The 51,098-nt window shown below is 61.7% G+C and carries 47 protein-coding genes and 1 tRNA gene (1 of these 48 cut by a window edge); 23 read left to right on the top strand and 25 right to left on the bottom strand.

The window, feature by feature from the left end:
- Positions 1 to 131: 131 nt before the first annotated feature.
- Complete coding sequence (locus M0D66_RS21185; protein WP_200650902.1) at positions 132 to 926, bottom strand: SDR family NAD(P)-dependent oxidoreductase; 795 nt, start codon at positions 924 to 926, stop codon at positions 132 to 134.
- A gap of 206 nt (positions 927 to 1,132) precedes the next feature.
- On the opposite strand from M0D66_RS21185, the gene M0D66_RS21180 reads away from it, so the two are divergent.
- Positions 1,133 to 1,969, top strand: a complete 837-nt coding sequence (locus tag M0D66_RS21180) for a TOBE domain-containing protein (RefSeq protein WP_200617389.1) — start codon at positions 1,133 to 1,135, stop codon at positions 1,967 to 1,969.
- A 19-nt stretch (positions 1,970 to 1,988) separates the two neighbouring features.
- Here the strand turns inward: M0D66_RS21180 and M0D66_RS21175 are convergent, their stop codons facing one another.
- The 4 genes from M0D66_RS21175 to M0D66_RS21160 form a co-directional block, all read right to left on the bottom strand.
- Positions 1,989 to 2,690: a sulfate/molybdate ABC transporter ATP-binding protein gene (locus tag M0D66_RS21175; RefSeq protein ID WP_200650901.1), complete on the bottom strand. Its 702-nt coding sequence runs from the start codon at positions 2,688 to 2,690 to the stop codon at positions 1,989 to 1,991.
- A 1-nt stretch (position 2,691) separates the two neighbouring features.
- Positions 2,692 to 3,366: a molybdate ABC transporter permease subunit gene (modB, locus tag M0D66_RS21170; RefSeq protein ID WP_211705655.1), complete on the bottom strand. Its 675-nt coding sequence runs from the start codon at positions 3,364 to 3,366 to the stop codon at positions 2,692 to 2,694.
- An 18-nt stretch (positions 3,367 to 3,384) separates the two neighbouring features.
- On the bottom strand, positions 3,385 to 4,158 hold the full coding sequence (modA, locus tag M0D66_RS21165) for a molybdate ABC transporter substrate-binding protein (RefSeq protein ID WP_093634977.1): 774 nt from the start codon (positions 4,156 to 4,158) through the stop codon (positions 3,385 to 3,387).
- A 161-nt stretch (positions 4,159 to 4,319) separates the two neighbouring features.
- Positions 4,320 to 5,021, bottom strand: a complete 702-nt coding sequence (locus tag M0D66_RS21160; protein ID WP_093634978.1) for a phosphatase PAP2 family protein — start codon at positions 5,019 to 5,021, stop codon at positions 4,320 to 4,322.
- A 356-nt stretch (positions 5,022 to 5,377) separates the two neighbouring features.
- On the opposite strand from M0D66_RS21160, the gene M0D66_RS21155 reads away from it, so the two are divergent.
- A complete protein-coding gene (locus tag M0D66_RS21155; protein ID WP_266211496.1) occupies positions 5,378 to 6,574 on the top strand; it encodes a PHB depolymerase family esterase in 1,197 nt (398 codons plus the stop codon).
- 107 nt (positions 6,575 to 6,681) lie between these two features.
- Entirely contained in the window at positions 6,682 to 6,858 is a 177-nt protein-coding gene (locus M0D66_RS21150) for a DUF3563 family protein (RefSeq protein ID WP_093634980.1), read from the top strand.
- A gap of 319 nt (positions 6,859 to 7,177) precedes the next feature.
- On the opposite strand, the gene M0D66_RS21145 is transcribed toward M0D66_RS21150, so the two are convergent.
- The 6 genes from M0D66_RS21145 to M0D66_RS21120 all read right to left on the bottom strand — a co-directional run bounded on the left by M0D66_RS21145 (position 7,178) and on the right by M0D66_RS21120 (position 12,718).
- Positions 7,178 to 8,677, bottom strand: coding sequence for a deoxyribodipyrimidine photo-lyase (locus M0D66_RS21145; protein WP_266211495.1), 1,500 nt, complete (start codon positions 8,675 to 8,677; stop codon positions 7,178 to 7,180).
- Between the two features lie 306 nt (positions 8,678 to 8,983).
- Positions 8,984 to 9,403 (bottom strand): organic hydroperoxide resistance protein, encoded by a 420-nt coding sequence (locus M0D66_RS21140; RefSeq protein ID WP_093634982.1) that lies wholly within the window; start codon positions 9,401 to 9,403, stop codon positions 8,984 to 8,986.
- 172 nt (positions 9,404 to 9,575) lie between these two features.
- Entirely contained in the window at positions 9,576 to 10,028 is a 453-nt protein-coding gene (locus M0D66_RS21135; RefSeq protein WP_093634983.1) for a MarR family winged helix-turn-helix transcriptional regulator, read from the bottom strand.
- Between the two features lie 205 nt (positions 10,029 to 10,233).
- Positions 10,234 to 11,040, bottom strand: a complete 807-nt coding sequence (locus M0D66_RS21130) for a BPSS1780 family membrane protein (RefSeq protein WP_093634984.1) — start codon at positions 11,038 to 11,040, stop codon at positions 10,234 to 10,236.
- A complete protein-coding gene (locus M0D66_RS21125; protein WP_200650898.1) occupies positions 11,031 to 12,026 on the bottom strand; it encodes a homoserine kinase in 996 nt (331 codons plus the stop codon). Before M0D66_RS21125 ends, M0D66_RS21130 begins: the two co-directional genes overlap by 10 nt.
- Positions 12,027 to 12,322: 296 nt before the next feature.
- Entirely contained in the window at positions 12,323 to 12,718 is a 396-nt protein-coding gene (locus M0D66_RS21120; protein WP_200570572.1) for a hypothetical protein, read from the bottom strand.
- Positions 12,719 to 12,918: 200 nt separating this feature from the next.
- Between M0D66_RS21120 and M0D66_RS21115 the strand changes: the two genes are divergently transcribed.
- The gene (locus M0D66_RS21115) at positions 12,919 to 14,445 is read left to right on the top strand and encodes an AMP nucleosidase (RefSeq protein ID WP_054034928.1); all 1,527 of its coding nucleotides are present in this window, start codon (positions 12,919 to 12,921) and stop codon (positions 14,443 to 14,445) included.
- 64 nt (positions 14,446 to 14,509) lie between these two features.
- On the opposite strand, the gene M0D66_RS21110 is transcribed toward M0D66_RS21115, so the two are convergent.
- Both M0D66_RS21110 and M0D66_RS21105 read right to left on the bottom strand, forming a co-directional pair.
- The gene (locus M0D66_RS21110) at positions 14,510 to 15,040 is read right to left on the bottom strand and encodes a chromate transporter (RefSeq protein WP_266211494.1); all 531 of its coding nucleotides are present in this window, start codon (positions 15,038 to 15,040) and stop codon (positions 14,510 to 14,512) included.
- Positions 15,037 to 15,606, bottom strand: a complete 570-nt coding sequence (locus M0D66_RS21105; RefSeq protein WP_200650895.1) for a chromate transporter — start codon at positions 15,604 to 15,606, stop codon at positions 15,037 to 15,039. Before M0D66_RS21105 ends, M0D66_RS21110 begins: the two co-directional genes overlap by 4 nt.
- A 97-nt stretch (positions 15,607 to 15,703) precedes the next feature.
- Between M0D66_RS21105 and M0D66_RS21100 the strand changes: the two genes are divergently transcribed.
- Positions 15,704 to 16,621: a transcriptional regulator GcvA gene (locus M0D66_RS21100; RefSeq protein WP_266211493.1), complete on the top strand. Its 918-nt coding sequence runs from the start codon at positions 15,704 to 15,706 to the stop codon at positions 16,619 to 16,621.
- An 80-nt stretch (positions 16,622 to 16,701) separates the two neighbouring features.
- On the opposite strand, the gene M0D66_RS21095 is transcribed toward M0D66_RS21100, so the two are convergent.
- Entirely contained in the window at positions 16,702 to 17,445 is a 744-nt protein-coding gene (locus M0D66_RS21095; RefSeq protein WP_054034825.1) for a TIGR00730 family Rossman fold protein, read from the bottom strand.
- A 1-nt stretch (position 17,446) separates the two neighbouring features.
- On the opposite strand from M0D66_RS21095, the gene polA reads away from it, so the two are divergent.
- The 3 genes from polA (at position 17,447) to M0D66_RS21080 (ending at position 22,681) form a co-directional block, all read left to right on the top strand.
- Complete coding sequence (polA, locus tag M0D66_RS21090; RefSeq protein WP_093634993.1) at positions 17,447 to 20,188, top strand: DNA polymerase I; 2,742 nt, start codon at positions 17,447 to 17,449, stop codon at positions 20,186 to 20,188.
- Positions 20,189 to 20,365: 177 nt separating this feature from the next.
- Complete coding sequence (locus tag M0D66_RS21085) at positions 20,366 to 21,718, top strand: NAD(P)/FAD-dependent oxidoreductase (RefSeq protein ID WP_200617372.1); 1,353 nt, start codon at positions 20,366 to 20,368, stop codon at positions 21,716 to 21,718.
- A gap of 90 nt (positions 21,719 to 21,808) precedes the next feature.
- Positions 21,809 to 22,681, top strand: a complete 873-nt coding sequence (locus M0D66_RS21080) for a dienelactone hydrolase family protein (protein ID WP_266211492.1) — start codon at positions 21,809 to 21,811, stop codon at positions 22,679 to 22,681.
- Between the two features lie 134 nt (positions 22,682 to 22,815).
- On the opposite strand, the gene M0D66_RS21075 is transcribed toward M0D66_RS21080, so the two are convergent.
- On the bottom strand, positions 22,816 to 23,685 hold the full coding sequence (locus tag M0D66_RS21075) for a sulfurtransferase (protein ID WP_093634996.1): 870 nt from the start codon (positions 23,683 to 23,685) through the stop codon (positions 22,816 to 22,818).
- A 144-nt stretch (positions 23,686 to 23,829) separates the two neighbouring features.
- Positions 23,830 to 24,936: an SRPBCC family protein gene (locus M0D66_RS21070; protein WP_093634997.1), complete on the bottom strand. Its 1,107-nt coding sequence runs from the start codon at positions 24,934 to 24,936 to the stop codon at positions 23,830 to 23,832.
- 287 nt (positions 24,937 to 25,223) lie between these two features.
- Here M0D66_RS21070 and M0D66_RS21065 point away from each other — a divergent pair, with 287 nt between their 5' ends.
- The 4 genes from M0D66_RS21065 to folE2 all read left to right on the top strand — a co-directional run bounded on the left by M0D66_RS21065 (position 25,224) and on the right by folE2 (position 29,527).
- On the top strand, positions 25,224 to 25,532 hold the full coding sequence (locus M0D66_RS21065; RefSeq protein ID WP_054034828.1) for an exodeoxyribonuclease VII small subunit: 309 nt from the start codon (positions 25,224 to 25,226) through the stop codon (positions 25,530 to 25,532).
- Positions 25,529 to 26,410 carry a polyprenyl synthetase family protein gene (locus M0D66_RS21060; RefSeq protein WP_093634998.1) on the top strand — a complete coding sequence of 294 codons (882 nt, stop codon included), beginning with the start codon at positions 25,529 to 25,531 and terminating at the stop codon, positions 26,408 to 26,410. The genes M0D66_RS21065 and M0D66_RS21060 overlap by 4 nt, the downstream gene beginning before the upstream one ends.
- Positions 26,411 to 26,495: 85 nt before the next feature.
- Positions 26,496 to 28,403, top strand: coding sequence for a 1-deoxy-D-xylulose-5-phosphate synthase (dxs, locus tag M0D66_RS21055; RefSeq protein ID WP_093634999.1), 1,908 nt, complete (start codon positions 26,496 to 26,498; stop codon positions 28,401 to 28,403).
- Between the two features lie 317 nt (positions 28,404 to 28,720).
- Complete coding sequence (folE2, locus tag M0D66_RS21050; protein ID WP_200617368.1) at positions 28,721 to 29,527, top strand: GTP cyclohydrolase FolE2; 807 nt, start codon at positions 28,721 to 28,723, stop codon at positions 29,525 to 29,527.
- Positions 29,528 to 29,651: 124 nt separating this feature from the next.
- Here folE2 and tsaD read toward each other — a convergent pair whose 3' ends face one another.
- Positions 29,652 to 30,680, bottom strand: coding sequence for a tRNA (adenosine(37)-N6)-threonylcarbamoyltransferase complex transferase subunit TsaD (gene tsaD, locus M0D66_RS21045; RefSeq protein WP_211699759.1), 1,029 nt, complete (start codon positions 30,678 to 30,680; stop codon positions 29,652 to 29,654).
- Between the two features lie 133 nt (positions 30,681 to 30,813).
- Here tsaD and M0D66_RS21040 point away from each other — a divergent pair, with 133 nt between their 5' ends.
- From M0D66_RS21040 to M0D66_RS21010, 7 genes are all read left to right on the top strand, one after another.
- The gene (locus M0D66_RS21040; protein ID WP_266211491.1) at positions 30,814 to 32,031 is read left to right on the top strand and encodes an NAD(P)/FAD-dependent oxidoreductase; all 1,218 of its coding nucleotides are present in this window, start codon (positions 30,814 to 30,816) and stop codon (positions 32,029 to 32,031) included.
- A gap of 68 nt (positions 32,032 to 32,099) precedes the next feature.
- Complete coding sequence (gene rpsU, locus M0D66_RS21035) at positions 32,100 to 32,312, top strand: 30S ribosomal protein S21 (RefSeq protein WP_054034832.1); 213 nt, start codon at positions 32,100 to 32,102, stop codon at positions 32,310 to 32,312.
- A gap of 248 nt (positions 32,313 to 32,560) precedes the next feature.
- On the top strand, positions 32,561 to 33,007 hold the full coding sequence (locus tag M0D66_RS21030) for a GatB/YqeY domain-containing protein (protein ID WP_256457337.1): 447 nt from the start codon (positions 32,561 to 32,563) through the stop codon (positions 33,005 to 33,007).
- Positions 33,008 to 33,085: 78 nt separating this feature from the next.
- Entirely contained in the window at positions 33,086 to 34,957 is a 1,872-nt protein-coding gene (gene dnaG / locus M0D66_RS21025; protein WP_093635003.1) for a DNA primase, read from the top strand.
- 93 nt (positions 34,958 to 35,050) lie between these two features.
- Complete coding sequence (gene rpoD, locus M0D66_RS21020; protein ID WP_093635004.1) at positions 35,051 to 37,441, top strand: RNA polymerase sigma factor RpoD; 2,391 nt, start codon at positions 35,051 to 35,053, stop codon at positions 37,439 to 37,441.
- 152 nt (positions 37,442 to 37,593) lie between these two features.
- A tRNA-Ile gene (locus M0D66_RS21015) sits at positions 37,594 to 37,681 on the top strand.
- A gap of 976 nt (positions 37,682 to 38,657) precedes the next feature.
- The gene (locus M0D66_RS21010) at positions 38,658 to 39,800 is read left to right on the top strand and encodes a porin (RefSeq protein ID WP_093635005.1); all 1,143 of its coding nucleotides are present in this window, start codon (positions 38,658 to 38,660) and stop codon (positions 39,798 to 39,800) included.
- Between the two features lie 150 nt (positions 39,801 to 39,950).
- Here M0D66_RS21010 and M0D66_RS21005 read toward each other — a convergent pair whose 3' ends face one another.
- Positions 39,951 to 41,033 (bottom strand): porin, encoded by a 1,083-nt coding sequence (locus M0D66_RS21005; RefSeq protein WP_200617750.1) that lies wholly within the window; start codon positions 41,031 to 41,033, stop codon positions 39,951 to 39,953.
- A 329-nt stretch (positions 41,034 to 41,362) separates the two neighbouring features.
- On the opposite strand from M0D66_RS21005, the gene M0D66_RS21000 reads away from it, so the two are divergent.
- A complete protein-coding gene (locus M0D66_RS21000) occupies positions 41,363 to 41,716 on the top strand; it encodes a transposase (protein ID WP_093635006.1) in 354 nt (117 codons plus the stop codon).
- A gap of 123 nt (positions 41,717 to 41,839) precedes the next feature.
- Here the strand turns inward: M0D66_RS21000 and M0D66_RS20995 are convergent, their stop codons facing one another.
- Both M0D66_RS20995 and M0D66_RS20990 read right to left on the bottom strand, forming a co-directional pair.
- A complete protein-coding gene (locus M0D66_RS20995) occupies positions 41,840 to 43,399 on the bottom strand; it encodes a methyl-accepting chemotaxis protein (protein ID WP_093635007.1) in 1,560 nt (519 codons plus the stop codon).
- A 247-nt stretch (positions 43,400 to 43,646) separates the two neighbouring features.
- Complete coding sequence (locus M0D66_RS20990; protein WP_211707691.1) at positions 43,647 to 44,393, bottom strand: Crp/Fnr family transcriptional regulator; 747 nt, start codon at positions 44,391 to 44,393, stop codon at positions 43,647 to 43,649.
- 158 nt (positions 44,394 to 44,551) lie between these two features.
- On the opposite strand from M0D66_RS20990, the gene M0D66_RS20985 reads away from it, so the two are divergent.
- The gene (locus tag M0D66_RS20985; protein ID WP_266211490.1) at positions 44,552 to 46,183 is read left to right on the top strand and encodes an acyl-CoA synthetase; all 1,632 of its coding nucleotides are present in this window, start codon (positions 44,552 to 44,554) and stop codon (positions 46,181 to 46,183) included.
- Positions 46,184 to 46,276: 93 nt separating this feature from the next.
- Here the strand turns inward: M0D66_RS20985 and M0D66_RS20980 are convergent, their stop codons facing one another.
- The 3 genes from M0D66_RS20980 to M0D66_RS20970 form a co-directional block, all read right to left on the bottom strand.
- On the bottom strand, positions 46,277 to 46,501 hold the full coding sequence (locus tag M0D66_RS20980; protein WP_025495857.1) for a hypothetical protein: 225 nt from the start codon (positions 46,499 to 46,501) through the stop codon (positions 46,277 to 46,279).
- Between the two features lie 286 nt (positions 46,502 to 46,787).
- Positions 46,788 to 46,991 (bottom strand): cold-shock protein, encoded by a 204-nt coding sequence (locus tag M0D66_RS20975; RefSeq protein ID WP_007178877.1) that lies wholly within the window; start codon positions 46,989 to 46,991, stop codon positions 46,788 to 46,790.
- Positions 46,992 to 47,284: 293 nt separating this feature from the next.
- On the bottom strand, positions 47,285 to 47,920 hold the full coding sequence (locus M0D66_RS20970) for a LysE family translocator (protein WP_093635011.1): 636 nt from the start codon (positions 47,918 to 47,920) through the stop codon (positions 47,285 to 47,287).
- A gap of 460 nt (positions 47,921 to 48,380) precedes the next feature.
- On the opposite strand from M0D66_RS20970, the gene M0D66_RS20965 reads away from it, so the two are divergent.
- Positions 48,381 to 48,644 (top strand): H-NS family nucleoid-associated regulatory protein, encoded by a 264-nt coding sequence (locus M0D66_RS20965; RefSeq protein WP_093635012.1) that lies wholly within the window; start codon positions 48,381 to 48,383, stop codon positions 48,642 to 48,644.
- 192 nt (positions 48,645 to 48,836) lie between these two features.
- On the opposite strand, the gene pcaG is transcribed toward M0D66_RS20965, so the two are convergent.
- Positions 48,837 to 49,424: a protocatechuate 3,4-dioxygenase subunit alpha gene (pcaG, locus tag M0D66_RS20960; RefSeq protein ID WP_200650888.1), complete on the bottom strand. Its 588-nt coding sequence runs from the start codon at positions 49,422 to 49,424 to the stop codon at positions 48,837 to 48,839.
- A 3-nt stretch (positions 49,425 to 49,427) separates the two neighbouring features.
- Entirely contained in the window at positions 49,428 to 50,132 is a 705-nt protein-coding gene (gene pcaH / locus M0D66_RS20955) for a protocatechuate 3,4-dioxygenase subunit beta (RefSeq protein WP_211699754.1), read from the bottom strand.
- 107 nt (positions 50,133 to 50,239) lie between these two features.
- On the opposite strand from pcaH, the gene pcaQ reads away from it, so the two are divergent.
- Positions 50,240 to 51,098: the 5' portion of a pca operon transcription factor PcaQ gene (gene pcaQ / locus M0D66_RS20950; RefSeq protein ID WP_266211489.1), read on the top strand. The gene runs 140 nt beyond the window's last position; only the first 859 of its 999 coding nucleotides appear in the window; its start codon is at positions 50,240 to 50,242; the stop codon falls past the right edge of the window.

The raw sequence follows: 51,098 nt of genomic DNA, 5'->3' as shown, positions 1-51,098 counted from the left end.
TGCTTTTGGTGTGTTGTTTTTTTCCCTCTCTCTTTTTGTCTTTTTTTCCCCCGTTGCTTCATCGTTACTTGGCGTTTGTTGTTTTCTTTTTCCGCCCCCCCCCCCCACGTCGCCGGCAAGCGCGGTGCCTGTCACGCAATCGTATCGATCACACCACCATCCACGCGCAGCGCCGCGCCGGTGGTCGCCGAAGCCTGCGGCGAGCAGACGTAGACGACCATGTTCGCGATTTCTTCAGTGGAGGCCGCGCGCTGGATGATCGAACTACTGCGATGCTCGCGCACGAATTCGGTGGCGACCTGCTCGACGGTCTTGCCTTGCTGTCTGGCGGTGTCTTCCACCATCGCGCGGAAGCCGTCCGACAAGGTCGGTCCAGGCAGCACGGAATTCACCGTCACGCCGCTGCCTGCCACCTGCTTGGCAATCCCGCGCGCGATGCTCAACTGCGCGGTCTTCGAGAAGCCGTAGGCGAGCATGTCCGGCGGAATGTTCAACCCCGATTCCGATGAAATGAACACCACGCGGCCCCATTTGCGCTCGATCATCCCCTTCAGATAATGGCGCGTAAGCCGCACGCCTGACATCACGTTGACCTGGAAGTAGCGCTCCCAGTCGTCGTCTGTGGTGGTGAAGAGATCGCCGGGGCCGAACACGCCGAGGTTGTTCACCAGAATGTCTGCGTGCGGCACGGCTTTCGAGAGCGCCGCGCAACCTTCGGGCGTGCCGAGGTCGCCGGCGAAGCCGCGCAGCTTTGCTTTCGGCGCAGTCTTGAGAATCGTTTCGATGGCGCGGTCTACCGCTTCCTGTTTGCGGCCGTTGACGATGGTTTCCGCACCCGCTGCGGCGATGCCGGTCGCGATGGCGAGGCCGATGCCCGCCGTGGACGCGCTGACGATGGCGGTCTTGCCGGATAGATCGATGTTCACTGGCTTGCTCCTTGTTGACGTTGCGGTGGACTGCCCAGGCGTGCGGCTGGCCCTGCCGAAAAATGTAAGCGACGGAGTGCTCAAACCTTCGAGGTGAGTATCCCACCTATCCGCCTTCGGGGTCGAAAGCGTGCCCATCCGCCGACGGACACCTGCGTCGCTATAATGATTCGCTGTCCTTTTCTAGCCCACCTCCCCCTGCCGCCATGACATCCGACCGCATCGATCCGTCCCACGAAGCCCTCGAACTTGGCGGCTCAGTCTGGTTTAAGGCAGGCGCGCAAACGCTCGGCGGCGCGTCACGGATCGCGCTGCTCGCGGCGATCGGCGAAACCGGTTCGATCACGAGCGCGGCGAAAGCCATCGGCATGAGCTACAAAGGCGCGTGGGACGCTGTCGACACGATGAACAATCTTGCTGGCGAGCCGCTCGTCGTGCGCTCGACCGGTGGCAAAGGCGGTGGCGGCACGATACTCACGCCGCGCGCCGTGAAGCTGATCGATACGTTTCGGGCCGTCGAACGCGAGCATCGGCGTTTTCTCGAACGCGCGGGCGCGGCGATCGAAGGCTTTGCCACGGATTGGGATCTGATCGGCCGCATCGGCGTGAAAACGAGCGCACGCAATCAGCTATACGGCACGGTGTCGGCCATCACCCGCGGGACGGTCAACGATGAAGTGTCGCTGGCGCTGCCAGGTGGCCATACGATCGTCGCCGTAGTCACGCATGAAAGTACCGAGACGCTGGGCCTCGCGGTGGGGGCGGCGGCGTTTGCGTTGATCAAGGCATCTTGGGTGGTGCTGCTCGTGGAGGATGAACGTGGCACGCCGCTGAAGTTGTCCGCGCGTAATCAGTTGCGCGGCACGGTGCAAAGTGTGAAGCGCGGGGCGGTCAATGCGGAGGTGTCGCTGCTATTGGACGGCGGCGCGGTGATTACCGCGGTCGTCACGAATCAAAGCGTCGATACGCTTGGGCTTGTGGAAGACGGGACCGCGGTCGCGGTATTCAAGGCGTCGAGCGTGATTCTTGGTGTGAAGGATTGAGTGAGCAGGCGCGCTGCGGTTACGGCACGCTACGCTCGTACCCGGCAAACGGGTGGTTCTCACGTACGCAACCATCGCTGACCTGCACGACCTGATCGCCGAACGCGGCGACATCGTCGGGATCGTGCGTGATCAACACCATCGGAATATCGAGCCGCGTTTGCAGGTCCGACAGCTCGCTCCGCATACGCTGACGCAGCGCGCTATCGAGTGCGGAAAACGGTTCGTCCAACAGCAACAAGCGAGGTTCGGCGACAAGCGCCCGCGCCAGTGCCACGCGCTGCTTCTGTCCACCCGAAAGCTGCGCCGGATGATTACCCGCCACGCTCTTCAACTCGAGCGCGTCGAGCCAGTAATCGACTTGCGGGTGCGAGATTCGCGCGCGCGGATTGAGCCAACCCTTCTGCAACCCAAAGCCGATGTTCTGCCGCACGTTCAGATGCGGAAACAGCGCGTAGTCCTGAAACAGATACGCAATCTTGCGTGCCTGCGGTTTCTGATCGATGCCGCGCGCGCTGTCGAACAACGCGTTGCCGTGCAGCGTGATCGCCCCTTCGTCGGGGCGCAGCAAGCCGGCGATCGCCTGCAGCGTCAAACTCTTCCCCGCGCCGGACGGCCCGAACAGCACGACGCGCTGCGTGGTCGCCTTGAACGAGACGTCGAGCGTGAAATGGCGCTCGGCGCTCTGGAAGGTCTTGCGGATGTCGACGGCGAGCAACATATCAGCGGGACGACAGAAGCGTGTGCTGCGGCACCAGACGGCCCGCGAGCAACAGGATCACGACGCACGTCACGGAAGTCACGAGCACGAGAAAATTGGCGGTGCTGTCGTCGCCGGCCTGCACGGCTGAATAGACCGCAACCGAAAGCGTCTGAGTGCGTCCCGGCAAGTTGCCCGCGATCATCAGCGTCGCGCCGAATTCGCCGAGCGCCCGCGCAAACGCTAGCAGACCGCCTGCGAGAATGCCGCGGGCGGCGAGCGGCAGTGTCACGCGAAAGAAGACCGCCGTTTCGCTCACGCCGAGCGTGCGCGCGGCCCGCTCGAGTTGCGGATCGACGGATTCGAAGGCGGCGCGCGCGGACTTCAGCACGAGCGGAAACGCCACCACCGTCGACGCGATCACCGCGCCCTGCCAGGTGAACACCAACTGGATATCGAGCTTGTCGAGCCATCCGCCGATTACGCCGCGCCGTCCGAGCACGACCAGCAAGTAGTAGCCGAGCACGGTGGGCGGCAAAACGAGCGGCAGCATGAGCAGCGAATCGATTACGTCGCGCGCGCCCGAGCGCCAGCGCGACAAACCGAAACCGGCCGCGACACCGAACACCAGATTGAGCACGGTGGCCCAGCCCGCCACTTTCAGTGACAGCAGGAGCGGAATCCAGGCCTGTTGCATGTGCGTCCGGTACCCAGGTTAATGCGCGGGCTTGAAGCCGTACTTCGCGAGCACGGCCTGGCCGGCCGGCGAGAGCACAAAGTTCATAAAGGCTTGCGCGTCGGCCGCGTGGCGGCTGCCTTCGACTTGCGCGATCGGATAGGTGATCGGCGTTTGCGTCGGCACGTTCATCGCGACCTTGACCTTGTCCGGCATGACTGCGGCATCGGTGCTGAACACGAAGCCGGCGTCCACTTCACCGCGCGACACATAGTCCAGGCTCTGACGTACGTTCGATGCCAGCACAGCCTTTGCGCTGACCGCGTCCCACACGCCAGCGGCTTGCAGCGCGCCTTGCGTATAGCGGCCAACCGGCACCGAAGCCGGATCGCCATAAGCCACACGCTTCACATTCGCCGACGTCAGATCGTTCAGCGAGGCCGGCGCGAAATGGCTGTCGGTCGGCACGATCAGCACCAGCGAATTGGCGGCAAAGTCCTTGCGCGTAGCCGGAACGATCACTTTTTCCGCCGCGGCCTTGTCCATCGCTTTCTGGTCCGCCGAGGCGAACACGTCGGCGGGCGCACCCTTGACGATCTGCTGCATCAGCACGTCGGACGCGCCGAAGTTCAACAGCACCTTGGTGCCCGGATGTTGCTGTTCGAAGACCTCGCTCACTGCTTTGAACGCGTTGGTCAGGCTGGCGGCGGCCGAAACCACCAGTTCGTCGGCACGTGCGTTGGCGCTGACGGCAACGGCGATGGCGCTGGCGATGAACAGCGCGTGTTTCACAAGGCGGCGGGACAGTGTCATGAAGGCTGGATGTCCGGCGTGGGCCGGAGCGGCGGGTTAAAACGCTATCGTAATATATGAAAGGTTATAGCGGTATCCATGACGATTATTCAGTCGCGCGCATAACGCGGCCCGGCAGGCGTTGGCTTCAGTTGCTGAACAGGAAATCGATTGAACGTGCTTCAGACGTCTGGCGAGTCCGGCGGCGTCAGCGTGTTGAGCGTCTGCGACAGCGGCGCTGTGGCGGGACGCACGTCGCGCACGGCCCTCCACTTGGCGCGGATGAACGGCCGGTCGTGGCCGGACACCTTCAGCGCGATATGCGTGACCCAGCGTTGTGTCGGCACGTGCACACCGTGCATCAGCAGCGCGAGGATCATGAGACTCGCGGCGACGGGCGCCGCCGACAGCCGGCCCGGCTCGGCATGCCACGCCATGCGCACAAAGAACAGCGCCGCCAGCGCACCGACCAGGCAGCCGGTCACGGCTTCAGATGGTGAGTGAGCGCTCAGCACGACGCGCGACAAGCCGACCGCCATGCCCGCGGCTAAGCCCAATAAGACGCCAAGCAGGCGAATCGCCGGACGCGCCGGCAGCAACATCAGGAACAATGCGACCGGATAGACGGCGGTAGAGAGCATGGCGTGACCGCTGACGCCAGTGAAATCCAGTTCGCGCACGCCGACGCCCCAACCGAGGAAGGCCAGCTTAGTCAAGGTCACAACGCCGATGGCCGCGCCAAGCAGCAGCAACCAGCCAGCCGCCATGCGCCACGTGTAGCCGACCGCCAGCCACAGCGCGATGGCGAACGCGAGCGGCAGCGTCATGCCAGCGCCGCCGAGGCTGGTGATCGAATACCACAGATGGGCTGGTAAATCGGGCATGGCAAAAGCGCGACCAAGGCCGCGTAGAATCGGGTTGGTAATGGTTTAACGCGCGAACGGCGCGAATCGCCGACGCGGTAAAGGCGTCGGCAGACATTATTTACCCGCCAGTATAGACGGGTGCTGCGGGCGGGATTCGCCACGCATCAGGCTTTTTGTGGCGGGTGTTGGCTAGCGAACAAGCTTTGCCACGGTTTGACGTTGGTGCTGCTGCAAGGTTCGCCGGGCGGAAAATTCGGTATCCGGCAGAGGCCAAGGCCGTCAGCATCGCATGAGGATTGGTGTTATTGTGCATTGCACAACAAAGCGTCGTTCGATCGAACGGCACCTGTCCCTTTTTGCGAGGTTACCCGCCGATGGCAAAAAGTCTGTCGAAAATCTGGCTGCGCGGTCTTAAGCGGCTGCTCGCGATTCAAACCGAGCACACTCACGCAACGACCAAGCGCGCCCTCACACGGCCGGCACGCGCCGCCACCACCAAACCTTCGGCCAAGGCCCGCCCGGTCAAGCCGGCGGCCGCGTTGCGCGCATCCGCGAAACGCGAGGCGCCGCGCGCCGCTCCGCGTGAATCACGGGTTCGTCCGCGCGCCTCGGCATGGGCGAGCGGTTCATGGACGCGCTCGTTCCATTCGGCGCCTACCGCGCCTGGGCGGCTCGTCAACCACCTTCAGTATGGGCTGTACATCCCGACCGGCCATGCGCACGAGGCGATGCCGCTGGTCGTGATGCTGCACGGCTGTACCCAGTCAATTGACGAATTCGCCGAAGGCACGCGGATGAACGTGCTCGCCGACCGGTTCGGCTTTGCCGTGGTTTATCCGGAACAGTCGAAGCATGTGCATTCGCATCGCTGCTGGCATTGGTATGACGCCAGCGACAGCGCCGGCGGTGCCGAGGCGCGTGCGGTCGTCTCGCTGGTGGATTCACTGGTTGCCCAGCACGGCTTCGACAGCGAGCGCATCTATGTCGCCGGAATCTCTGCCGGGGCCGGCCTGACGGCGCTTCTGGCCGCCAATTACCCGGAGCGGTTCGCGGCGGTCGCGCTGCATTCGGGCCCTGCTTTCGGCGAGGCCCGCTCCGGCATTACGGCGATGGACGTGATGCGGCGCGGCGCGCGTCGCGAGCCTGCCGAGCTGGTTGACGAACTCGTTAACGTGGCTGAATACCCCGGGATGCCGGCCATCATCCTCCACGGCGACACCGATCATGTAGTCGCGCCCGTCAATGCGGACCAGCTTGCGGTGCAGTTTCTTCGTCTGAACCGGATCGTCGACGAGAAAGGCGCGCGCAAATCCGGCGAAGTGAAGGAAGAGCGCAAAGGTGGCGTTGTGATGCGCGACTACCTGCGCGGCGGCCGGCGCGTGGTGCGGTTGTGCCGTGTCCAGGGGCTCGCGCACGCCTGGAGTGGTGGCGATGACGCCGTACCTTTCCATTCCGCCAAAGGTCCGGACGCGAGCGCCATGGTGTGGGATTTTTTCAGGCACCAACGTCGCACGGGCACTGGCCGCATCGCTGAAAGCACCGCCACAGAAGCTTCGGCGGGCGCGCGGTGACATTGGAGCAACACTTCGAAATGAGTATTGGCGTGTTCCTAGGGTTTTCCCTATAATACGGGTTATCCCTTAGGCGTTAACGCCTAAACTCATTGTCGAGGTTGACCATGTACTTGCTTAGCCGCCTGTTTCTGTTCCTGACCAAATCGCCCGATCAACTCGCGAAAGAACGCGCTGACGCCTTCCTCGCAGAGGCAACCGATCTTTACGATCTGGAATTCCGTATGCGCAAGCTCGACCGTGAGGCGGCTACCCGTCATCCGGCGTGGATGGCCCAGCACTAAGCTGCGCGAGTTTGAAGCATCGGCGCGTATTGAAGAACGCCGATGTTTGGGGTGAGGCGCCCAAGCTGTTATGAGCTATTGGAAGGGCTCAGCACGCTTAAACAGCTGGATTCAATTGCCACAGCGCGTTTGATTCAACACCGCGGTAAATGCCACGTAGGCTACCTGGGGCTCGAGCAGTTCGGCCAGCCCAGCGGTCCCGTTGCCTGTATGCAAGCGTCAGTGCGACGAGCGACACCAGAACACCAGCAGCGACCGCAAACGGCGCGTCCTTAAGTCTTCGCCGGACGTTCCTGATCAAATCAATGTGAGCGAGCGCTTACTTGCCAAAACGGGCAAGCGTACGCTGCCGCGCGTCGGCATGGTCGACGATCGGGGCGGGATAATCCTTGCCCAACACCACACCAAATTCCGAGAGCCGATCCGCACCTGCCAACCATGGCGCGTGAATCCATTTGGCCGGCAGTTTCGCGAGCTGCGGCAGGTAGCGTTTGATAAAGCGCCCTTCGGCGTCGAACTTTTCTGATTGCGTGATCGGATTGAAAATCCGGAAATACGGCTGCGCGTCGCATCCCGTCGATGCCGCCCATTGCCAGCCGCCGTTATTCGCCGAGAAATCGAAGTCGTTCAATTGTTCGGCGAAGTAGCGCTCGCCGCGTCGCCAGTCGACACCCAGATCCTTCACCAGAAAACTCGCTGTCACCATCCGCAGGCGGTTGTGCATGTAGCCGGTGCGGTTCAACTGCAGCATCGCGGCGTCCACCAACGGATAGCCTGTGCGGCCGTCGCACCATGCGGCGAACGCCTCGTCCGCTTCCGGGCCTTGCTCCCAGCGCAGTTGGTCACACTCTTCCTTGAACGACGCACCGTCCGCCAGCTTTGGATGATGCGAGAGGATCATGAAGTAAAAATCCCGCCAGATCAGCTCAGACAACCACGTGGCCGAGCCTTGCCCGTCCGGTTGCAGTGACATCTCGTGCGCGAGTCGCGCGAGCGTGCGGATCGAGACAGTGCCGAAGCGCAGATGCATCGACAGGTAGCTCGGGCCTTTGGCGGCGGGAAAGTCGCGCCGGTCCTGATAGCTGTCGATGCGGGTCATGAAGTCGTCGAGCAGGCGTTGCGCGCCGCTCATGCCGGTGGGCAAGTTGAGCTCCGCAAGATTGCTCGGTGCGAAGCCGAGTTGATCGAGCGTCGGCAGTTGGCGGTCCAGCCTCGGCGGCAGTGCTGCCAGATGCTTCGCGTAGGCCTCGACCGGATACGGTTTCAGATCGAAGGCCGTCAACTGCTTGAGCCAAGCGTTCTTATATGGCGTGAACACCGTGAACGGCTTGTTCTGGCCTGTCAGCACCTCATCTCGCTCGAAAATCACCTGGTCTTTAAACGTCAGCCATTGGCGTCCGGCTTCGACAAGCCGCTCGTGCACCGTCTCGTCACGCCCGATCGCGACCGGCTCGTAATCGTGATTGGCGAATACCGCATCCACGCTGAGTTCGTCGGCGAGCCTGGGCACGAGATCGACCGGCTCACCGTACAGCACGATGAGCCCGCCACCTTTGGCACGCAACGCCTCGTCCAATTCGCCCAACGCAGCAAGAATGAACTCGACGCGGCGGTCCTGTGGCTGCGTATCGGGATGGCGAGTTTGCCAGGCGTCGCTCAGCGGTTGCAGGATCGTCGTGTCGAATACGAACGCGCACCAGACGCGCACGCAATGCTTGAGCGCGTAGTAGAGCGCGGCGTTGTCCGTGCTGCGCAGGTCGCGGCGAAACCAGACCAGACCGGTATCGAAGGTGTCGTTCAGGCGCCGCAGGCGTGTCATTGGCAACGTGGGTCGGGTAAGGGGCTGCGCAGTCTGGCATCGACCGGCGCAATGATCGACTGCCAGGTGACGATATTACTGAACTGCGCGTTGACTAACAGAGCTATCGGCGAAATCGCGCGACGGCAGATGATCGGTCGGATCGATGCCGCACATTGCGTGCCGCGTCCGCGAATGCCTATTGCACCGCCAAACGGCACAACGCCCGTACCTGATTTGCAGGGTACGAGCGTTGTTCATGACGGCCCGGTTGTGCCGCGCGCGTCAAGATTCGATTCATTGGCAATTCGTTCAAGCCGCCGGAGCTTACGCGACTTGCAGGCGCACCGCGACGTTGTTGCGCGTGGCGTTCGAGTACGGGCAGACCTGATGCGCTGCGTCGACCAGTTCCTTGGCTGCATCTGCAGGGAGACCCGGCAGCGAGACGCGCAGATCGATGTCGAGCGCGAAGCCGCCATTGTCGTTCGGGCCGATCCCCACTTCTGCCGTGACTTGCGTGTCAGCCGGCAAAGCCTGCTTGCGCTGGCCGGCGATGAACTTCATCGCGCTCAGGAAACACGCCGAGTAGCCCGCTGCAAAGAGTTGTTCAGGGTTGGTGCCCGCTGCGCCCGTGCCGCCCAGTTCGCGCGGTGCTGCCAGCTTCACGTCCAATGCATTGTCCGACGATACTGCGCGGCCGTCACGGCCACCGGTGCTGGTTGCGCTTGCTTTGTAGAGGATGTTCATTGTGCTGCTCCTAAATCCGGGTTGTCAGGGTGGTTTGCATGCTTGCCGCTGTTTGGCTGCCTTTCTGGCGGAGTGCTATCGAAGCGGCATGTGATAAAGATAGTACACAAATCATTTGTGTGCAAACTAATTTTTGTATCGCTCCGATAGCGTGCCTTTTGAAACAGGCCGACTAGTGGTCCATGTAATCGTTGAGCGTGGAGCGCAGGCGCGTCAGATCGTCACGCAGACGGAGCAGGAATTCCGGCGTCTGCTGGGTCGCGCAGAAGATTTCCGCCGGCACTTCGCGTGCCTGACGCTTCAGCGCGGTGCCCGCTTTGGTGAGCCGGATATAGACGAGCCGCTCATCTTCGACGCCGCGTACCCGTTCCAGGTAGCCCTGCGCTTCGAGGCGCTTGAGCAGGGGCGTGACCGTCGCCGAGTCGAGATTCAGGCGTGCGGCCATGTCTTTCACCGTGACGTCGTCGGCCTCCCATAGCACGAGCATCGTCAGGTATTGCGGGTACGTCAGGCCGAGCTTGTCGAGCAGCGGTTTGTACGCCTTCGTCATCGCAAGCGAGGTCGAATAGAGGGCGAAGCAGAGTTGCTCGTCGAGCGTGAAGGGCAAAGCGGGGCGCTGGGTCATGTTGCATCTCGCGTAAAAAAGAGCGTGCAAATCGATTGCGCGCAAACCATTGTGCCGTAAGTCGAGGCGAGATGCCGAGCGCGGATGGTAATTTGGCGAGGCGATGGGGGCGGACGGCGCCAGCGCGAAAGCGCGCAGTGCGCCGGATTGAAACCCCACGGGCGCCGAAAAAGCGCCCGCGCGTGAGCAACGGTCTAGCCGGCGCTCAAGCCGCCGGCGTGGTCGGCAGGTCCGGTGCTTCCGGCGTTTGCACGCCGAAGCAGCCGCGATAGGTCGCGTAGAACGAGCAATACAGCATGGTCGTGACGATCATCGTGGCGGGCATCAGGATCGCGAATGCGAAGTCACCCGCGCCCAGCGCCTGCATCAGCGCGGACAAGCCGAACGAGACCGTGGTCGCCACCGCGAACCACAGTGCGCCGAACACGATGAACGCGCCGCGATTGCGCCAGCAACTCACGATACTGAAGAACATCGCCTTGACGGGCGGCACGTCGTGCCACGCGATAAGAACCGGCGAGAACCAGAAAATCATCGCGACGGGAATGTAGAACGCAAACGCGGCGATCACCGCCAGCGGGATATTGCTGTTGGCGATCGCGTCCTGATCCATCGTAGCCATGCCGAGCATGACCTTGAGCAGCATGCCGCCGTCGGCGAGTGCCGAGCCGGCCAGCACCAGCGCCATCGCGACGACGTACAGAACGCCCAGCGCCAGCAGACGTTTGGCGACCGCGGGGCCGTAGGAGTGAAAGCCGTCCACCAGAATGGTCGGGAACACCGGTTTGCCCGCGATGGTGTTGCGGCACGCCGCCATGAAGCCGACGGCGACACCCGGAATGAAGACCAGCGGCAGCACGCCGCCGACGACCGGAATCTGCGCCGCCAGCGTCATGACCAGCAGATAGGTGAAGAACAGCGTCAGAAACGCGAGCGGGTTCTTGCGGAACAGCCAGATACCCTGCCGGAACCAGACATAGCCGGTTTTCGCGGGGACTTCGATCAGTTGCATGAGGTATGAATGCCTGGAAGAGCAACGCCGGACAGGCGTTCGCGCAGAATGCGCTCGAAATGACCGGGGTCGTGCGGTTTGAGTAGCTCGGCCGCGCGCGGCAAATGAAAATCATACAGGCGCGAGACCCAGAAGCGGTAAGCGCCGGCACGCAGCATATCGCCCCAATGGCGGTTTTCTTCGACAGTGAACGGGCGCACGGTCTGGTAGGCGCGCAGCATGGCTTCGGTGCGTGCCTCGTCGAGCTTGCCGGTGGCGAGGTCGACGCACCAGTCGTTGACCGTTACCGCGACGTCGAACAGCCACTTGTCGCAGCCGGCGAAATAGAAGTCGAAGAAGCCGCCCAGGCGCACCTCGTGGCCGGATTCCGGTGCTGCATGCGCGAACAGCGCGTTATCGCGGAACAGGTCGGCGTGGCACGGACCTTCGGGCAGCCTGGCGTAATCCGCCGACGCGAAGAACGCCTCTTGATGCGCCAATTCAGACGACAGCAGGTCGCGTTGCGCCCCCTCGAGAAACGGCAGGATGGTCGGTACGGTTTCCTGCCACCACGGCAGACTGCGCAGATTCGGCTGATAGCGCGCGTAATCGCGCCCCGCCAGATGCATGCGCGCGAGCATGTGCCCGACCTCGACGCAGTGCTCGATTTGCGGCGCCAACTCCGGCGCGCCTTCGAGCTTGGTCACAATGGCGGCGGGCTTGCCGTGCAGCGTGCCGAACAGCGCACTGTCTTCGCGCGGCATGGGATCCGGCACCGGCACGCGGTGCGCGGCCAGGTGCTGCATCAGATCGAGATAGAACGGCAGTTGCTCGGCCGTCAGCTTTTCGAAAATCGTGAGGACGTATTCACCGCGCGTCGTCGTCAGAAAGAAGTTGCTGTTCTCAATACCGGACGGAATGCCGCGAAACTCGACGACTTCGCCGAGATCGTAGTGACGCATCCATTCTGCTAGTTGGGGTTCGGTGACAGCGGTGAAGACAGCCATGCGGGAAACGTCGGATCAGGTTAGTCGGGCTGGCGCGAGGCGACCAGTGCGAGATGTGGCAAATGCGTTGCAGAAAGCGCGGTCAGGGTCACGCGGTCAAGTTCAATCAGGCAGCGAACCTTGCCTGCCAATCCTGGCCACCCGTCAGGGTCGCTAAGCGCTGTGACAATTCAACGCGGTATCGCCATGCTGCAGGCGGTGCTGAAAATCGGCAAGCAGGCTAAAAGCCCGGGGCGACGCCCGCGGGCCGCGCAGATCCGGGCGCGGCCTACATCACGCCGCCGCCCCGGCATGCATCAATAAGTCAGATTCACCGAGGGCAAACGCGCGTTCGGGCGGCCGTTGTCCCGCACGGTGGGCGACGTGTCGAGCGGCGCGCTCATCTGATAGCGTGTGCCGAGATTCGAATGCACGTTGATTTCAACGGGCTTGCCTTTGTCGCGGTATTCGGTGATTTCGGTGCCGTTAGCGCTGCGTTCGTAGAAGCTCGGCGTGCGCGGGACGTTGATTTCGACCTTCGAGCTGACCTCGGCGGCCGGACGATTGATCTTCTCCAGATCAGGCAGACCGGCCCGTTCATTGGCGGACTGGGGCGCGCCGGGGGCCGGAGTGTCATCGACAGGCTGGGCAGCCATCGCCGCGTTGCCAAAGGCGAGGGCCAGTGCAACGGCGACGGGAAGGAACGGCTTCATGGTGATTCTCCAATATGGTGCCCCGATTCTAGCAAATCCAGCCTTGCCTACGGGCGCGATCGCCTTATTTTGCGCCGCTTTCGCGCGACGTGCGCGCAATCTTGCGGCCGCTGTTGCGGCAGTTGTGGTAGGCGCGGCGAGGTCATTTGGCGATCGCGGGTTCCGTGGTAATGTCATCTCATCAATAGGGGCGAATGAAGATGAACAACGATACCAATCAACGCGCGGTGCAGACTCCCGCCAACAGCTTCCCAACCGAATCCTTTGACGACGCGGCCGAGGCGGTCACGCGTCTGTCGGCGATCTATGAAGCGAACACCTCGTTTCTGCGCGACGCTTTCGCGCGCTATCGCCGCAACGAACTGTTCGAGCGCCGGGTGCGCGCCTGCTACCCGTTCGTCCGAGTGCGCACCGAAGTCAACACGCATATCGACTCACGCCGCTCATACGGTTTCGTCGCGGGCCCCGGTGTGTTCGAGACCACGGTCACGCGGCCAGATCTGTTCGGCAACTACTATCGCGAGCAATTGCGCCTGCTGGCGAAGAACCATCACGTGAAGATCGAAGTCGGTGTGTCCGATCAGCCGATTCCGATTCACTTTGCTTTCGCCGAAGGCATCCATCTCGAGGGCGATCTGGATCGCGAGCGCCTGTTCCTGATGCGCGACGTGTTCGATACACCTGACCTCGCGCTGCTCGACGATCGGATCGTCAACGGCACGTATGAGCCGCTGCCGGGCGAGCCGCATCCGCTCGCGCTGTTCACGGCGGCGCGGGTGGATTTCTCGCTGCATCGGCTGAAGCATTACACGGCCACCTCACCCACGCATTGCCAGAACTACGTGCTGTACACGAACTACCAGTTCTATATCGACGAGTTCGTCAAACTCGGCCGCACGATGATGGCCCATACCGACGATGAAGAACTGCGCGCCTATCGCAGCGAATACACGTCGTTCGTGGAACCGGGCGACGTGATCACGTACAACGAGAATCTCGGCGAGCAGGCGCAGGAAGGCACGGCGCCGCCGCGTTTGCCGCAGATGCCCGCGTATCACCTGAAGCGTGCCGACGGCAGTGGCATCACGATGGTCAACATCGGTGTCGGGCCGTCGAACGCGAAGACGATCACGGATCATATCGCCGTGCTGCGGCCGCATGCGTGGATCATGCTCGGCCACTGCGCGGGTCTGCGCAATACGCAGCGTTTGGGCGACTACGTGCTGGCGCACGGCTATGTGCGCGAAGATCACGTGCTCGACGACGATTTGCCGCTGTGGGTGCCGATTCCAGCGCTCGCCGAAGTGCAGGTGGCGCTGGAACGCGCGGTCGCGCAAGTTACGCAACTGGACGGCGTCGAGTTAAAGCGCGTGATGCGCACGGGCACCGTGGCGAGTGTGGATAACCGCAACTGGGAGTTGCGCGATCACCGTGAGCCGGTGCAGCGGCTGTCGCAAAGCCGCGCGGTCGCGCTCGATATGGAGAGCGCGACGATTGCGGCCAACGGGTTCCGTTTCCGCGTGCCTTACGGCACCTTGCTATGCGTGTCGGACAAGCCTTTGCATGGCGAATTGAAACTGCCCGGCATGGCGGATCAGTTCTATCGCGCGCAGGTCGATCAGCATTTGCAGATCGGCGTGAAGGCGATGGAGTTATTGCGGATGAATGGCCTGCATCGTTTGCATAGCCGCAAGTTGCGCAGCTTCGCGGAAGTGGCGTTTCAGTAAGCGCCTTTCGATAAGGCGCGGTAAGGCGAGGGCGGGCGTCTGCTCCTCTCCTCGCCTTACCGCCTTAAAACTGCCCAAACCCCGTCAGCCCAATCAAACTCCCCGCCGCTAGCAACCACAGCGGATGAATCCGCGTCTTCAACGCCAGCCCAGCGGTAAATGCGCAGATCGCCCATGCAATCGCCGTTGGGTTCGACGCTTCGGCGATCAGGGAGGCGCTCGCCGCGACGATGCCTGCTGTCACCGGCACCAGTCCCATTTGCGCGTAACGCCGCCACGGACGGTCCTTGAACCGGTCCCACGCATGCAGCGCAAGAATTGTCACGAGCGACGAAGGTCCGAACTTCGCCACTGAAGTCACGAGCATCCCCGCCCAACCCGCCACGTGCCAACCGACCAACGTCACGATCATCAGATTGGGCCCCGGCGCCGCTTGCGCAAGCGCGAACAGCGCGCTGAATTCGCTGGCCGGCATCCAGTGATGCACATCCACCACCTGTCGCTGCATCTCCGGAAGGATCGTGTTGCCGCCACCAAACGCGAGCAACGAAAGCTGACTGAAAATGATGGCCAGAGAAATGAGCGTGTCGGTCATCGTGCGGCCCTCGACGCGATGTAGATGCTGAGCGGCGTGAGCACCAGCATCGTGGGCAGAAGCGGCAGCCGCATGATGGCGATCGCGATGAAGCCGAGCGCCGCGATAAGCGCGGCCATCGGTTTATCGCGCAATGGCAGAAGGATTTTCACGGCCATCGAGATCAGCAGGCCGGACGCCGCCGCGGCGAGGCCGGCAAACAGATGGCGAACGTGCGGGTCGTTTTGCGTGTGTTCGTACAGCACGCCAAGGCCGATCACCACCAGCGAAGGCCCCGCGATCAAGCCGAGCAAACCTGCCAGCGCGCCCGGCACGCCGCGAAAGCGCATCCCGATCGCCACCGAAAGATTGATCACATTGCCGCCCGGCAGGAATTGGCACAGGCCCAGCAAGTCGGTGAATTCCGCGCCGGTCAGCCAGCGCCGTTGCTCGACCACGGCGCGCCGCGCCAGCGGCAATGCGCCGCCGAATGAGATCAGCCCGAGGCCGAGAAAGCCGCTAAAAATTTCCCGCAATGTGGGCGTGGGCGGCCGGTCGGCCGTGGTTGAGGTGAGATCGTGATCCATATGGCTAGGCTTCCAGTTCAAGCTCTGGAGGTTAGCGCCGAACCGGCGCTGGGCAAAACGATTTTTGAGCGCGCCTTTGTGATTTAGAATCACAAGCATGGCTCGTAATCTTCCTCCCTTTCCGGCGCTGCGTGCCTTCGAAGCGGCCGCGCGGCATGAAAGTTTCACTGCCGCTGCGAACGAATTGCATGTGACGCACGGTGCAATTAGCCGGCAAGTCGCGGCTTTTGAAACATGGCTCGGCGTGCAGGTGTTTCATCGCCGCGGCAAGCGCGTGCGTCTGACCGACGACGGCCGCCGCTATCTGGGCACCGTCCAGGCCGCGTTCGACAGCATCGCGCTTGCTACGGATCAACTGCGCGATACGGGCGTCGTTCACGTTTTAAGGGTGAATGCGCTGCCGACCTTCGCAATGAAGTGGCTGTTGCCGCGGCTTCATCAATTCCAGCGCAAGGTGCCGAATGTGGAATTGCGCCTATCGACTTCAAACGCACCGGTCGAAACGCTGGACGGTTTCGACGTCGCCGTGCGGCGCGGGCCGGCGCATTGGCCGAACTGTGTGAGCGGCCATTTTCTTGGCGAGAGCGAGCTCCCGGTGTGCAGTCCCGCGCTCCTGCAACGCTCGCCGATCAAGGTGGCTGACGATCTCGCGAAGCACGTGCTGCTGCATTCGGACACGCGGCCCGATGCGTGGAGCAACTGGTTATCGGCGGCAGGGGTCACGGCGACATGCCGGAAGAAGCAGTCGTTCGATCACTTCTATCTGGCCTTGCAGGCCGCGGTGGATGGGCTCGGCGTGGCGCTCGGCCCGTTGCCGTTGCTGGCGGATGAGCTGACATCGGGGCGGCTCGTCGTGCCGTTGGCCGGTCCGCGTATCGATGCACGCGGCTATTGGTGGGTGGCGAGGCGGGAGGTCGCGCAGGCGCCGCTAGTGGCGCAGTTCTGCGAATGGCTGCAAGCGCAGGGCGATCAGACCGATGTAGTGGAAGCGAGCGACCTGGAGGCCGCTCTCTAGAACCCGCGTGCGTTGCTCTGTTCAATGACGCATTGAACATCAGCAAGCCGACTTCGCGCACGAGGCGCGAAGCTCCAGCATCACAGATAGAACATCCGGTCTTCATCCGACTTGGCCGGATGCGGTTCGGCTTCTTCGCGGTCTTCATAGAACTTCAACACGGCTTCGAGCACCTGGTCCGGATCGTCGATCACCTGCATCAAGTCCATATCCGTCGGATTGATCAGGCCCATCGGCGTGAGCGAGTTCTTGAACCACGCAAGCAGGCCTTCCCAGAACTCGCCGCCCACCAGAATGATCGGCACGTGGCGCGACTTCTTGGTTTGAATCAGCGTGAGGACTTCGGCGAGCTCATCCAGCGTGCCGAAACCGCCCGGCATGACGATCACCGCATCCGAGTTCTTCACGAACGTGACCTTGCGCGTGAAGAAATGGCGGAAGCGCAGCGAGATGTCCTGCCATTGATTGCCCGATTGCTCGTGCGGCAGTTCGATGTTCAGGCCGACCGAAGGGGCTTTGCCTGCATGGGCGCCCTTGTTGGCCGCCTCCATGATGCCGGGGCCGCCGCCCGAGATGACCGCGAAGCCGGCGTCCGACAGCTTGCGCGCGATTTGCGTGGCGAGTTTGTAATACGGCGAGTTCGGTTTCAGGCGCGCTGAACCATAGATGCTGACAGCCGGACGAATCTCCGAGAGGTACTCGGTCGCCTCGATAAACTCTGCCATAATCGTGAACATCTGCCACGATGCGCGGGCCTTCTTAGCCGTAGCGCGCTCTTGATCTGCGAGTGATCGCAGACTCGGAATCACTTTTCTCTTAGTCATAATGCCTGAAGAACGAAGCCTTGAAGGTAAGACCCTGCTATTGGTCGACGGTTCGAGTTATCTGTACCGGGCCTACCATGCGATGCCTGATCTGCGCGGACCCGAGGGTGGCCCGACGGGTGCGCTCTATGGGATGATCAACATGCTGCGGCGCATGCGCAAGGAAGTTACTGCAGAGTATAGCGCGTGCGTGTTCGACGCCAAGGGCAAAACGTTTCGCGACGACTGGTATGCCGACTATAAGGCGAATCGTCCGTCGATGCCCGAGGATCTCGCGCGTCAGATCGAGCCGATTCACGTCGCCGTGCGCGCGCTCGGCTGGCCGCTTCTGATGATTGAAGGCGTCGAAGCTGACGACGTGATCGGCACGCTCAGCACCGAGGCGGAAAAGCGCGGCATGAATGTGATCGTGTCGACTGGGGACAAGGATCTGGCGCAGCTCGTGTCGGATCATGTCACCCTCATCAATACGATGACTAATGAGAAGCTCGACCGCGAAGGCGTGATCGCCAAATTCGGCGTGCCGCCGGAACGCATCATCGACTACCTGTCGTTGATCGGCGATACCGTCGACAACGTGCCCGGCGTCGAAAAATGCGGGCCGAAAACGGCGATCAAATGGCTGACGCAGTACGAAACCCTCGACGGCATCGTCGCACATGCGGACGAGATCAAAGGTGCGGTAGGAGACAATCTGCGGCGTGCGCTCGATTTTCTGCCGATGGCGAAGAAACTCGTCACCGTTGAGCGCCAATGCGATCTGACCGGCCATATCGTGTCGATCGAAGAAAGCCTGGAAAGCCGGCCGGAATCGCGCGAAGAACTGCGCGACGTGTTCACGCGCAACGGCTTCAAGACCTGGCTGCGTGAGGTGGAAGTCGCCGAAGTCGTGGAAGGTCCCGAGACCGATGTGCCGCCGGCGCTCACCGTCGATCACGAACGTCACTACGACACCGTGCAGACCTGGGAGCAGCTCGACGCGTGGCTTGAGAAGATCAACGCCGCTGAGTTGACCGCATTCGATACCGAAACCACCTCGCTTGACCCGATGACCGCGCAAATCGTGGGCTTGTCGTTCTCGGTCGAGCCTGGTTATGCCGCTTATGTGCCGGTCGCGCATCGCGGTCCGGACGCACCCGTGCAACTGCCGCGCGATGAAGTCCTCGCGAAGCTCAAGCCGTGGCTGGAAAGCGCCGACCACAAGAAGGTCGGCCAGCACATGAAGTACGACGAACAGGTGCTGGCGAACTACGGCATCGAAATGCGCGGCGTCGAACACGACACGCTGCTGGAATCGTACGTGCTCGAATCGCACCGTACGCATGACATGGACAGCCTCGCGCTGCGCCATCTCGGCATCAAGACGATCAAGTATGAAGAGGTGGCGGGCAAGGGCGCGTCGCAGATCGGCTTCGACGAAGTCGCGCTGGAAACGGCCGCCGAATACGCGGCGGAAGACGCCGACATCACCTTGCGTCTGCATCAGGCCTTGTATCCGCAAGTGGCCGCGGAGAAGACCCTCGACTACGTGTATCGCGACATCGAAGTGCCGACCTCGCGCGTTTTGCGCAAGATGGAGCGCACCGGCGTGCTGATCGACGCCGAAAAGCTGCGCGCGCAAAGCAGTGAAATCGCCACGCGTCTGATTCAGCTGGAAAGCGAAGCGTATGTGCTGGCCGGTGGCGAATTCAATCTTGGCTCGCCGAAGCAGATTGGTCAGATCTTCTTCGAGAAGCTCGAATTGCCGGTGGTCAAGAAGACCCCGAGCGGCGCGCCGTCCACCGACGAAGAAGTGCTGCAAAAGCTCGCTGAAGACTATCCGCTGCCGAAGATCCTGCTTGAACACCGTGGTTTGTCGAAGCTGAAATCGACCTACACGGACAAGCTGCCGCGCATGGTCAACGCCGAGACCGGTCGTGTGCATACGAACTATGCGCAGGCGGTGGCGGTCACGGGCCGGCTGGCGTCGAACGATCCGAACCTGCAGAACATCCCCGTGCGCACCGGCGAAGGGCGTCGTATCCGCGAGGCGTTTATCGCGCCGCCGGGCCACAAACTCGTCTCCGCCGACTACTCGCAGATCGAATTGCGCATCATGGCGCACATTTCCGGCGACGAATCCCTGCTGCGTGCATTCTCGCAGGGCGAAGACATTCACCGCGCCACTGCCGCGGAGATTTTCAGCGTGACGCCGCTCGAAGTGTCGAACGACCAACGGCGCGTAGCGAAGGTCATCAACTTCGGCCTGATCTACGGCATGAGCGCGTTCGGTCTCGCCGCGAACCTCGGCATTACGCGTGACGCGGCCAAGCTGTATATCGACCGCTACTTCGCGCGTTATCCGGGCGTCGCGCGTTATATGGATGAAACGCGTCTGAGCGCGAAGTCCAAGGGCTATGTGGAGACGGCGTTCGGCCGCCGCCTGTGGTTGCCGGAGATCAACGGCGGCAACGGTCCGCGCCGTCAGGCTGCAGAGCGCGCGGCCATTAACGCACCGATGCAAGGCACGGCCGCCGACCTGATCAAACTGTCGATGATCGCGGTGCAGAAGTGGATCGAAGAATCGAAGGTCGGAACGCGCATGATCATGCAGGTGCACGACGAACTGATCCTCGAAGTGCCGGACGCGGAATTGTCCGATGTACGTAAGCGCTTGCCGGAACTGATGTGCGGTGTCGCCGCGCTGAAAGTGCCGCTGGTCGCCGAAGTGGGCGCCGGCCTGAACTGGGAAGAAGCGCATTGACGTGCATGTGACGGCGCGCGCGATAGGCGATATCGTCGCGCGCATGTCACATATGCGTATTGATGGCTTGTGACAACCCGTGCCGCTCGCGGACAATCGCCAGGATAGACTGCGCGCGTTTCATGCTGCAAGCGCGCCGTCGCGACGCATAACCCATCGGCAAATACGGAGAGTTCAATGCATCGTTTTATCGTCGTTGGCGGGGGTGCGGGGGGACTGGAACTGGCGACGCGCCTGGGCGACCGCTATGCACCCCACAAGAACAAGGGCGGCGTGCACGCGCAAGTGACGCTCGTCGACCGTAATCCAACCCATATCTGGAAGCCGCTGCTGCATGAAGTGGCAGCCGGCAGCATGGACCCGTTCACCCAGGAACTCGAATATGCAGCGCAGGCGCGCTGGCACGGCTTTGAGTTTCAGCAGGGCGATCTGACCGGTTTGGACCGCGCGAACAAGCGCCTCACGCTCGGTACCGTGCTCGACGACGACGGCGCCGAATTGCTGCCCGCGCGCGAACTCGAATACGACACGCTGATCATCGCGATTGGCAGCACCACGGCGTTCTTCGGCGTGAAAGGCGCGTCGGAGTTCTCTCTCGCGCTCGACACAGTCAGCCAGGCGGAGCGCTTCCGCAAACGCCTGATCGCGGCCTGTATGCGTGCGGAGCATCAGGTGCATGAGCCGGTCGAATCGGGCCCAGGCACGTCGTCGTCCTCCACCGAGCCGCGCATCCAGGTGGCGATCGTCGGCGGCGGCGCGACGGGCGTCGAACTCTCGGCTGAGTTGCGCAATACGGCCCAGGTGTTGTCCGCGTACGGTTTGCATAAGCTCGATCCGCGGCACGACGTCGGCATCGTGCTGATCGAGGCGGGGCCGCGCATTTTGCCGGCCTTGCAGGAGCGCGTGTCGACGGCCACCGCCGAATTGCTCACCAAGCTCGGCGTGAAGCTGATGATCGGCGAGACCGTGGCCGAGGTCGCTCCGGGCATGATCCGCACGGCCAGCGGCAAAACTGTGCGCGCCGATCTGACGGTATGGGCGGCGGGCATCAAGGCGCCCGCCATCCTGAGTGAACTCGACGGCCTGCCGGTCAACCGTCTGGGGCAACTCATCGTGCGCCGCACGCTGCAAACCGAAGTCGACGACAACATCTTCGCGCTCGGCGATTGTGCGGCTTGCCCATGGCCGGGCAACGAACGCAACGTGCCGCCGCGTGCGCAAGCGGCTCACCAGCAGGCGAGCTTCCTGTTGAAGGCGCTTGCGGCACGGCTCGAGAATAAGCCGCTGCCTGAGTTTACCTATCGCGACTTCGGTTCGCTGGTGTCGCTCGGGCACTTCAGTGCGGTTGGCAATCTGATGGGCGGCGTGATCGGCGGCAATATGCTGATTGAAGGGCTGTTCGCGCGCTTCATGTACATGTCACTGTACCGGCTGCATATCGCGGCGCTGCACGGCTACGCGCGGATGGTGCTCGACACCTTCGCGCACTGGTTGCGGCGCACCACGCTGCCGCGGGTCAAGCTGCACTGAAAGCTGACTGCGCTCGAGAAGGTTGCATCTGCAACAGGATGCGGGTGAAGCGTATCCTGTTGCCTCCAACCTTCACACGAGGAGCGCCGCATGCTGAAACCCGATATCGACAGCCTGGTCCCGCACGTTCCCTTCAATCGACGCACCTTCATTAAAGCCGCGCTCGGCACTGGTTTCGCCGCGGCCGTGATGCCAGTGTCGGCGCAAACCATCCATACCGATAGCGACGGCCTTGAAGCCGGCGAGATCGCGGTGCGTTCCGGCGACACGCTGGTGCCGGCGTATCGCGCGCAGCCCAAGGGCAAGACGCACTTGCCGGTGATCATCGTCGTGCATGAGATTTTCGGCGTGCACGAGCATATCGCCGACGTGTGCCGGCGTTTCGCCAAACAGGGTTATCTGGCGATCGCGCCGAACCTGTACGAGCGGCAGGGCGATCCGACTGTTTACACGAGCATGCAGCAACTCAACGAGCAACTGGTCAGCAAGGTGCCGGACGACCAGGTCCTGGGCGACCTCGACGCAACTGTCGCCTGGGCGGGCGAACACGGCGGCGATCTGAACCGGCTGGGTGTGAACGGCTTCTGCTGGGGCGGGCGGATCGCGTGGCTATATGCCGAACACAATCCGCGGCTGAAGGCGGGCGTGGCTTGGTACGGACGCGTAACAGGCCAGAAAACCGCGATGACCCCGGCCAATCCGCTCGATGAAGTGGCGCAGTTGCACGCGCCGGTTCTGGGTCTATACGGCCTGCAAGATCAGAGCATTCCGCAAGACACGCTCGAACAGATGAAACAGGCCGTCGCGCAGGGCCCGCAGGCGGGGCGCGGCTCGCAATTCGTCGTGTACGACGACGCGGGCCACGCCTTTTTCGCGGATTACCGGCCGAGTTACAAGAAAGCCGATGCCGAGGATGGCTGGCGCCGGGCGCTGGTGTGGTTCAAGCAGCACGGGGTCGCCTGAGAGCGCCAGTTCGATACCGTCGGTTGACGCGCCATAACGGCGTGCCGATGCGCTCGGCTAGAAGGATGCAAAAAGGCCGTGGCCGCTGGAAAGCGGCCACGGCCTAATACTAATCGTCCTGCTTGACGGGCTGCTTAAGGATTCGGGCCCGTTGCAACCGGCCGCTTCGGATCAGAACTCCATTCGCTCCACGATCCCGCGTATAACGCCGCGCCATGCATGCCGGCGATCTCCATCGCGAGCGCATTCACGCACGCCGTTACGCCCGAGCCGCATTGCAGCACGACGTGTTCCGGCGACGTGTCGCCCAGCAACGCATGGAATTCCTCACGCAGCGTGTGCGCCGGCTTGTAGCGGCCGTCGGCGGTGAGGTTGTCCTTGAAGAACCGGTTGAGTGCGCCAGGAATATGGCCGCCGACGCGATCCAGCGTTTCGTTTTCACCGCGATAGCGATCGTTCGCGCGCGCATCGACCACGACGCGTTCTTTCGTACCGAGGTTGCGCTCGACGGTCTGGGCGTCGACGGTAACCGAAAGCGGCGCACCCGCTTTGAAGTCGCCCGTGTTTTGTGCCGGGGCGTCCTGCGTCAGCGGCTTACCTGCCGCCTCCCAGGCTTGCAGCCCGCCGTCGAGCAGCGCCACCGCATCGTGGCCGAGCCAGCGCAGCAGCCACCACGCGCGCGCGGCGTACATGCCGCCCTGCGCGTCATATGCGACCACTTGCTGCCCCTGCTTGAGCCCGCGCGACTCCAGCGTCTCCACCAGCCGTGCACGATCCGGCAACGGATGGCGGCCGTTGTGGCCGTTCTTCGGCCCCGACAGATCGCGATCGAGGTTCAAATAATGCGCGCCCGGCAAATGCCCGGCCAGATAGGCTTTTTCGCCTGCCTCGGTGTCCGCCAGATCGAAACGGCAATCGATGACGAACACGCTGCCCGGCGCGGCGGCCAGCCGTTCCGCGAGGTTCGTCGCGGAGATGAGTGTGGTGTAGTGAGTGTGGGGCATGACGTCTCCAGTCCCATGCAAGATGGTTGCGGCGCTTACGCGGCGGCCTGAGGCCGTTAGCGAATGGCCGAACGATACTGATAGTCTAAACAAAAAAAGACGGGCCGAAGCCCGTCTTCCATGTTTTGATGCGGACCGCGCGAATCAGATCGCGCCGAGTTCTCGCCGCAGGAACTCGTGGAAGTGCTGCATGCCATCTTCCATCGGGCTCTGATACGGGCCGACCTGCGATTCGCCGCGTTCCATCAGCGCGCGGCGGCCGGCGTCCATGCGTTCGGCGATCTCGTCGTCTTCGCGGGCCGTTTCCATATAGGCGGCGCGCTCGGCTTCGACGAACTCGCGTTCGAACAGCGCGATTTCTTCAGGGTAATAGAACTCCACCACATTGGTGGTTTTCTGTGGACCGCGCGGAATCAGCCACGACACGACCAGCACGTGCGGATACCACTCGATCATGATGCCCGGGTAATACACCATCCAGATCGCGCCGAAATCAGGCGGATTGCCGCCGCGGAAGCGCAGCACCTCGTCGTGCCATTTGCGGTACGTCGGGCTGCCCGGCTGCTCCAGATCCTTGTGGACGCCGACCGTCTGCACGCTGTACCACTCGCCGAACTCCCACGTCAGATCGTCGCAATTGACGAAGCTGCCAAGGCCCGGATGGAACGGCGCGACGTGGTAGTCCTCCAGATAGACCTCGATGAAGGTCTTCCAGTTGTAATTGCACTCGTGCACTTCGACGTGATCGAACATGAAGCCCGAAAAATCGAAGTGTTGTTTGGTGCCGAGGCGCGCCAGATCCCGCGCGACGTCGCGCCCCTGTGCTTCGAACAGCAGGCCTTGCCAGTTCTGCAGCGGCGTGGCGCCGAGATTCAGGCAGGGGTTATCCGCAAAATGAGGTGCACCGAGGAGCTGGCCATTCAGGTCGTACGTCCAGCGATGCAGGGGACAGACGATGTTCTCCGTCTGGCCGCGGCCGTTGAGCATGATGGCTTGCCGGTGGCGGCAGACGTTCGACAGCAGTTCGACTTGCGACTGCTGGTTACGGACGAGCACACGCCCTTCGCTCTCGCTGGGCAGAGCAAAATAATTTCCCGCTTCGGGCACCATGAGATCGTGGCCGATGTAGCGAGGACCTTTCTTGAAAAGGGTGTCGATTTCGCGCGTTAGAAGCGCTTCGTCAAAGTAAGCCGTGACTGGCAGCTGGCTGTGGACAGACCGCAACTGCAATGCATTGCTCAGATTGGACATTCCCACTCCCGTGAAGACGTGAAAGCAGTGAACAACCCAACCATCGATAGATTCGATTTAGGGAGCCCGCGATTATACCCGATTCCCCCTCCTCGGGGCGCTTAAGTGCCTGATTTGGGTCAAAAATGTCAAGGAAGTTCAAGGTTTTCGCCGCAGACCAATCGTTTTTTTTCTGCGAGACTGAGAGGCGGGCGCGAAGGGCAAAGGCGGGGCGCGGGCTGGCGATGGGATCGGAAATGTCGCTTTTGCCGTAGAATGTCCGACTTGTTTTAATTTTGCGACTATTCATGGCGAAGACCGCGTCGAAAGATACTGCTGCCGCGCCTGCTGAAGGCGTCGATACCACGCCGTTGCCCGAGAACTACGAGGCCGCCCAGGCTGAGCTGGAAGGGTTGGTGGCGCGCATGGAAGGCGGCAATCTCAGCCTCGAGGAATCGCTCACCGCCTACCGGCGCGGTGCGGCGCTCGTCGCGTTTTGCCAGCAGCAGCTCGAGAAGGTCGAGCAACAGGTGCGCGTGCTCGATGGCGAGACGCTGAAGCCGCTGCCTATGAATAGCGCAGGCACAGCCGCTACTGAAAGCGGGGACGACCTATGACATTCGAACAATGGACTCGCTCGGTACTCGAACGTGTCGAATCGGCACTAGAACACTACCTGCCCACGGAAGCGACTGAGCCGGCCAAACTGCATGAAGCCATGCGCTACGCCGTGCTGGGCGGTGGCAAGCGGGTGCGCCCGCTGCTGTGCCACGCGGCCGGCGAACTGACCGGCGCGCGCGCCGAGTGCCTGGACGCGGCCGCGGCGGCGCTGGAAATGATCCACGTGTACTCGCTCGTGCACGACGACATGCCCTGCATGGACGACGACGCGCTGCGTCGCGGCAAGCCCACGGTACACGTCAAGTATGACGAAGCCACGGCGCTGCTGGTCGGCGACGCGCTGCAAGCGCAGGCATTCGTCGCGTTGACGTCGGACGTGCTGGCGCCGGCGCAGCAGGCCGCGCTGGTGCGTGAACTGGCCCTGGCGAGCGGCTCGGTCGGCATGTGCGGCGGCCAGGCTATCGATCTCGCGAGCGTCGGCCATACGCTGACGCGCCCGCAACTCGAAACCATGCACCGGATGAAAACCGGCGCCTTGTTGCGTGCCGCGGTGCGCATGGGCGCGCTGGCGGGCGAAACGCCGAATGCGGACGCCATGCGTTCGCTTGACGCATATGCGGCCGCCGTAGGCCTCGCGTTTCAGGTCGTCGACGATATTCTCGACGTCACGACCGATTCCGCAACGCTTGGCAAGACAGCAGGTAAAGACGCGAAGGACGGCAAGCCGACCTACGTGTCGATTATTGGGCTAGATGCGTCGCGTGCGCTCGCAGCGCAACTGCGCAGCGACGCCCACGCTGCGATTGCGCCGTTTGGTGCGCGCGCGCAGCGTCTTGCCGAATTGGCCGACCTGGTGGTGAACCGGGTTAGCTGAACGCGAAAGCCCGCCGCCGCGCACCTTTGCTACGGGGTGCATGTATGAAGTGCGGGCGCGTAAGTTTTCCTACAATGGAACGACGATGTACGACTTGCTGAAAACTATCGACGACCCGGCAGCCTTGCGCCGCCTCGATCGCCGCCAATTGCAACCGCTTGCCGACGAGTTGCGTGCCTTCGTGCTCGACAGCGTATCGCAGACGGGCGGCCATCTTTCGTCCAACCTCGGCACGGTCGAGTTGACCATTGCTCTGCATTACGTGTTCGACACGCCGCGCGATCGGATCGTGTGGGATGTCGGCCATCAAACCTACCCGCACAAGATCCTGACGGGCCGCCGCGACAAGATGCACACGCTGCGTCAGCTCGGCGGCATCTCGGGCTTCCCGAAGCGCGACGAGTCGGAATACGACACGTTCGGCACCGCGCACTCCAGCACGTCGATCTCGGCCGCGCTCGGTATGGCCGTTGCCAGCAAGCTGCAGGGCGAGAACCGCATGGGCATCGCCGTGATCGGCGACGGCGCGATGACGGCCGGCATGGCCTTCGAAGCGATGAACAACGCCGGCGTCGAAGACGACGTGCCGCTGCTGGTCATCCTGAACGATAACGATATGTCGATTTCGCCGCCGGTCGGCGCGCTGAATCGCCATCTTGCGCGCCTGATGTCGGGCCGTTTCTACGCGGCCGCGCGTGCGGGCGTCGAACGTGTGCTGCGCGTCGCGCCGCCTATGCTCGACCTGGCCCGCAAGCTCGAAGAGCACGCGAAGGGCATGATCGTGCCGGCCACGCTGTTCGAAGAGTTCGGTTTCAACTACATCGGCCCGATCGACGGTCACGACCTCGATTCGCTGATCCCGACGCTGCAGAACATCAAGGAACTGCGCGGTCCGCAATTCCTGCACGTGGTCACGAAGAAGGGCCAGGGCTACAAGCTGGCTGAGGCCGATCCGGTGCTGTATCACGGCCCGGGCAAGTTCAATCCCGCTGAGGGCATCAAGCCCGCTACCACGCCGTCGAAAAAGACGTACACGCAGGTGTTCGGCGAATGGCTGTGCGACGCTGCCGAGCTGGACGCGCGCGTGGTCGGCATTACGCCGGCCATGCGTGAAGGCTCGGGCATGGTCGAGTTCGAGAAGCGCTTCCCGGATCGTTACTTCGACGTCGGCATCGCCGAGCAGCACGCAGTGACGTTCGCCGGCGGCCTGGCTGCCGACGGCATGAAGCCGGTGGTCGCGATTTACTCGACCTTCCTGCAACGTGCTTATGACCAGCTGATCCACGACGTCGCGCTGCAGAACCTGCCGGTGGTGTTCGCCATCGACCGTGCGGGTCTGGTCGGCGCGGACGGCGCCACGCACGCTGGCGCCTACGATCTGGCGTTCATGCGCTGCATCCCGAACATGACGGTGATGGCTGCGTCGGACGAAAACGAATGCCGTCAGATGCTCTACACGGCATTGCAGCAGCCGAACCCGACGGCGGTGCGCTATCCGCGCGGCGCCGGCACGGGCGTGGCAACGGTCAAGCAAATGACGGCGCTGCCGCTCGGCAAGGGCGAGATCCGTCGCGAAACGTCGCAACCGGCCGGCAAGCGGATTGCGATTCTGGCATTCGGCACGATGGTTGCGCCTTCGCTGGCGGCCGCTGAGCAACTGGACGCCACGGTGGCGAACATGCGCTTCGTGAAGCCGCTGGACGCCGAACTGGTCCGTCAGCTGGCCGAAACGCACGATGCCATCGTCACGGTGGAAGAAGGCTGCGTGATGGGCGGCGCGGGATCGGCGTGTGTCGAAGCCCTGCTCGAGAGTGGGGTTATCCGGCCCGTACTACAATTGGGCCTTCCGGATCGCTTCATCGATCATGGGGATCCGGCCAAGTTGCTCGCCGCCTGCGGTCTGGACGCAGCGGGCATCGCCAAGTCGATTCGCGAACGCTTTCTTTCCAGCGGCGCGGTCGCTGGCCAATCCTCGGTGAAGCGCGTCGCTTGATTGCGGCACTTAGCTGCGTGGAATGGCTGAGTCGTTCAGCTGCACTGCCGTGCGCTACGCCGCGGCTATAGCGGCCATAGCAATCTCCAACTTGAGTCGATGGACCTTCGGGTCCATCATCCAACGCCGGCAGGGGCCGGCGTTTGCCATTGCGCGACTTGATGCGCACGGCCGTTGAGTGCCCTCAAACGTGTCGCTTTGCGACACCCGCCAATGGGGCGATCCTCCAATCCTTGAAGGGGCTTCCTTCGGAGCGGGGGACTTCCCGCGGAGCGGAAAACATGGGACGGCCCAGCGTTTCCTGAAAGGACAAGAATATGAACCAGATGAATCCCGCCTTTGTGATGCCCGACGTGCAGAGCACGCCCGATACGCGTCAGATTCCGATTCAACGAGTCGGCGTCAAGGCAGTGCGCCATCCGTTGACGGTGCGCACGCAAGGCGGCGAAGTGCAGCCTTCCGTGGGCACGTGGAATCTCGACGTGCATCTGCCCGCCGATCAGAAGGGCACGCACATGTCGCGCTTCGTTGCGCTGCTTGAAGAGAACAAGGCGCCGCTCGAGGCGGCCACGTTCCGCACCATGCTCGCCGCAATGCTGGAAAAGCTCGAGGCCGAGGCGGGCCGCATCGAAGTGTCGTTCCCGTACTTCGTGAATAAGACCGCGCCGGTGTCGGGCGTGCAAAGTCTGCTCGACTACGAAGTGACGTTGACGGGCGAGACCCGCAACGGCGCGACGCGTCTGTTCCTGAAAGTGCTGGTGCCGGTCACGAGCCTGTGCCCGTGCTCGAAGAAGATTTCGCAGTATGGCGCGCACAACCAGCGCTCGCACGTCACGATCAACGCCGAACTGGTGGGCGACGTGGCGGTGGAAGAGCTAGTTCGTATCGCTGAAGAAGAAGCCTCGTGCGAACTGTGGGGCATGCTCAAGCGTCCGGACGAGAAGTTCGTCACCGAACGCGCTTACGAGAATCCAAAGTTCGTCGAAGACCTGGTGCGTGACGTTGCGCAACGTCTGAATGCGGACGAGCGCATCGTCGCGTATGTGCTCGAAGCTGAAAACTTCGAATCGATTCACAATCACAGCGCGTATGCAGTGATCGAGCGGGATAAGCGGGTGGCGTGATCACACTCCGCCTTCTTGATTGCCGCAAATAGAAAAAGCCGCTTTCGAAGCGGCTTTTTCTATGGCGTTGCCATTGTCATCGCGTGGTCCGGTCTGCGGCGGGCGTCGCGGGCTCGTTACAGGTTCAGCGTGCGAGGGACGTCAGATCCCAGCGCGGCTTCACGGTGAACGCGTAGTCTTTACCCGATTGATCGGGCCAGCGTTGCAATCGCAATGCGCCGGCCAACGCGATCATCGCGCCGTTGTCCGTACACAGCGATAAATCCGGGTAGTGCACAAAGAAATTGCGCTTCTTCGCCGCGGCGGAAAGGGCTTCGCGCAGTTGCCGGTTCGCGCCGACACCGCCTGCCACCACCAGCCGATTAAGCTTGGTCCGTTTGAGCGCGGCCAGCGATTTCGCCGCCAGCACTTCCACGGCTGCGTCGACGAAACCGCGCGCCAGATCCGCTTTTGCCTGCTCGCAAATATTCGCGCCGCCGAGCTTCTTCGCGTGCGTGAGAACAGCGGTCTTCAGCCCGCTGAAGCTGAAATCGAGGTCGCCGGAATGCAGCATGGGACGCGGCAGGACCACTGCGCCGGGCGTGCCGAATTCCGCCATTCGCGACACTTCCGGGCCGCCCGGATAACCGAGGCCCAGCAGCTTGGCGGTTTTGTCGAAAGCTTCGCCGGCCGCGTCGTCCAGCGTTTCGCCGAGCGTCTCGTAGACGCCCACATCCGTGACGCGCATCAACTGCGTATGACCGCCCGACACCAGCAGTGCGACGAACGGAAAAGGCGGCGGCTCGTCCACCAGCAACGGCGACAGCAAATGCCCTTCGAGGTGGTGAATGCCGATGGTCGGCTTGTCCCACGCCATGGCCAGCGAATTCGCCACGCTCGCGCCGACCAGCAGCGCGCCCGCGAGGCCGGGGCCTTGCGTATAGGCGATCGCGTCGATGTCGCCGCGCGCCGTGCCGGCGCGTTCCATCACCTCTTCGAGCAGCGGCAGTGCACGCCGGATATGGTCGCGCGACGCCAATTCCGGCACCACGCCACCGTACTCCCGGTGCATCGCAATTTGCGAATGCAGCGCGTGCGCGAGCAGGCCGCGCTCTGTGTCGTAGAGCGCGAGACCGGTTTCGTCGCAGGAGCTTTCGATGCCGAGAACGAGCATGATGGGTGGGTCGCGGGTGGGTTGGAGCGGGCACGGGAGCGAAGCCGCTCCGGCGTCCAAAAGTGAAAAGGCAAGCCTGAAAGTATAGCAGCGCGGGCAGGCGGCCGCAGGCGCGCAGGTACAATGCGGCCCCATGGAATCCTTCGATATCGCAGTGATCGGCGCGGGTGCGGCCGGCATGATGTGCGCGGCCGTGGCCGGGCAACTCGGCCGTCGCGTGGTGCTGATCGACCACTCGCAGCGACTCGCGGAGAAAATCCGCATTTCCGGCGGCGGCCGGTGCAACTTCACGAATCTGTATGCCGGGCCGGCCAATTATCTGTCGGCCAATCCTCATTTTTGCCGCTCGGCGCTGGCGCGCTACACGCCGCGTGACTTCATGGCGCTGCTTAAGCGCCATCACGTGACGTGGCACGAGAAGCACAAGGGGCAGCTGTTCTGCGACCAGTCGAGCGACGCGGTCATCAATGTGCTGAAGAACGAGTGCGACGCGGGCCGCGTCGCGTGGCGCACGCCGCTCACGGTCGAACAGGTGCGGCATGACGCCGAAGGACGGTTCACGCTGGACACCCACTCGGGTCCGATCACGGCCCGCGCGCTCGTAGTGGCGACCGGCGGCCTGTCGATCCCCAAGATCGGCGCGACTGATTTCGCCTACCGTCTCGCCAAGCAATTCGGCCACAAGCTGATCGACACGCGCCCTGCGCTGGTTCCGCTGACCTTTGCTCCGGCCGACTGGGAGCCGTTCTCGGCGCTCTCCGGCGTGTCGCTCGAGGTCCAACTGGCGACCGGCAACAAGAAGACCGGTGCCGAATTCAACGAGGATCTGCTGCTCACGCACCGCGGCCTGTCGGGCCCGGGGGTTCTGCAGATTTCGAGCTACTGGCAGCCCGGCGAGCCGATTCACATCAATTTGCTGCCCGAGCAGGACGCCACCACCGCATTGCTGGAAGCCAAAACCGGCACGAAGCGCCAGATCGCCAATCTGCTCTCGGAATGGGTGCCGCAACGGCTCGCCCACGTCTGGCTGGAAACCCACCAGATTCCCGCCGAAGCGCGCGTGGCCGATCTGCCGGATAAGACGCTGCGCCGCATCGGTGAGGCCTTGTCGCGCTGGACGCTCACCCCGAACGGCACCGAAGGCTACCGCAAGGCCGAGGTCACGCGCGGCGGTATCGATACGTGTGACCTGTCGTCGGCGACGATGATGAGCGCCCGCACGCCGGGTTTGTACTTCATCGGCGAGGCGGTCGACGTGACTGGCTGGCTCGGCGGCTACAATTTCCAGTGGGCGTGGGCCTCCGGCGTGGCGGCCGGCCAGGCGTCGGCGGAGTACGTTTTAGGGGCTTGACGGCGCAATGGCTTTGTGAGAAAGCTCTGCTATACTCCTGAACCTTTACAAAGTTCCGTTATTGAAAAATGACGACCATCCACGTAAAAGACAACGAGCCGTTTGAAGTTGCCATGCGCCGCTTCAAGCGCACGATGGAGAAAAACGGGCTGCTAACGGAACTTCGTGCCCGGGAGTTTTACGAAAAGCCTACGGCTGAGCGCAAGCGCAAGAAGGCGGCTGCGGTTAAGCGTCATTTCAAGCGTCTGCGTGGCCAGATGCTGCCAAAGAAGTTCTACTGATTCTGGCGTTGCCGCGGTTCCCGTTGAACGGAGCGGCGACATCCAACGGTGACGGCACAGCAGGTGCCATCGCGGAAAACACGGCCCTTCGGGCCAGCCGGCAGGGTCGCATCCACTACGCAAAATTGCGCCAACCCGCTTGAGGAAGCAGTCCCAAGCGGGCGTTTGTGTTGGATGCAGCGTACTGGTACGGCGCATGGGTGCCGTAAGCGGCCGGTTTTTAAATTTTCAACGCATTCAGGTGAGTGATGAGCCTCAAGGACCAGATCAACGACGACATGAAAGCGGCCATGCGGGCGCGTGAGACCGAGCGTCTCGGCACGATCCGGCTGCTGCTCGCGGCGGTCAAGCAACGCGAAGTCGACGAACGCGTCGTCCTTGACGACGCGGCGATCACCGCCGTCATCGACAAGATGATCAAGCAGCGCAAAGACTCGATCAGCCAATTCGAAGCCGCTGGCCGCACGGATCTGGCCGATAAGGAAAAGGCCGAACTGGCCATCCTGTCCGCCTATATGCCGGCGCAGATGTCCGAAGCGGAGATCGTTGCAGAAGTTCAGGCCGCGGTTGCGCAAACCGGCGCTGCCGGCCCGCAGGACATGGGCAAGGTGATGGGCGTGCTCAAGCAGAAGTTGGCCGGCCGCGCCGACATGACCGCTGTCTCGGCGCAAGTCAAAGCCGCGCTCGCGAAGTAATCCTTGTATTTCCGGTCTGAGCGCGCCGTTGTTCGACGGCGTGCACAGCCTTGAGCTTTTTAGGTAGCGTCATTCACTGTGATTCCACCGTCATTCCTGCAGGATCTGCTCAACCGCGTCGATATCGTCGACGTGGTCGGCCGGTATGTGCAGTTGAAAAAGGGCGGCGCGAACTTCATGGGGCTGTGCCCGTTTCACAACGAGAAGAGCCCTTCGTTTACGGTTAGTCCGACTAAACAGTTCTATCACTGCTTCGGCTGCGGCGCGCACGGTACGGCCATCGGCTTCCTGATGGAGCATGTCGGCTCCACGTTTCCAGAGGCGGTCAACGAACTCGCGCAATCGGTCGGGTTGACCGTGCCGAACGAGCCTTCGCCGGGCTATGGCGGCGGTGGAGGCTCCGGCGGGTATTCGCCGGGTGCGTCCAAGGCGGTGACCACGGCGCTGTCCGATGTCATGCAGACTGCCTGCGATTTCTACCGCAAGCAGCTGCGCGGCGCGCCGGTCGCGATCCAGTACCTGAAGAAACGCGGCCTAACCGGCGAGATCGCCGCCCGTTTCGGCCTCGGCTATGCACCGGACGGCTGGCAGAACCTCGAACCCGCATTCCCCAACTATCGGGATGATTCGCTGGTCGAATCGGGTCTTGTGATCGTCAGCGAAAAGTCGGACGCGCAAGGCCAGAACCGCCGCTACGACCGCTTTCGCGAGCGGATCATGTTCCCGATACGCAATGTGAAAGGGCAGGTGATCGGCTTCGGCGGACGCGTGCTGGACGGCGGCGAACCCAAGTATTTGAATTCGCCGGAAACGCCTCTATTTAACAAAGGCAGCGAGCTGTACGGGCTGTTTGAGGCCCGTTTGGCGATTCGCGAACAGCATTACGTGCTGGTGGTCGAAGGCTACATGGACGTGGTCGCGCTGGCCCAATTGGGGTTCCAGAACGCGGTCGCCACGCTCGGCACGGCCTGCACGCCGATTCATGTGCAGAAACTGATGCGCCAGACCGATACGGTCATCTTCAGCTTCGACGGCGATTCGGCGGGGCGCCGCGCCGCGCGCCGGGCGCTGGACGCCTGCCTGCCGCACGCGGCGGACAACCGGACCATCCGGTTCCTGTTTTTGCCGTCCGAGCACGATCCGGACAGCTACGTGCGTGAATTCGGCACGGAAGCGTTCGCTGAGCAGGTCGAGCGCGCCATGCCGCTGTCGCAGTTCATGCTAAATGAGGTGCTGACCGGCAAGGAGCTGGACCAGCCGGAGGGCCGCGCCCGCGCGCTGTTCGACGCGAAGCCGCTGCTGCAGCAGCTGCCGGCCAATGCGTTGCGCGCGCAGATCATGCATATGTTTGCCGACCGGCTCGACGTGCCGTTCGAGGAAGTCGCCGCTTTATGCGAAGTCGACGCCCGGATCGCGGCGGCCGCCCGATCGGCGCCAGCCCGCAAGGACCGGCGCAGTGTGACCGGGATCGAAGAAAAAACGCTGCGCAATCTGGTGATGTATCCGCGCACGGTGGCAGTGCTCGACGAGGAGGCCGAACAGGCGCTTCTGAGCGTCACGCGGCACGGCGAACTGTTCGAAGAAGTGACGACGCATGCGCGTGCGCTGGGCGATTCGGCGGAGTTTCAGTTGCTGTCCGACCTATTGCGAAACGGCGCAAATGCCCCAACTTTCGAGGAAATCTTTCGCAAAATTCTAGACTATGATGAAAACGTCCGGGATTTGCTGCTGAAGGACCCGGAGGATGCGACCGTCATCGAGGAACGGCGCGAGCAGGAACGGATCGTCGGAGAGGAACTGAAAGCGGCGATTCTGAAGATGCGATACGACGCTTACTGCGATCGCCTCGAGCAGCTTTCGCGGCAATCCCGGCACACGCCGGAGGAGTTTGCGGAGCTGACGGGCCTGAATCAGAAGCGGGCTGAGATGAAGCGGCAGCTCGGGCTGTAAGCGGGATGGCAGAAAGCTGAGTGCTATAATAAAAGGTTTCTAGCGGTTTGTTTTTTCAATGGTTTTCCTAGCAAAGGCGAAAAGGCGATTGCGATGGCAAAGACACCAGGCGGAAAAAAAGCAACGGGCACAGGTTCGAATGAGCCGACCAGAAAGGTCACCGAGGCCAAGTTAGCTTCTTCCCCCAGAAAAACGTCTGCCGCAAGCGTCACACCTGCTGCCGGGAAGAAACCCTCGACCACTTCCGCTGCGCGAGCGGAGCCGGTCAGGGCGGCGAAAGCTGTACCACCACCGGCCGCAAAACGGCCGGGTGTCAGAAGCGCAAGGGAAGCGCCTGCCGCGCAGGACGATGCGGTAGAGCGTGAGACTCCAGTATCCACGGTTCAACCGGCTGTTGTCCAACAGCCGCGAGTCGAGACTACAGCCGGTACGACGAACTCCATGACGAAAAAGCTTAACGAAACACCCGTCGACGACGACGCAACCCAAAGCGAAGAAACCCCTGCGGCCGTTCCCGGCAAGGTGGAAAAGGTCAAGGCTCGCGATCGTCGTGCAAAGGAAAAAGCGCTGCTGAAGGACGCGTTTGCGTCGTCGCAGCCGGGCACCGTCGAGGAACTCGAAGAGCGCCGCGCCAAACTGCGCGCGTTGATCAAGCTCGGCAAGGAGCGCGGCTTCCTCACGTACGCGGAAATCAACGACCACCTCCCGGACAACTTCACCGAGACCGAGGCGATCGAAGGCATCATCAGCACGTTCAACGACATGGGCGTGGCTGTGTACGAGCAGGCGCCGGATGCTGAAACGCTGCTGTTGAACGACAACGCACCCGCTGCTTCGTCAGACGACGAAGTGGAAGAGGAAGCGGAAGTCGCGCTCTCCACCGTCGACTCGGAATTCGGCCGCACCACCGACCCGGTCCGCATGTACATGCGTGAAATGGGTACGGTCGAACTGCTGACGCGCGAAGGCGAAATCGAAATCGCGAAGCGGATCGAAGACGGCCTCAAGCACATGGTGATGGCGATCTCCGCGTGCCCGACCACGATCGCCGATATTCTGGCAATGGCCGAGCGCGTCGCGAACGAGGAAATCCGTATCGACGAACTGGTCGACGGCCTGATCGACGCCAACGCGGAAGATGCAGACGGCTTCTCGGCGCAGGAAGCAGAAGCGATCGAAAGCGAAGACGAGGAAGTCGAGGAAGAGGAATCGGACGACGAGGAAGAAGACGACGGCGCGGCGCAAGCCACGGCCAACGCTGCGCAGATGGAAGCGCTCAAGCGTGCGTCCCTCGAGAAGTTCGCCATGATCAGCGAATGGTTCGACAAGATGCGTCGTGCGTTCGAGAAGGAAGGCTACAAGTCCAAGTCGTATCTGAAGGCGCAGGAAACGATCCAGAACGAGCTGATGACGATCCGCTTTACCGCGCGTACCGTCGAGCGTCTGTGCGACACGTTGCGTGCGCAAGTGGACGAAGTGCGTCAGGTCGAGCGTCAGATTCTGCATACGGTGGTCGACAAGTGCGGCATGCCGCGTGCGGAATTCATCGCGCGTTTCCCGGGCAGCGAAACGGATCTGGAATGGGCCGACAAGATCGTCGGCGAAGGTCACGCGTATAGCGCGATCCTCACGCGTAACATTCCGGCCATTCGCGAACAGCAGCAACGTCTGCTGGACCTGCAGGCGCGTGTTGTGTTGCCGCTGAAGGACCTGAAGGAAACCAACCGTCAGATGGCGGCCGGCGAACTGAAGGCGCGTCAGGCAAAGCGTGAAATGACCGAGGCGAACTTGCGTCTCGTGATCTCGATCGCGAAGAAGTACACGAACCGTGGCCTGCAGTTCCTGGACTTGATCCAGGAAGGCAACATCGGCTTGATGAAGGCGGTGGACAAGTTCGAATATCGTCGCGGCTACAAGTTCTCCACGTATGCAACGTGGTGGATCCGTCAGGCCATTACGCGTTCGATCGCTGACCAGGCGCGTACGATCCGGATTCCGGTTCACATGATCGAAACGATCAACAAGATGAACCGCATCTCGCGTCAGATCTTGCAGGAAACCGGTCTCGAGCCGGATCCGGCAACGCTGGCCGAGAAGATGGAAATGCCGGAAGACAAGATCCGCAAGATCATGAAGATCGCGAAGGAGCCGATCTCGATGGAAACGCCGATCGGTGACGACGACGATTCGCATCTGGGCGACTTTATCGAAGATACGAACACGGTCGCGCCGGCCGACGCTGCACTGCATGCCAGCATGCGCGATGTCGTGAAGGACGTGCTCGACTCGCTGACGCCGCGCGAAGCGAAGGTGCTGCGCATGCGTTTCGGTATCGAGATGAGCACCGATCACACGCTCGAAGAAGTCGGCAAGCAGTTCGACGTGACGCGTGAACGGATCCGTCAGATCGAGGCAAAGGCGCTGCGCAAACTGCGTCACCCGAGCCGTTCGGACAAGCTGAAGTCGTTCCTCGAAGGGAATTGATCGAAGCAGGCGGTCGTGGGAAACGATGTAGCTGTTTGAAGGGGTCTTCGGGCTGTTTCGCTTGGGCGAAGCGGTTGCGAAGGCCCCTTTTTCGTGTAGTATGTCGGCCAATCAACGAATTGGCCCGGCCTTCATGACCGGGTCTTTTTCTTGGGCCGGACGCCGTGCTGGTTGCAGGCAGCGGACTCATAATCCGCCTCCGAAAGGACACCGTCGGTTCGACTCCGACCCGGCCCACCATAGATGTAAAGAAGGGTTCCGAGTTTTCGGAACCCTTTTTGTTTTGTGGTGAGAATTCAATATCAGATGCGGCAATATGCCGCTTATTAAGCGTCGCATGTTCCCGCGCAATATCACGCTTCACTTCGTCGAGATGAGATCGGCGAACCTGGCGCAAGCGTGCTCCGACTCTTAACGCCTAACTGGTCCATGGCAGACCATATGGAGGGCAGGCAACCGGCGCCGGGGCGGTAAGGGAAACTCCGTGTAAAAAAAGTGCACGGCTGTGCCGTTAAATGAATACGGAAGGCTGTTCGATGTATGCCGTCCGCTTTCAGCACGGGTTCTTGTCACGCGGCGGCCGGCGCCGCAGCTCACCTCCGGGCAATGCCCCTGCTGAAGGCTTCCACCTCGTCTGACTCCGCCTAACTCCACTTCACCAAACTGTTCGATAATTCACAGCCCGCGTTAATCACAGCTAATGCAGATATCCGTTCCCCGGGATATTCGAGGAATAAATCGACGACTGCATTAATTCAATTAAGTTCCCGCTTTTCCAAAATAAATTTACACCGCGTTGAATTAGGCCTATCGCAATTGCCTGATTGTCGAGCAATCAGATGTCTCTCATTTTTCAAACGTTCCGACCCGATTACGTCACGCATATTAAATGCTGTTGCATTCACACAACTTTAATATTGAGATGTTGCGGATAACTTTTGTCCAGAGCAGGCATACATTCGTCCACATTTTGCGATAAGCGTATGAAAGATAAAGACTTAATGCCTATCTTGATTTGATTGTTGCGGATTCTGAAAAATCCTGTTGCGTAAATTGCGGGCGTTGCTACTAGGGTCTCCACCTACACTCACGCTTCGTTTCAAGGGTGCCCAGCTGATCCGGAACGGTTCGGCGAACAGGGCGGCAGCGAATGATGCATGCGCTGCTGAGGCAGGTCCCGCTCCCCGCGTAAATTTATCGAACTGGAGTCCCACGCATGAAAAAGAGTCTCATCGTTGTTGCGGTTGCCGCATCGTTCGCATCCGTCGCTCACGCACAAAGCAGCGTGACCCTGTATGGTCTGCTGGACGCAGGCTTGACGTACACCAGCAACGTCAACCACAACGCAAAGTGGGCAGCAGGTAGCGGTGGCATCAACCAAAGCATGTTCGGTCTGCGTGGTTCGGAAGATCTGGGCGGCGGACTGAAGGCAATCTTCACGTTGGAAAGCGGCTTCAACATCAACAACGGCAAGTTCGCTAACAACAACGGCATGTTCAACCGTCAAGCGTTTGTCGGTCTGTCGAGCGCGCAATTCGGTACGGTCACGCTGGGTCGTCAATACGACGCAGCACAAGACTACCTGGCACCGCTGACCGCAACGGGCAGCTGGGGCGGTACGTACTTCGCTCACCCGTTCAACAACGACAACCTGAGCACGAACGGCGGCTACGCAGTCAACAACTCGATCAAGTACTCGAGCGCTAACTACGCAGGCTTCACGTTCGGCGGCACGTACGGCTTCTCGAACCAGGCTGGCGCATTCGCAAACAACCGCGAATACAGCGTGGGTGCTGCATACCAGTGGCAAGGCCTGCACCTCGGTGCTGCATACGCACAGCAGAACAACCCGGCTGCAAACGCAACCGGCGCTTCGGACGGCGTGCTGGCTAACACCGCAGGCACCATCACGGGCAACTTCCGCCAACGTGAGTTCGGCGCAGCTGCTTCGTACTCGTTCGGCCCGGCTACCGTCGGTGCTGCATTCACGCAGTCGCGTATCGACAACCTGGTTGGCGCAGCAGTTGGCCAACGTCAAGGTCGTTCGAACAACTACGAAGTCAACGGCAAGTACAACCTGACGCCGGCAATGGCTCTGGGCGTTGCTTACACGTTCACCGACGCACGTGGCTACGGCGCCAATGCTGACGGCAACGACATGAAGACCCGTTACCACCAGATCGGCCTGCAAGCTGACTACTCGCTGTCGCGTCGTACGGACGTCTACGCTCAAGCTGTGTACCAGCACGCAATGGGCGACGGCGGTGTAGCTTCGATCTACAGCGGCGACAACACGCAACTGCCGTCGTCGTCGAAGAACCAGACGGCTGCTACGGTCGGTCTGCGTCACCGCTTCTAAGCTTCAGCAGCAGAAGAAGCTTGTTGTTGCAGAAAAGGTGCCGTTCGCGGCACCTTTTTTTATGGGCGCGCCACTTTGGTGGTCGGCACCCGCCGTGAATGCCGGATGCCGTGCCGCGCCTGGCTGGACCCTGCACGTACCGTGCGGTACTCAGAAAATCGTACGCAGACCGAGTGCAACGCCGGTCTGATTGTTCTTGCCCGGCAATTCGACCGAGGCTGCTCCCGACACCTTGTCGAAATCGACCGTACCGTACACCTCGGTGCGCTTCGACAACGCATACTCGGCCAGTGCCACGAACGTATAGCGATTGCCGCTGCCCAGTTGACCGTTGCCGATCGCCGCATTGGACATGTGGTCGTAATACGCAGCGCCAGTCAGCATGAGAGTGCGTGTGGCCTGCCACGTCACGCCGGCAAACGGGCCGTTGTCGACGCGCCCCGAACCCTTCAGGATATCGACGCCCGGTACGAGCGTTTGCTGCGCCAGAGCGCTATCCACGAAGCCTGTGTCGTCCTTCGAATGCAGATAGCCGACGTACACCTTCGCGGAGTTGAACGCATAGACCGCGTTTGCGTTGAAGATGGTCTGCTTGTGATTGCTGTTGTCGCTGTTCTGTTGCACGCCGGCCGCGACGCTGAGCGGCCCGGCCACATACGATAGCGTGAAGCCGTACATATTGCCCGCGCCGAGATGACCCGGCACCTGTCCTGAGAACCCGCCGACGCCCGTCGATTCCGAGTTGGTGCCAAACGAGTACATCGCAGCTATGGTCAGGCCTTTGTACGTGCCGGTGTATTTAACGGCGTTGTCCGCGTAAAGTCCGGCGCCGAGCGCGCCCGGCAGCCATGAATTCTCCGCGTAGTTGCCGACCGTGAGCGGATCGTAGGTGTCGCCCAGCAGATCGAACAACGGCGTCTTCTGACGGCCGAACGTTACCGTGCCGTACTGGCTGCTCAGGCCGACATAGGCGTTGCGATTGAAGAGCCGCTGGCTGTCCGAGGCCGAGCCGTCCTGCAGGTTGATACCGCTTTCCAGATCGAAGATCGCCTTCAGACCGCCGCCCAGATCCTCCGAACCACGCAGGCCCCAGCGGCTGTTGGTGATCGCGCCGTTGCTCATATAGAGGCGCCCGTCGTTCTTCGCATTCGAGTTCGTCAGATAGCGCACGCTCACGTCGGCGACGCCATACAGCGTGATCGAACTCTGCGCGGAGGCCTGCTCGGCCGTCATGACGAGGGCTGCACCGCTCACGAGTGCGGCGGTCTTGAGGAGTCTTACTTGTCTCACTGGAATTCCTGTGTGTGGTTATGGATTTTTCATTCGCGGTCGCGACGCGCAGGCTCGCTACGCGCCGGGCGCGCCGATGATAGACCACCACCTCCACTGCGCCATTAATCCATTGGCGCAATAACGTATTGCGATTTCTAACAATTATGCACAGGACTCTGACAATAGTTGACTTTCGCGACAGCGCGCTTGCGGTAGTCTGAAACGATTGAGTTATAGACATTTTTCGCGGCGACGCTAGCACGTGTGCTGCAGGTGCGCGTTCTTACTGCATGGATACTCCCGCTTCAAACCCGCTGGCTCGTTCGCCGGCCATTCAGGATCTCACCGACGAGCAATGGCATCTCATCGTGCCGCTCCTGCCTGAAATGAAGGACCACGGCCCTCGGCGTGGCCGTCCCAGCATCGACATCCGTTGTGTGGTGAACAGCGTGCTGTGGGTGCTGCACACGGGCAAGCCGTGGCACGCCATGCCCGACCGCTATGCGCCTTATCAGACCGCGCATCGTTATTATTTGCGCTGGAAGAATTCAGGGGTGCTGGCCAATATCGCCTTTGCGTTGTTCGATACCGATGCCATGCTGACACGGCCTGTCACTCGCAAGGGCTACCCGCGCACTGCGTAGCAGGATCAGGACCGTTTCGGCATAACAAGCAGAAAGGCCGTCATCCGGTTACCGGATGACGGCCTTTTCAATCGCATGCTTTGGTCATGCTGCATGAAAGTGCTGATCGAAGGCGCCGCTCAATCACGCATGCTCTTCGACCTTGAACACTGCAACCGCATTTCGCAGACGTTCGGTCTGCTCATCGAGTGAACCGGCCGCAGCCGCTGCCTGTTCGACCAGCGCGGCATTGCGTTGCGTCACATCGTCCATCTGACGGATCGCGAGATTGACTTCGCCGATGCCCGAGCTCTGTTCTTTCGAGGCTGCGGAGATCTCGTTCATGATCGCCGTCACGCGACGCACGGCGTCGACCACCTCGCTGATCGTGCTGCCGGCTTTGCCTGCCAGCGTCGAGCCTTCGCCGACCTGCGCGACGGACTGATGGATCAGCACCTTGATCTCTTTGGCCGCCGTCGCACTGCGCTGCGCGAGATTGCGCACTTCGCCCGCGACGACCGCGAAGCCGCGGCCTTCCTCGCCGGCGCGCGCCGCTTCTACTGCGGCGTTCAGCGCGAGGATATTGGTCTGGAAGGCGATGCCTTCGATCACGCTGATGATCTCGCCGATCTTGCGCGAGCTATCGGTGATGCCGGCCATTTTTTCGACCACGTCGTTGACGACATCGCCGCCACGCGCGGCAATGTTCGACGCATCCGCTGCGAGTTCTGACGCGGTCGCGGCATTGTCGGCGTTCTGGGTGACGGTCTTGGTGAGCTCGTCCATGCTGGCGGCGGTCTGCTGCAACGATGCGGCTTGTTCTTCGGTACGGCTCGACAGATCCAGGTTGCCCGCGGCAATCTCTTTCGAGGCGATCGTGATCGTTTCGGCGGACGTCTTGATCCGCGCGACTGTCGCAGCCAGTTGATTGCGCATCTCGCGCAGGGAGAACAACAGGCTCGACGTGTCGTCGCGACGCAGGTCGATGTGAGTGGCGAGATCGCCGCGCGCGATCTGCATGGCAATCGCCGCTGCCGCGGAAGGCTCTCCGCCGATCGACCGCGATACGTTGCGCACGACCCGCGAAGCCACGAACGACACCACCACACCCAGCAGCACCAGCATGCCGGCCGAGCGCGCGAGGGTCGCGTAGAGCTGCGCCTGGATGTCATCCATATAGGCGCCGGCGATAAAGTCCCAGTTCCATGGGCCGAAGCGCTTCACATAGCCGATCTTTTCGCTCGGTACCGTCTCGCCGGGTTTCGGCCACCAGTAGCGCAGATAGCCTGCGCCGCTCGCCGAGCCGCCTGCCTGCGCGATGTCGTGATACAGCGCATTGCCTTTGGCGTCGCGGAAGCTGCTCATGTCCTTGCCGTTCAGCTTCGGACTCATCGGATGAGCGACCATCACCGAATCGCTGCGCACGATCGTCACGTAGCCCGATGCGCCGTAACGCTGCGCAGTGATGCGGGCGATGGCCTGCTGTTTGGCCTCATCGACCGGGAGCTTGCCCGCGTCGGCCTGCTTCGCGTAGTCCGCGACGATCGACACCGCCATGTCGGTGACGTCGGCCAGGTCCGCGCGCCGTGCGTCCATTTGAGCGTTTCGTGCATCGAACGCATTCACAACGGTCACGATCAGGAGGGCTGCCCAGCACAGCAGTATCGGCACCCACAATTTCTGTTTTAGTGTCAGACGGTTCATTATCGGTTTCGACAATACGTTGAACTCGGAATAGGGACGGGCTGCAATCTGCGTTGCATAGCCGGCATAACGGCTGTTGCTGTGGATTCTTTATTCCGGCGTCCGAAATTGCTGGCTGAAACGTGTGCGTCCGGCCTGATGCGGCCGATGAAATACAGGGAACGTTGAGGAAAATCGGGGAAAGTGGCGTCAAGCCCGTAGAAAACCGCGGGAAACTGCAGCGGGTAACTGGGCGCCCGTACTAACCCTAGATCTGCTCCTGACCAAACGCCGACAGGCGTTCGAGGTCTAGCACGTCGATCTGGTTGTACGAGAGGCGCAAAATCTGCAGCCTTTCGAGGTTTTGCAGTGCCTGGTTGATCCGTTGCCGCGACACGCCTGCCAGCAGGCCGACTTCTTCCTGCGAAATGGCCAGCGTGCGCCCGGTGTCGGGGTATAGGTCGGGATTGAACAGTTGCGCGAGCGACTGGGCGACGCGCGCGTCGACATCCAGCAGACGGCTGTTCTGGATCGACGCAATGAATTCGCCCATGCGGTTGTTCAACTGCCGGATCACGAAGCCGGTGAACGGCAAGCTCGATTCGAGCAGCGCATGGAACGTCTCTGATGGCACGAACATTACGAGCGAAGGCTGAATGGCGGCCACGTCGTATTTGCGCAATTCGCGCTTGATCACGCTGCCTTCGCCGAACCAGCCGCCGGGCGGCACGCCGGAGAGCGTGCAACTGCGTCCCGAGGCGTTGTAGATGGCGAGTTTGATGAGGCCGGAATGGACGCCGATCCAGTAGTCTGACGGCTCCTGGCGGCGCGCGATCCATGCGCCCCCTTCCAGCCGCTCCGCGTGCGCGCTGGCAAGGATCATGGCCTGGTGCTCGGCGGCGAGCGCCCTGAACCACGCGCAGGTGCCGAATAGCCGCGGCAGATCGGCGCGCGGGACCCGTTCAGGCCGGTGCGGGCGGGAGTCTGCGACGGCGGTAAACGGTGCGTCATCCATAAGCAGCAAGCGGTGCGTAGGCGAGTGAAGTTGGTTGAATGGAGCCAGGGCGCGCCACTCTGTCATTTGAATGACAGACAGTTCACCATGACAATTGCTAGGCTAGCTCATCAATCAGAAAAATCGACGGCGCGGCCAGCGCCTCAGGAGACAAAGCGATGATGCACATGTTCGAAGAAGGCCTCCAGCGGCGCGAGGCCAATTATGTCCCACTGACGCCCATCGATTTCATCGTACGCGCAGCGGAAGTCTACGGTGAGCGGCTGGCGGTCGTTCATGGGGAGATTCGCCGCAACTGGCGCGAAACCTACGAGCGCGCGCGGCGTCTGGCCAGCGCGTTGCGGCAGGCCGGCATCGAGCGCGGCGACACGGTTGCCGCTTTGCTGCCGAATATTCCTCCGATGATAGAAGCGCATTTCGGCGTGCCGATGGCCGGCGCCGTGCTCAATACATTGAACACTCGGCTCGACGTGTCGTCGCTGCTGTTCATGTTGCGTCATGGCGAGGCGCAGGCGTTGATTGTCGATACGGAGTACAGCGAATTGGCGCACCGCGCCGCGCTGGAATTCCCCGAGTTGCGCGTGATCAGCGTGGCCGACGCGATGCCCGCCGACGCTAGCAAGTTCATCCGCGCAACCGACTACGAAGCATTCCTGCAAACCGGCGACCCCGAGTTCGCCTGGACCCTGCCCGCCGACGAGTGGGACGCCATCGCGTTGAACTACACCTCGGGCACGACCGGTGATCCTAAAGGCGTGGTCTACCACCATCGCGGCGCGTATCTGAATGCGCTCAGCAATATCCTCGAATGGGATATGCCCAAGCATGCGGTTTACCTGTGGACCTTGCCGCTCTTTCACTGCAACGGCTGGTGTTTCCCATGGACCGTTGCCGCGCGTGCCGGCGTCAATGTCTGTCTACGCAAATTCGACGCGAAGACGGTATTCGAACTGATTCGGCGCGAAGGCATCACGCACTATTGCGGCGCGCCGATCGTGCAAAGCGCGCTTGCGAATGCGCCCGTCGAATGGCGTGAGGGCATCACGCATCGCGTGTCGACGATGGTGGCGGGCGCGGCGCCCGCGCCGGCGGTGATCGCGAAGATGAAGGAGATCGGCTTCGATCTGACGCACGTATACGGACTCACCGAGACGTACGGACCAGCTGCTGTCTGCGCAAAACAGGAAGAATGGGACTCGCTCGACGACAACGCGCGCGCCGAAATGAACGCGCGGCAAGGCGTGCGTTATCACTTGCAGGCAGCCATAACGGTAGTCGATCCGGACACGCTCGAGCCCGTGCCTGACGACGGCGAAACGCTCGGCGAGATCATGTTCCGCGGCAATATCTGCATGAAGGGGTATCTGAAGAACGAGCGCGCCACGGAAGCGACCTTCCGCGGCGGCTGGTTCCATACCGGGGACCTCGGCGTGCGGATGCCTGACGGCTACATCCGTATCCGCGATCGCAGCAAGGACATCATCATTTCGGGCGGCGAGAACATCTCGAGCATCGAGGTCGAAGACACGCTGTACCGTCACCCTGCGGTGTCGGTTGCCGCCGTGGTGGCGATGGCCGATCCGAAGTGGGGCGAGGTACCCTGCGCCTTCGTCGAGCTCAAGGAGGGCGCTCAGGTGAGCGCAGAAGAGATCATCGCGCACTGCCGGCTGTTTCTTGCGGGATACAAGTTGCCAAAGGCGGTGCGCTTCGGCGAATTGCCGAAGACGTCGACGGGAAAAATTCAGAAGTTCGAACTGCGCGCGCGGATCAAGGCGGAACAGACCGAATAGACCGCGCGCGATGGTCTAGCGCGCCGAATGGCGCGCTATGGGTGCTGAACGATGCAAGCGCGGGGTTCCGCGCGCATCAGCTTCGACAAGCGCTTAACCGCGCGTGTCGACCCAGCGTCGTGCCCAGCGTGCCGAGTGCTGCAGTGCCTGTTCTTCGTTCGGGAAGTAGTCGAGCGAATAGAACTGGTAGCGCCCTTCGGTACGTGCGCTATCAGCGCGTTCGAGCAACAGGTTGGATGAGAAGCTACCGTCGGGCAAACGATGCGCCGAGGGTTTGACGGCATAGCCGTTGTAATGATGAATATGTTTGTTTTGCATTTTATATTTTAATAATGTTCGAGTGCGCGCCTGCCGTGCGAGCCGTTATACGGGTCACGCGGACGAGCCGATTCAAGCCATTGCGAGCCGAATCCAAACGCAGTCGGAAAGCTAAAAAAGGGCGTTAAAGCCAGAGGGGAGAATGAGGTGCAACGAGGCGTTTGGCGCTTAGGCTAGCTGAACAATATATGCAGCTAAAAGCGATCGCGCCAACTGTGGGAGACAAAGCTCCGCGAGGATGTCGCTGCAGCCCGATGTCCGTTGCCGGACACCGAGCCCTTCAAACTTACATCGGCTTGATGTTAGCCGCTTGCAGACCCTTCGGGCCTTGCTTCGTTTCGAAGCTCACCTTCTGATTTTCAGCCAGCGTCTTGAAGCCGTCGCCGCTGATTTCGGAGAAGTGCGCGAACAGGTCGTCGCCGCCCTTGTCCGGGGTGATGAAGCCAAAGCCTTTGCTGTCGTTGAACCACTTAACGGTACCGGTATCCATGAAGAATCCTTGAGTAAAAAATAGAAAAATTTGCTCGGTTGAGGAGCGCTTGAAGGGTCAAGGAGGGAGAGGACAACGAATACCGCTGAGGAGCGAGACATTGATGAACAGCAATCGAACTTCTTGAACTTCGGGTGCCACAGTAACCGTCGGGCATGCCAGCGTCAACACTTATCTTGTAACTGTTTTGTTATGGGTCGTGCTTGCATACGCTCGACGCGCCGCGATGCCGCCCTCGTTACTGGCTTGCCGCGTTGCGCGACACGACAAGCCAGTCGAGCGGAATTTCTGTTTCAGATGCCCACTTTATGCGCCGTCAGGATCAGGCGTAATCCAAGCGCGGCAACTGCGCTAGCAGCGACGCGATCAATCCAGGCCTTCCACTGCAGATAGATTTCACGCGGACGTTTGCTCGAAAAGCACAACGCGACCACGGTGTACCAGCCGGCTTCAATGGCGAAGATCGCAGGGGGCAATGCAAAGTAGCACCACAGCGGCGGATGTTGCGGAAGCAGGGCCGCGAAGATACTGCCGTAGTAGACCGCTGTTTTCGGATTGCTGAGTTGTGTGCTCAAACCGATCCAGAAGGATTTGCGCACGTTGGTAGCGGCGGCTTGCGCAGCATCGAACGCGAGCGGTTTGGCCGCACCGCGCCAGATCTTCGACGCGAGGTAGATCAGATAAAGGCCGCCGGCCACTTTCAAGCCGACGTACAGCCATTCCACTGTCGCCAGCAAGGTGTATAGGCCGAGTAAGGCGATACCGCTAAAGAACACACCGCCGATGCCCATGCCTGCTGCGGTCGCTAGGCCGTCGCCGCGCGAAAGTCCGATTGCATTGCGTGCAACGATAACGAAGCTTGGTCCTGGACTCATGGCACCAAGCAGCAGTGCGGCCAGGATCGTGACGATGGCGGTCGAAGCGGGCATTTTTGCGTGTCTCCTACAGGCGGGATGCGGTCAGTGAAACATAGCATGGGAAGGCGCGGTTTTGTTTTTGGCCAGAGCCAACAGACCCATTAAAGACCCAATAAGAATCGAAAAAGCCGCTAAAGAACACCAACCGAATGACCAAGTAAGCTCGCCATCGAATGCCGGCAATCAGTTGCTGCAAGCAGCGGAAATTGGATGCTAGAATGCCCTCCCATACGCTAAAGCAGCCTTGGAACACCAAGGCCGATCGGGCGCGATTCGAGCCGTTTGCCGACGAATTCCCCTAAATCCAGGATTTATTGGGCATGACCCCTGATGCGAGTTCCCACGCATCGGGAGAGGCGTCGCAAGTTCGATTTGCACTCAACCCATCTGATTTACGCATAGGCTTCGCGTTGTTTTGCGAAGCTTTTTGTTTTTCAAACGCGAGCACTATCAGCCGCGAAACCGGTACGTTATGAAAGAGCGAGAGGAACAACGGCTGTTCGACCTCGACGGGAATGCGCGTGAGCGCCTGATCGTGTGGATCCGCCGACGTATGGACGAATACGGCATTACGATTGAAGCGCTTGCTGAAGCAATCGAAGCCGACAAAGCCGCAGTCCGCGCCGTGATGTATCGCGATGCCTACGGAAATACGTGGGACGGTCATGGCGAAAAGCCGGATTGGCTGGCGCGCGCAATCTACGCTGGGCAGAACATCGACCATTTCCGTTGTTGAGCGGAGCCGCGGTTTTTTCTGCCAATCGTTTTCCTGCGTGGCTGCACGATATCGCGTTCGGCCAATTGATTCGGCATCCAAAAAAAAGCCCGCGCGGGGCGGGCTTAACCTACTCGGAGTTTCGCGATCCAGTCGCTAGACGGATCATCTCCAGTGTATGTGAAAGCTTTATGAAAGTATAGAAAATCTGCGTCACAGGTCGAAAAACACGGTTTCCTTGTCGCCCTGCATATAGATGTCGAACCGGTACACATTGGCCGTGTTCGGCTCGCGGCGCGCGATCAGCGTGTCACGCCGGTCCGCTGGAACCGCTGCCAGCACGGCATCCCGTTCGTTAGCCTCGGCTTCGTCCTCGAAATAGATGCGCGTGAAGGTGTGCAGCAGCATGCCGCGCATCGTCACAATCACATTCAGATGCGGCGCTTCGTCCGGGTTTGCGCGGCCGGGTTTGACCGTTTCAACGACAAAGCGTTGGAGCGGATCGGTGCCCGTACCGACGCGGGCGAAGCCGCGAAAACCGGTCTTCAGGATTTCCTCGCGTGATTCCGGGTAGTGGCCGTGCGCGTCTACCTGCGACACTTCCAGCATTGCATCGCCGATCACCTTGCCGTCGCCGTCGAACACCTGCCCGACGATCGTGATGTGCTCGCCGGCCGCTTCGCGGTCGGCCAGAACCGGCGTAAACAGGCTCTTGAAGGCGAAGTCGTATTGCTGCGGGCACAGACCGTAGGCGAAGTACGGTCCAACCGTTTGCGAAGGCGTTTGCTTGAGGGTCGTCATGGCTTAGCGCTCCATCGGGGTTTCGTTGCGGCCGCGCAGCACGATGTCGAAGTCGTAGCCGAGCGCATAGGCCTCCTGCGTCGTATCGAGCGAGAAGCCCGCAATCATGCGGTCGCGTGCGTGCTCGGGCGTGCCCTGGAAAATCGGGTCGAAGGCCAGCAGCGGGTCGCCGGGGAAATACATCTGCGTGACGAGGCGCGAGCCGAAATGCTCGCCGAACAGCGAGAAGTGAATGTGATTCGGACGCCACGCGTTCGGATGATTGCCCCAGGGGTAGGCGCCCGGTTTGATCGTCAGAAAGCGATAGCGGCCTTCGTTGTCGGTGATGCAGCGGCCTGCGCCGAGGAAGTTCGGGTCGAGCGGCGCGTCGTGCTGATCGTTCTTGTGCACATAGCGGCCGGCAGCGTTGGCTTGCCAGATTTCAACCAGCGTATTGCGCACCGGGCGGCCGCCCTCGTCGAGCACACGGCCTGTCACGATGATCCGCTCGCCGAGCGGCTCGCCGTTGCGCACCGCATTGCGCGTCAGATCGTGATCGAGCGCGCCGAGGTCCTCGGTGCCGTAAACCGGTACACGTTGGTCGCGCAGTTTTTCCTTCAGAGGAATCAGCGGACGCGTCGGGCCGCGTTTGACCGAGGAACCGTAGCCGGGGTACACGTAGGCGGGGTGGGACGCGAAGTCGCGCGCGGTGAGAAAGGAATCGTCCATCAGTGTCTCCTTCGAGAATTGTGGGATACGGCTTTATGGAGCGACTTTATCTAACCTGAGAGGTTATGCAAAATGACGTTTTCGCCCATTTCGTATAACCTGCCGTTATGCAACGCAGCCTCGCGGACAGCCGCGTCAAATTCCGTCATCTCCAGTGCTTTCTGGCCGTCGCCCAGTTCGGCGGCGTGCAGCGGGCCGCCGAAAGCCTGTCCATTACGCAGCCCGCCGTCTCCAAGACGGTTGCCGAACTGGAGGCGATTCTCGGCGTGAAGCTGTTCGAGCGCGGCCGCCACGGCGCCGTGCCGACCCGCGAGGGGCAACTCTTCATGCCGCATGCGAGCGCCTGCGTCAGTGCGTTGCGACAGGGTGTGGACCTGCTGGCGCGCGCGGAAGGCGCGGCGGCCGCCACGCTCGAAATCGGCATTCTGCCGACCGTCGCGGCTGCGCTGGTGCCGCCGGTGCTGAAGCGCTTCGCCGCGCTTTGGCCGCGCGTGATCGTGCGCCTTGCCACAGGCGCCAACCCCGAATTGCTCGAGCGTTTGAAGGCCGGCACGATCGAATTCGCGATCGGGCGTCTGGCGGACCCGGAACGGATGGTCGGGCTCAGTTTCGAGCAGCTTTTCAGCGAGCCGTTGATTGCCGTGGTCCGCGCCGGGCATCCGTTGGCGCTGGGGGCCGGCTTGCCGGCCACGTTGCTGGAGGATTTTCCGGTGGTGCTGCCGCCGTTCGGCACGCTGATTCGGCAATCGGCTGAAAGCCTGCTGAGCGCGTGGGGCGTGCCGCCGTTGTCGGGGTTTGTCGAAGTGCTGTCGGTATCGACGGGGCGTGCGTTGACGCTGGAGAATGACGCGGTGTGGTTCGTGCCGCTGAGCGCCGTCGAATATGAACTGGGGCACGGCATGTTGGTGCGTTTGCCCTTGCCGTTCGCGGGCACCGGCGAACCTGTGGGGCTGATCCGGCGCTCGG

Source organism: Paraburkholderia sp. SECH2 (genome assembly GCF_030464795.1).
In the GTDB taxonomy this organism is placed as follows: domain Bacteria; phylum Pseudomonadota; class Gammaproteobacteria; order Burkholderiales; family Burkholderiaceae; genus Paraburkholderia; species Paraburkholderia aspalathi.
Note: the sequence above shows the minus strand (reverse complement) of the source record. Positions and strands in the feature narration are given on the sequence as shown.

Coding starts and splice junctions, on each gene's coding strand:
- M0D66_RS21000 (WP_093635006.1), top strand. CDS start 41,363: ATGGATACTCCCGCTTCAAACCCGCTGGCTCGTTCGCCGGCCATTCAG.
- M0D66_RS21155 (WP_266211496.1), top strand. CDS start 5,378: ATGGCAAAAAGTCTGTCGAAAATCTGGCTGCGCGGTCTTAAGCGGCTG.
- pcaG (WP_200650888.1), bottom strand. CDS start 49,424: ATGACGACCCTCAAGCAAACGCCTTCGCAAACGGTTGGACCGTACTTC.
- tsaD (WP_211699759.1), bottom strand. CDS start 30,680: ATGCTCGTTCTCGGCATCGAAAGCTCCTGCGACGAAACCGGTCTCGCG.
- M0D66_RS21145 (WP_266211495.1), bottom strand. CDS start 8,677: ATGACACGCCTGCGGCGCCTGAACGACACCTTCGATACCGGTCTGGTC.
- M0D66_RS20965 (WP_093635012.1), top strand. CDS start 48,381: ATGAAAGAGCGAGAGGAACAACGGCTGTTCGACCTCGACGGGAATGCG.
- M0D66_RS21110 (WP_266211494.1), bottom strand. CDS start 15,040: ATGACCGACACGCTCATTTCTCTGGCCATCATTTTCAGTCAGCTTTCG.
- polA (WP_093634993.1), top strand. CDS start 17,447: ATGCCTGAAGAACGAAGCCTTGAAGGTAAGACCCTGCTATTGGTCGAC.
- M0D66_RS21180 (WP_200617389.1), top strand. CDS start 1,133: ATGACATCCGACCGCATCGATCCGTCCCACGAAGCCCTCGAACTTGGC.
- M0D66_RS21135 (WP_093634983.1), bottom strand. CDS start 10,028: ATGACCCAGCGCCCCGCTTTGCCCTTCACGCTCGACGAGCAACTCTGC.
- M0D66_RS21070 (WP_093634997.1), bottom strand. CDS start 24,936: ATGTCCAATCTGAGCAATGCATTGCAGTTGCGGTCTGTCCACAGCCAG.
- M0D66_RS21030 (WP_256457337.1), top strand. CDS start 32,561: ATGAGCCTCAAGGACCAGATCAACGACGACATGAAAGCGGCCATGCGG.
- M0D66_RS21130 (WP_093634984.1), bottom strand. CDS start 11,040: ATGCAACTGATCGAAGTCCCCGCGAAAACCGGCTATGTCTGGTTCCGG.
- M0D66_RS21175 (WP_200650901.1), bottom strand. CDS start 2,690: ATGTTGCTCGCCGTCGACATCCGCAAGACCTTCCAGAGCGCCGAGCGC.
- M0D66_RS21060 (WP_093634998.1), top strand. CDS start 25,529: ATGACATTCGAACAATGGACTCGCTCGGTACTCGAACGTGTCGAATCG.
- pcaH (WP_211699754.1), bottom strand. CDS start 50,132: ATGGACGATTCCTTTCTCACCGCGCGCGACTTCGCGTCCCACCCCGCC.
- M0D66_RS21100 (WP_266211493.1), top strand. CDS start 15,704: ATGGCTCGTAATCTTCCTCCCTTTCCGGCGCTGCGTGCCTTCGAAGCG.
- M0D66_RS21150 (WP_093634980.1), top strand. CDS start 6,682: ATGTACTTGCTTAGCCGCCTGTTTCTGTTCCTGACCAAATCGCCCGAT.
- M0D66_RS20980 (WP_025495857.1), bottom strand. CDS start 46,501: ATGCAAAACAAACATATTCATCATTACAACGGCTATGCCGTCAAACCC.
- M0D66_RS21095 (WP_054034825.1), bottom strand. CDS start 17,445: ATGACTAAGAGAAAAGTGATTCCGAGTCTGCGATCACTCGCAGATCAA.
- M0D66_RS20985 (WP_266211490.1), top strand. CDS start 44,552: ATGATGCACATGTTCGAAGAAGGCCTCCAGCGGCGCGAGGCCAATTAT.
- M0D66_RS21080 (WP_266211492.1), top strand. CDS start 21,809: ATGCTGAAACCCGATATCGACAGCCTGGTCCCGCACGTTCCCTTCAAT.
- M0D66_RS20990 (WP_211707691.1), bottom strand. CDS start 44,393: ATGGATGACGCACCGTTTACCGCCGTCGCAGACTCCCGCCCGCACCGG.
- M0D66_RS21125 (WP_200650898.1), bottom strand. CDS start 12,026: ATGGCTGTCTTCACCGCTGTCACCGAACCCCAACTAGCAGAATGGATG.
- modA (WP_093634977.1), bottom strand. CDS start 4,158: ATGACACTGTCCCGCCGCCTTGTGAAACACGCGCTGTTCATCGCCAGC.
- M0D66_RS21115 (WP_054034928.1), top strand. CDS start 12,919: ATGAACAACGATACCAATCAACGCGCGGTGCAGACTCCCGCCAACAGC.
- modB (WP_211705655.1), bottom strand. CDS start 3,366: ATGCAACAGGCCTGGATTCCGCTCCTGCTGTCACTGAAAGTGGCGGGC.
- M0D66_RS21120 (WP_200570572.1), bottom strand. CDS start 12,718: ATGAAGCCGTTCCTTCCCGTCGCCGTTGCACTGGCCCTCGCCTTTGGC.
- M0D66_RS21160 (WP_093634978.1), bottom strand. CDS start 5,021: ATGCCCGATTTACCAGCCCATCTGTGGTATTCGATCACCAGCCTCGGC.
- folE2 (WP_200617368.1), top strand. CDS start 28,721: ATGAACCAGATGAATCCCGCCTTTGTGATGCCCGACGTGCAGAGCACG.
- M0D66_RS21140 (WP_093634982.1), bottom strand. CDS start 9,403: ATGAACATCCTCTACAAAGCAAGCGCAACCAGCACCGGTGGCCGTGAC.
- M0D66_RS21065 (WP_054034828.1), top strand. CDS start 25,224: ATGGCGAAGACCGCGTCGAAAGATACTGCTGCCGCGCCTGCTGAAGGC.
- M0D66_RS21010 (WP_093635005.1), top strand. CDS start 38,658: ATGAAAAAGAGTCTCATCGTTGTTGCGGTTGCCGCATCGTTCGCATCC.
- M0D66_RS21075 (WP_093634996.1), bottom strand. CDS start 23,685: ATGCCCCACACTCACTACACCACACTCATCTCCGCGACGAACCTCGCG.
- M0D66_RS20970 (WP_093635011.1), bottom strand. CDS start 47,920: ATGCCCGCTTCGACCGCCATCGTCACGATCCTGGCCGCACTGCTGCTT.
- M0D66_RS21040 (WP_266211491.1), top strand. CDS start 30,814: ATGGAATCCTTCGATATCGCAGTGATCGGCGCGGGTGCGGCCGGCATG.
- M0D66_RS21085 (WP_200617372.1), top strand. CDS start 20,366: ATGCATCGTTTTATCGTCGTTGGCGGGGGTGCGGGGGGACTGGAACTG.
- rpsU (WP_054034832.1), top strand. CDS start 32,100: ATGACGACCATCCACGTAAAAGACAACGAGCCGTTTGAAGTTGCCATG.
- rpoD (WP_093635004.1), top strand. CDS start 35,051: ATGGCAAAGACACCAGGCGGAAAAAAAGCAACGGGCACAGGTTCGAAT.
- M0D66_RS20975 (WP_007178877.1), bottom strand. CDS start 46,991: ATGGATACCGGTACCGTTAAGTGGTTCAACGACAGCAAAGGCTTTGGC.
- M0D66_RS21105 (WP_200650895.1), bottom strand. CDS start 15,606: ATGGATCACGATCTCACCTCAACCACGGCCGACCGGCCGCCCACGCCC.
- M0D66_RS21005 (WP_200617750.1), bottom strand. CDS start 41,033: ATGACGGCCGAGCAGGCCTCCGCGCAGAGTTCGATCACGCTGTATGGC.
- M0D66_RS20995 (WP_093635007.1), bottom strand. CDS start 43,399: ATGAACCGTCTGACACTAAAACAGAAATTGTGGGTGCCGATACTGCTG.
- dxs (WP_093634999.1), top strand. CDS start 26,496: ATGTACGACTTGCTGAAAACTATCGACGACCCGGCAGCCTTGCGCCGC.